Annotated in this window: 56 protein-coding genes and 1 tRNA gene; 27 read left to right on the forward strand and 30 right to left on the reverse strand. The window is 66.2% G+C overall.

Going from position 1 to position 56,514, the window contains the following annotated elements:
- Positions 1-1,124: 1,124 nt before the first annotated feature.
- Positions 1,125-1,208: transfer RNA gene (locus F0Q45_RS00695), tRNA-Tyr, on the reverse strand.
- A 65-nt stretch (positions 1,209-1,273) separates the two neighbouring features.
- Here F0Q45_RS00695 and F0Q45_RS00700 point away from each other — a divergent pair.
- Both F0Q45_RS00700 and F0Q45_RS00705 read left to right on the forward strand, forming a co-directional pair.
- On the forward strand, positions 1,274-1,765 hold the full coding sequence (locus F0Q45_RS00700) for a YajQ family cyclic di-GMP-binding protein (RefSeq protein WP_149652072.1): 492 nt from the start codon (positions 1,274-1,276) through the stop codon (positions 1,763-1,765).
- A gap of 116 nt (positions 1,766-1,881) precedes the next feature.
- Positions 1,882-3,357 (forward strand): flavin-containing monooxygenase, encoded by a 1,476-nt coding sequence (locus F0Q45_RS00705; protein ID WP_149652073.1) that lies wholly within the window; start codon positions 1,882-1,884, stop codon positions 3,355-3,357.
- Positions 3,358-3,385: 28 nt separating this feature from the next.
- Here the strand turns inward: F0Q45_RS00705 and F0Q45_RS00710 are convergent, their stop codons facing one another.
- Positions 3,386-4,759 carry a trypsin-like peptidase domain-containing protein gene (locus F0Q45_RS00710; RefSeq protein ID WP_262490813.1) on the reverse strand — a complete coding sequence of 458 codons (1,374 nt, stop codon included), beginning with the start codon at positions 4,757-4,759 and terminating at the stop codon, positions 3,386-3,388.
- 211 nt (positions 4,760-4,970) lie between these two features.
- Here F0Q45_RS00710 and F0Q45_RS00715 point away from each other — a divergent pair, with 211 nt between their 5' ends.
- The 3 genes from F0Q45_RS00715 (at position 4,971) to F0Q45_RS00725 (ending at position 9,612) form a co-directional block, all read left to right on the forward strand.
- The gene (locus tag F0Q45_RS00715; RefSeq protein ID WP_149652075.1) at positions 4,971-5,996 is read left to right on the forward strand and encodes an NAD(P)H-dependent glycerol-3-phosphate dehydrogenase; all 1,026 of its coding nucleotides are present in this window, start codon (positions 4,971-4,973) and stop codon (positions 5,994-5,996) included.
- 244 nt (positions 5,997-6,240) lie between these two features.
- A complete protein-coding gene (locus F0Q45_RS00720; protein WP_149652076.1) occupies positions 6,241-7,794 on the forward strand; it encodes a SulP family inorganic anion transporter in 1,554 nt (517 codons plus the stop codon).
- 243 nt (positions 7,795-8,037) lie between these two features.
- A complete protein-coding gene (locus F0Q45_RS00725) occupies positions 8,038-9,612 on the forward strand; it encodes a SulP family inorganic anion transporter (RefSeq protein ID WP_149652077.1) in 1,575 nt (524 codons plus the stop codon).
- A 45-nt stretch (positions 9,613-9,657) separates the two neighbouring features.
- On the opposite strand, the gene htpX is transcribed toward F0Q45_RS00725, so the two are convergent.
- Positions 9,658-10,518: a zinc metalloprotease HtpX gene (htpX, locus tag F0Q45_RS00730; protein ID WP_149652078.1), complete on the reverse strand. Its 861-nt coding sequence runs from the start codon at positions 10,516-10,518 to the stop codon at positions 9,658-9,660.
- Positions 10,519-10,605: 87 nt separating this feature from the next.
- The gene (grcC1, locus tag F0Q45_RS00735) at positions 10,606-11,613 is read right to left on the reverse strand and encodes a nonaprenyl/(2E,6E)-farnesyl/geranylgeranyl diphosphat synthase (protein ID WP_149652079.1); all 1,008 of its coding nucleotides are present in this window, start codon (positions 11,611-11,613) and stop codon (positions 10,606-10,608) included.
- A gap of 15 nt (positions 11,614-11,628) precedes the next feature.
- Between grcC1 and menJ the strand changes: the two genes are divergently transcribed.
- Together menJ and F0Q45_RS00745 are read left to right on the forward strand one after the other, a co-directional pair.
- Positions 11,629-12,855 (forward strand): menaquinone reductase, encoded by a 1,227-nt coding sequence (menJ, locus tag F0Q45_RS00740; protein WP_149652080.1) that lies wholly within the window; start codon positions 11,629-11,631, stop codon positions 12,853-12,855.
- A gap of 39 nt (positions 12,856-12,894) precedes the next feature.
- A complete protein-coding gene (locus F0Q45_RS00745; RefSeq protein ID WP_149652081.1) occupies positions 12,895-13,233 on the forward strand; it encodes a DUF732 domain-containing protein in 339 nt (112 codons plus the stop codon).
- On the opposite strand, the gene F0Q45_RS00750 is transcribed toward F0Q45_RS00745, so the two are convergent.
- A complete protein-coding gene (locus F0Q45_RS00750; protein WP_149652082.1) occupies positions 13,226-13,927 on the reverse strand; it encodes a demethylmenaquinone methyltransferase in 702 nt (233 codons plus the stop codon). The genes F0Q45_RS00745 and F0Q45_RS00750 overlap by 8 nt on opposite strands.
- A 350-nt stretch (positions 13,928-14,277) precedes the next feature.
- Here F0Q45_RS00750 and F0Q45_RS00760 point away from each other — a divergent pair, with 350 nt between their 5' ends.
- Positions 14,278-15,303: a TIGR03617 family F420-dependent LLM class oxidoreductase gene (locus tag F0Q45_RS00760; protein WP_149652083.1), complete on the forward strand. Its 1,026-nt coding sequence runs from the start codon at positions 14,278-14,280 to the stop codon at positions 15,301-15,303.
- Positions 15,304-15,326: 23 nt separating this feature from the next.
- Entirely contained in the window at positions 15,327-15,770 is a 444-nt protein-coding gene (locus F0Q45_RS00765) for a MarR family winged helix-turn-helix transcriptional regulator (RefSeq protein WP_262490814.1), read from the forward strand.
- 8 nt (positions 15,771-15,778) lie between these two features.
- Here F0Q45_RS00765 and F0Q45_RS00770 read toward each other — a convergent pair whose 3' ends face one another.
- The 6 genes from F0Q45_RS00770 to F0Q45_RS30060 form a co-directional block, all read right to left on the reverse strand.
- Complete coding sequence (locus tag F0Q45_RS00770) at positions 15,779-16,924, reverse strand: glycosyltransferase family 4 protein (protein ID WP_149652085.1); 1,146 nt, start codon at positions 16,922-16,924, stop codon at positions 15,779-15,781.
- A gap of 62 nt (positions 16,925-16,986) precedes the next feature.
- Complete coding sequence (locus F0Q45_RS00775) at positions 16,987-17,484, reverse strand: DUF3592 domain-containing protein (protein WP_149652086.1); 498 nt, start codon at positions 17,482-17,484, stop codon at positions 16,987-16,989.
- Positions 17,481-19,118: a 2-succinyl-5-enolpyruvyl-6-hydroxy-3-cyclohexene-1-carboxylic-acid synthase gene (gene menD / locus F0Q45_RS00780; RefSeq protein WP_149652087.1), complete on the reverse strand. Its 1,638-nt coding sequence runs from the start codon at positions 19,116-19,118 to the stop codon at positions 17,481-17,483. Before menD ends, F0Q45_RS00775 begins: the two co-directional genes overlap by 4 nt.
- Positions 19,119-19,163: 45 nt before the next feature.
- Positions 19,164-19,952 carry an alpha/beta fold hydrolase gene (locus tag F0Q45_RS00785; protein ID WP_149652088.1) on the reverse strand — a complete coding sequence of 263 codons (789 nt, stop codon included), beginning with the start codon at positions 19,950-19,952 and terminating at the stop codon, positions 19,164-19,166.
- Entirely contained in the window at positions 19,915-20,919 is a 1,005-nt protein-coding gene (locus tag F0Q45_RS00790) for an o-succinylbenzoate synthase (RefSeq protein ID WP_262490815.1), read from the reverse strand. Before F0Q45_RS00790 ends, F0Q45_RS00785 begins: the two co-directional genes overlap by 38 nt.
- Positions 20,916-21,110, reverse strand: coding sequence for a hypothetical protein (locus tag F0Q45_RS30060; protein WP_373424894.1), 195 nt, complete (start codon positions 21,108-21,110; stop codon positions 20,916-20,918). The genes F0Q45_RS00790 and F0Q45_RS30060 overlap by 4 nt, the downstream gene beginning before the upstream one ends.
- 77 nt (positions 21,111-21,187) lie before the next feature.
- On the opposite strand from F0Q45_RS30060, the gene fadD8 reads away from it, so the two are divergent.
- The 11 genes from fadD8 (at position 21,188) to F0Q45_RS00845 (ending at position 31,893) form a co-directional block, all read left to right on the forward strand.
- Complete coding sequence (fadD8, locus tag F0Q45_RS00795; RefSeq protein ID WP_149652090.1) at positions 21,188-22,789, forward strand: fatty-acid--CoA ligase FadD8; 1,602 nt, start codon at positions 21,188-21,190, stop codon at positions 22,787-22,789.
- A 197-nt stretch (positions 22,790-22,986) separates the two neighbouring features.
- Positions 22,987-23,889 (forward strand): 1,4-dihydroxy-2-naphthoyl-CoA synthase, encoded by a 903-nt coding sequence (locus F0Q45_RS00800; RefSeq protein WP_149652091.1) that lies wholly within the window; start codon positions 22,987-22,989, stop codon positions 23,887-23,889.
- 234 nt (positions 23,890-24,123) lie between these two features.
- Positions 24,124-25,014: an SDR family oxidoreductase gene (locus F0Q45_RS00805; protein ID WP_149652092.1), complete on the forward strand. Its 891-nt coding sequence runs from the start codon at positions 24,124-24,126 to the stop codon at positions 25,012-25,014.
- Positions 25,015-25,024: 10 nt separating this feature from the next.
- Positions 25,025-25,654, forward strand: coding sequence for a maleylpyruvate isomerase family mycothiol-dependent enzyme (locus tag F0Q45_RS00810; protein WP_149652093.1), 630 nt, complete (start codon positions 25,025-25,027; stop codon positions 25,652-25,654).
- A 13-nt stretch (positions 25,655-25,667) separates the two neighbouring features.
- Positions 25,668-26,075 carry a VOC family protein gene (locus F0Q45_RS00815; protein ID WP_149652094.1) on the forward strand — a complete coding sequence of 136 codons (408 nt, stop codon included), beginning with the start codon at positions 25,668-25,670 and terminating at the stop codon, positions 26,073-26,075.
- A gap of 97 nt (positions 26,076-26,172) precedes the next feature.
- Positions 26,173-27,441, forward strand: coding sequence for an inorganic phosphate transporter (locus F0Q45_RS00820; protein WP_149652095.1), 1,269 nt, complete (start codon positions 26,173-26,175; stop codon positions 27,439-27,441).
- Positions 27,438-27,725 (forward strand): hypothetical protein, encoded by a 288-nt coding sequence (locus F0Q45_RS00825; protein ID WP_149652096.1) that lies wholly within the window; start codon positions 27,438-27,440, stop codon positions 27,723-27,725. The genes F0Q45_RS00820 and F0Q45_RS00825 overlap by 4 nt, the downstream gene beginning before the upstream one ends.
- A gap of 69 nt (positions 27,726-27,794) precedes the next feature.
- Positions 27,795-28,091, forward strand: coding sequence for a DUF3349 domain-containing protein (locus tag F0Q45_RS00830; RefSeq protein ID WP_149652097.1), 297 nt, complete (start codon positions 27,795-27,797; stop codon positions 28,089-28,091).
- Between the two features lie 59 nt (positions 28,092-28,150).
- Positions 28,151-29,239 (forward strand): o-succinylbenzoate--CoA ligase, encoded by a 1,089-nt coding sequence (menE, locus tag F0Q45_RS00835; protein WP_223163857.1) that lies wholly within the window; start codon positions 28,151-28,153, stop codon positions 29,237-29,239.
- Between the two features lie 11 nt (positions 29,240-29,250).
- Complete coding sequence (locus F0Q45_RS00840) at positions 29,251-30,603, forward strand: hypothetical protein (protein ID WP_149652098.1); 1,353 nt, start codon at positions 29,251-29,253, stop codon at positions 30,601-30,603.
- A gap of 6 nt (positions 30,604-30,609) precedes the next feature.
- Positions 30,610-31,893 carry an APC family permease gene (locus F0Q45_RS00845; RefSeq protein WP_149652099.1) on the forward strand — a complete coding sequence of 428 codons (1,284 nt, stop codon included), beginning with the start codon at positions 30,610-30,612 and terminating at the stop codon, positions 31,891-31,893.
- A 314-nt stretch (positions 31,894-32,207) separates the two neighbouring features.
- Here F0Q45_RS00845 and F0Q45_RS00850 read toward each other — a convergent pair whose 3' ends face one another.
- The 3 genes from F0Q45_RS00850 to F0Q45_RS00860 are packed head-to-tail and all read right to left on the reverse strand — an operon-like array spanning position 32,208 to position 35,401.
- Positions 32,208-32,870, reverse strand: coding sequence for a TIGR04282 family arsenosugar biosynthesis glycosyltransferase (locus F0Q45_RS00850; protein ID WP_149652100.1), 663 nt, complete (start codon positions 32,868-32,870; stop codon positions 32,208-32,210).
- The gene (locus F0Q45_RS00855) at positions 32,867-33,523 is read right to left on the reverse strand and encodes a glycosyltransferase family 2 protein (protein ID WP_188112732.1); all 657 of its coding nucleotides are present in this window, start codon (positions 33,521-33,523) and stop codon (positions 32,867-32,869) included. Before F0Q45_RS00855 ends, F0Q45_RS00850 begins: the two co-directional genes overlap by 4 nt.
- Positions 33,524-33,556: 33 nt before the next feature.
- Entirely contained in the window at positions 33,557-35,401 is a 1,845-nt protein-coding gene (locus F0Q45_RS00860) for a hypothetical protein (RefSeq protein WP_149652101.1), read from the reverse strand.
- 296 nt (positions 35,402-35,697) lie between these two features.
- On the opposite strand from F0Q45_RS00860, the gene F0Q45_RS00865 reads away from it, so the two are divergent.
- A complete protein-coding gene (locus F0Q45_RS00865) occupies positions 35,698-37,260 on the forward strand; it encodes a DUF7937 domain-containing protein (protein WP_262490820.1) in 1,563 nt (520 codons plus the stop codon).
- A 3-nt stretch (positions 37,261-37,263) separates the two neighbouring features.
- Here the strand turns inward: F0Q45_RS00865 and F0Q45_RS00870 are convergent, their stop codons facing one another.
- Positions 37,264-38,295 carry an NAD-dependent epimerase/dehydratase family protein gene (locus F0Q45_RS00870; protein WP_149652102.1) on the reverse strand — a complete coding sequence of 344 codons (1,032 nt, stop codon included), beginning with the start codon at positions 38,293-38,295 and terminating at the stop codon, positions 37,264-37,266.
- Entirely contained in the window at positions 38,292-39,077 is a 786-nt protein-coding gene (locus F0Q45_RS00875) for an S-methyl-5'-thioadenosine phosphorylase (protein ID WP_262490816.1), read from the reverse strand. The genes F0Q45_RS00870 and F0Q45_RS00875 overlap by 4 nt, the downstream gene beginning before the upstream one ends.
- A gap of 34 nt (positions 39,078-39,111) precedes the next feature.
- Here F0Q45_RS00875 and F0Q45_RS00880 point away from each other — a divergent pair, with 34 nt between their 5' ends.
- The gene (locus F0Q45_RS00880) at positions 39,112-39,984 is read left to right on the forward strand and encodes a 1,4-dihydroxy-2-naphthoate polyprenyltransferase (protein WP_149652104.1); all 873 of its coding nucleotides are present in this window, start codon (positions 39,112-39,114) and stop codon (positions 39,982-39,984) included.
- An 86-nt stretch (positions 39,985-40,070) separates the two neighbouring features.
- Positions 40,071-41,087 carry a beta-ketoacyl-ACP synthase III gene (gene fabH / locus F0Q45_RS00885; protein WP_149652105.1) on the forward strand — a complete coding sequence of 339 codons (1,017 nt, stop codon included), beginning with the start codon at positions 40,071-40,073 and terminating at the stop codon, positions 41,085-41,087.
- Positions 41,088-41,105: 18 nt separating this feature from the next.
- On the opposite strand, the gene F0Q45_RS00890 is transcribed toward fabH, so the two are convergent.
- Complete coding sequence (locus F0Q45_RS00890; RefSeq protein ID WP_149652106.1) at positions 41,106-41,444, reverse strand: DUF4229 domain-containing protein; 339 nt, start codon at positions 41,442-41,444, stop codon at positions 41,106-41,108.
- Positions 41,445-41,490: 46 nt separating this feature from the next.
- On the opposite strand from F0Q45_RS00890, the gene F0Q45_RS00895 reads away from it, so the two are divergent.
- Entirely contained in the window at positions 41,491-41,643 is a 153-nt protein-coding gene (locus F0Q45_RS00895; RefSeq protein ID WP_149652107.1) for a hypothetical protein, read from the forward strand.
- Positions 41,644-41,657: 14 nt separating this feature from the next.
- Here the strand turns inward: F0Q45_RS00895 and F0Q45_RS00900 are convergent, their stop codons facing one another.
- The 7 genes from F0Q45_RS00900 to hemL form a co-directional block, all read right to left on the reverse strand.
- A complete protein-coding gene (locus F0Q45_RS00900; protein ID WP_262490817.1) occupies positions 41,658-42,992 on the reverse strand; it encodes a MinD/ParA family ATP-binding protein in 1,335 nt (444 codons plus the stop codon).
- 47 nt (positions 42,993-43,039) lie between these two features.
- Positions 43,040-44,014 (reverse strand): c-type cytochrome biogenesis protein CcsB, encoded by a 975-nt coding sequence (ccsB, locus tag F0Q45_RS00905; protein WP_149652109.1) that lies wholly within the window; start codon positions 44,012-44,014, stop codon positions 43,040-43,042.
- Complete coding sequence (locus tag F0Q45_RS00910; RefSeq protein WP_149652139.1) at positions 44,011-45,564, reverse strand: cytochrome c biogenesis protein ResB; 1,554 nt, start codon at positions 45,562-45,564, stop codon at positions 44,011-44,013. Before F0Q45_RS00910 ends, ccsB begins: the two co-directional genes overlap by 4 nt.
- 137 nt (positions 45,565-45,701) lie before the next feature.
- Positions 45,702-46,481, reverse strand: coding sequence for a cytochrome c biogenesis CcdA family protein (locus F0Q45_RS00915; RefSeq protein WP_149652110.1), 780 nt, complete (start codon positions 46,479-46,481; stop codon positions 45,702-45,704).
- Positions 46,478-47,086: a TlpA disulfide reductase family protein gene (locus F0Q45_RS00920; protein ID WP_188112733.1), complete on the reverse strand. Its 609-nt coding sequence runs from the start codon at positions 47,084-47,086 to the stop codon at positions 46,478-46,480. Before F0Q45_RS00920 ends, F0Q45_RS00915 begins: the two co-directional genes overlap by 4 nt.
- On the reverse strand, positions 47,083-47,691 hold the full coding sequence (locus F0Q45_RS00925) for a histidine phosphatase family protein (RefSeq protein ID WP_149652111.1): 609 nt from the start codon (positions 47,689-47,691) through the stop codon (positions 47,083-47,085). Before F0Q45_RS00925 ends, F0Q45_RS00920 begins: the two co-directional genes overlap by 4 nt.
- Positions 47,691-49,025, reverse strand: coding sequence for a glutamate-1-semialdehyde 2,1-aminomutase (gene hemL / locus F0Q45_RS00930; RefSeq protein WP_149652112.1), 1,335 nt, complete (start codon positions 49,023-49,025; stop codon positions 47,691-47,693). Before hemL ends, F0Q45_RS00925 begins: the two co-directional genes overlap by 1 nt.
- 146 nt (positions 49,026-49,171) lie before the next feature.
- Between hemL and F0Q45_RS00940 the strand changes: the two genes are divergently transcribed.
- On the forward strand, positions 49,172-49,822 hold the full coding sequence (locus tag F0Q45_RS00940) for a general stress protein (RefSeq protein ID WP_149652113.1): 651 nt from the start codon (positions 49,172-49,174) through the stop codon (positions 49,820-49,822).
- A gap of 19 nt (positions 49,823-49,841) precedes the next feature.
- Positions 49,842-50,171, forward strand: a complete 330-nt coding sequence (locus F0Q45_RS00945; RefSeq protein WP_149652114.1) for a glutaredoxin family protein — start codon at positions 49,842-49,844, stop codon at positions 50,169-50,171.
- On the opposite strand, the gene F0Q45_RS00950 is transcribed toward F0Q45_RS00945, so the two are convergent.
- Positions 50,157-50,468, reverse strand: a complete 312-nt coding sequence (locus F0Q45_RS00950) for a DUF427 domain-containing protein (protein WP_149652141.1) — start codon at positions 50,466-50,468, stop codon at positions 50,157-50,159. The genes F0Q45_RS00945 and F0Q45_RS00950 overlap by 15 nt on opposite strands.
- Positions 50,469-50,582: 114 nt before the next feature.
- Between F0Q45_RS00950 and F0Q45_RS00955 the strand changes: the two genes are divergently transcribed.
- Positions 50,583-50,978: a nitroreductase family deazaflavin-dependent oxidoreductase gene (locus F0Q45_RS00955; protein WP_149652115.1), complete on the forward strand. Its 396-nt coding sequence runs from the start codon at positions 50,583-50,585 to the stop codon at positions 50,976-50,978.
- 35 nt (positions 50,979-51,013) lie between these two features.
- Here F0Q45_RS00955 and F0Q45_RS00960 read toward each other — a convergent pair whose 3' ends face one another.
- From F0Q45_RS00960 to F0Q45_RS00980, 5 genes are read right to left on the reverse strand one after another with little or no spacing between them, the layout of a single operon-like run.
- The gene (locus F0Q45_RS00960; protein ID WP_149652142.1) at positions 51,014-52,009 is read right to left on the reverse strand and encodes an Rv1681 family radical SAM protein; all 996 of its coding nucleotides are present in this window, start codon (positions 52,007-52,009) and stop codon (positions 51,014-51,016) included.
- Complete coding sequence (locus F0Q45_RS00965; protein WP_149652116.1) at positions 52,006-52,839, reverse strand: Rv1680 family SBP-like protein; 834 nt, start codon at positions 52,837-52,839, stop codon at positions 52,006-52,008. Before F0Q45_RS00965 ends, F0Q45_RS00960 begins: the two co-directional genes overlap by 4 nt.
- A gap of 8 nt (positions 52,840-52,847) precedes the next feature.
- On the reverse strand, positions 52,848-53,969 hold the full coding sequence (fadE16, locus tag F0Q45_RS00970; RefSeq protein ID WP_149652117.1) for an Rv1679 family acyl-CoA dehydrogenase: 1,122 nt from the start codon (positions 53,967-53,969) through the stop codon (positions 52,848-52,850).
- A complete protein-coding gene (locus F0Q45_RS00975) occupies positions 53,969-54,877 on the reverse strand; it encodes an Rv1678 family membrane protein (protein WP_149652118.1) in 909 nt (302 codons plus the stop codon). Before F0Q45_RS00975 ends, fadE16 begins: the two co-directional genes overlap by 1 nt.
- 39 nt (positions 54,878-54,916) lie before the next feature.
- Positions 54,917-56,335, reverse strand: a complete 1,419-nt coding sequence (locus F0Q45_RS00980; RefSeq protein WP_149652119.1) for an amino acid permease — start codon at positions 56,333-56,335, stop codon at positions 54,917-54,919.
- Between the last annotated feature and the right edge of the window lie 179 nt (positions 56,336-56,514).

Genomic DNA, 56,514 nt, shown 5'->3' on the forward strand with positions numbered 1-56,514 from the left:
GGGCTTTGAGGCCGAATAGGTGCCGGGCTAAACTGGTGGCCTCGCACGAGATGCCGGGCTCGTTACCGCGTGACGTCGGCCCTGGTGCACCCGGTCAGCCTCAAGGGCACACAGAGTCGGCTGGACTTCGGTACGCTCGCCGATACTGCGCTGCCGCGCGAAGTCAAGCCCGTTCGAACCGGTTTCTTTGTCGGTATGCCGATCAGCAACCCCCGATCAAACGCTGGGGGTCAGCACACGAGCAGTTTAGCCCGGTTTGGTCGGCGTTTCGGCTGCGGCGTAGTCAGATTGCCGGTGCGTGGTGTAGTGCCGTGATAGCGACCGCCCTGCGGTATCGGCGCACCTTCATAACCGGGCGGGGTCAACCCCCGACCGTGAGAAACTCGCTCGCGTCATCGGGGAACAATGGCTTGGCACGACTCTTGGCGAAAAAAATCGCTTTCTGCGCAGCGGTCGGTGCGGTATAGCTACTCGAATTCGTCACCTCAACGCACACCGCCGAACCACGTTGGCGCACACCAACACCGAAGCTTAGACGCGGACAATCTGATGGTAGGAGTGCACGAAGATGGTTGAGCGACAGGCAGTATCGGACTTTCTGGCATGAAACGGAGTGAAATCGCGCGAACAGCTTCGTATCACTCCCGCGCTGGGCGCTACGTTACGTACCTGCGTTGCGATTGACGATGAGCACCATGCTGTCATGACGCCACGACATTTGCAGAGGCAGGATGCGCTGGGCGGTCTCCGGCGTGGCGCTGGCACCCTGAATGCAATGACTGTGCATCGCGATAAAACGAATCCATATCGGCGTATTGCAATCCGACACACGCTGCCCATATCCCGTCGGCACTGGCCGACATACCGCACTCGCGACCAAGCAGCGCGGAATACGTGAGTCTTGCGGTCCCTGCAGTCCCCGCCCGCATGCGCCGTCGTCGTGGCCTGGGTCGGTGCAGTGACCGTAACGGCTTGCTGCTCTCAGAGCTGCCACCGCACAGCCGTTGGTAGGCCCGGCGAACTGGCAAACCGATCCGAAGTCTTGATAGCTGCTCCGGATCGCACCTCGTAACAAGATAGCAGGATGGCCCGACCAAAACCCGGGCCTGACCTGCTAAAACCCGTGGTGGCAGGTACAGGATTCGAACCTGTGAAGCTTTCGCGACGGATTTACAGTCCGCTCCCATTGGCCGCTCGGGCAACCTGCCGCCTAGCAGGTTACAACGACCGGGTAGACAAAGCACAAACGGCTATCAAAGAAGGGACGGGCCCAATGGCGGACTCATCGTTCGACATCGTCAGCAAGGTCGACCGGCAAGAAGTCGACAACGCGCTCAACCAAGCCGCCAAGGAGCTGGCCACACGATTCGACTTCCGGGGCACCGACACCAAGATCACCTGGAAGGGCGAGGAGGCCGTCGAGCTCACCTCTTCCACCGAAGAGCGCGTCAAGGCCGCCGTCGACGTTTTCAAAGAAAAGCTGATTCGGCGCGACATCTCGATGAAGGCGTTCGAGGCCGGCGAGCCGCAGGCCTCCGGGAAGACCTACAAGGTGACTGGCGCCATCAAGCAGGGCATCAGCAGCGAGCACGCCAAGAAGATCACCAAGCTGATCCGCGACGAGGGGCCCAAGACTGTCAAGACCCAGATTCAAGGCGACGAAATCCGGGTGACCAGCAAGAAACGCGACGACCTGCAGGCCGTCATCGCGATGCTGAAGAACGCCGACCTCGACGTTGCCCTGCAGTTCGTCAACTACCGGTAACGTCCCTTGGAGGCGAGCGTAACGTTACTGCGAATCCTGGGTCGGTTTCTCGCAGTGCCGTCACGCTCGACGATGATGGGGCTAGTCAAGGCATCCAGAATCAAGCGAGGTTTGGCATGACCGTGAGCCCTTACTTCGACGTCGTCATCGTCGGCGCCGGCATCTCCGGCCTGGGGGCGGCCTACCGCATAAAGCAACGTAACCCCGGGCTGGCCTTCACCATCCTGGAACGACGCGAACGGATCGGCGGCACCTGGGACCTGTTCCGCTACCCGGGCGTGCGCTCCGACAGCAGCATCTTCACGCTGAGCTTCCCCTACGAGCCGTGGACCCGCGAGGAAGGCGTCGCCGACGGCGAGCACATCCGCGAGTACCTGACCGCCACCGCCCACAAACGCGGCATCGACCGCCACATCCAGTTCAACAGCTACGTCCGGGCGGCGGACTGGGATTCGGCCACCGACACCTGGACCGTCACCTTCGAGCAGGACGGCGTCGCGAAGCAGTGCCGCAGCCGCTTCGTGTTCTTCGGCAGCGGCTACTACGACTACGACGAGGGCTACACCCCCGACCTTCCCGGCATCGAACAGTTCGGCGGCACCGTCGTGCATCCCCAGCACTGGCCGGAGGACCTGGACTACGCCGGCAAGAAGGTGGTGGTGATCGGCAGCGGGGCCACTGCGGTTACCCTGATCCCGTCGATGGCAGAACGCGCCGGCAAGGTCACCATGCTGCAGCGCTCGCCGACCTACCTGATCTCGGCGTCCAAGTACAGCAGGGTCGCCACGCTCGCCCGTAAAGTGTTGCCCCGCAGCGCTGCTCATCTGACCATCCGGATGTACAACGCATTGACTGAGGCCGTGCTCTGGTTTCTGTCCCGCAAGCTGCCGGGACTCATGAAGTGGCTGCTGCGGCGCACGGCGATCAAGAACCTGCCCGCCGGCTACGACGTCGACACCCACTTCAAGCCGCACTACGACCCGTGGGACCAGCGGCTGTGCCTAATCCCCGACGCCGACCTCTACGCCGCCATCGGGGACGGCCGCGCCGACGTGGTCACCGACCACATCGACCATGTCGACGCCACCGGCATTGCGCTAAAGTCCGGCCGCCACCTCGACGCCGACATCATCGTCACTGCCACCGGCCTACAGCTGCAGGCGTTAGGCGGTGTCACGATCAGTCTGGACGGCGTCGAGATCAACCCCCGTGACCGCTTCGTCTACAAGGCGCACATGCTAGAAGACGTGCCCAACCTGTTCTGGTGCGTGGGCTACACGAATGCGTCCTGGACATTGCGCGCCGACATCACCGCGCGGGCGACGGCGAAGTTGTTGGCGCATATGGCCGCTCACGGCTACACCCATGCCTACCCGCACCTGGGCGACTTGCCGATGCCCGAGAAGCCCTCGTGGGATATTCAAGCCGGCTATGTGCGACGGGCCCTGCACGCGTTGCCCAAATCCGGCACCAAACGGCCGTGGAATGTGCGGCAGAACTACTTTGCCGACGCCATTGACTACCGCTTCGACCGCATCGCAGAGGCGATGGTGTTCGGCCGCGCCGCCGACCGGGCGGCCATAGCCGGCTAAAGCCGGTTTGAGGGCGGGCTGAACCGGATTACGCGGATTCCCCCAGGGAAATTTTCTTGCCGCAGTGCGGGCAGAACTTTTCGTCCGGTTGATGCGCTGCGCCGCAGTTGGCGCAGTAATGCGGTTCATCCGGCTGCGGCACCGGAACCACGCTGAGAGATCGGACGGCGCCGGATTCGGCATCCAAGCCCTCTTCTGGTAGGGGCTCGGCGACATCGGACTCAGCGGTTTGGGCGGCGGCAAGACGTTGCCGACGGTTTCTCACCACCATGAGGATCACCCAGCCGCCGACGATGAGCACCAACAACACACCGCTTACGAGGTACCACAACAGTTTTGAGCGAACAAACTCCGACGCATCACCGTACTGCTGCCGCAGATTGGCCGCGCTCGTCTTCAGCTCGAGCAACCCGGGATAGTCGGGTGACAGCGCCAAGGCCTCGTCAAAATCCTTGATCGCCTCGGTGTACTGGCCGGAATAGTAATGGCTGAGCCCTTTGCGGTAGTACAGATCGGCGGGTCCGAGCGTCGGCTTGACGGCCTTGGCCGCCAGTATCGCGGCGAGACTATCTGCGGGCGAGATGAAGTTGAACGCCCGGGGTTCGCCTACCGGGCCAAAGCTGTTCACGCCGATCACCTTGCCGTTGAGGTCGACAGTCGGGCCGCCGCTCATCCCATCGGTGACCGCGGCATCGATCTCGTACACCGGACTGGATTCCACGGCCGACTTCTTGCTCACCTTGCCGCTCTTGTTCGTCGGATCTAGGGACGGACCGGTGACCCGTTGCGTGGTTTCCGGGAAGCCGACCGCAAGAACCGGCGTACCGATGCTGACGTTGGCGTCGGTACCTAGCTCGGAGGAGGGCAGATTGTGCTTGTCCACCTTGAGTACAGCGACATCACCTTTGCCCAGCGGCCGAAAATCCACCACGCTGGCGGGCATTTTGTTGGCGACCTTGGTCCCGGTGCCATACGTCAGCACGAGGCTCACTTCGGGCCCCCGGTCGGGGGTCTGGCCCTCGACTCGCGCGTTCTTTACCAACCAGTCCAGCACTGCAGCGGGAATCTGGCCGGCGGGCGAGTCCGGGAATTGAGTGAGGTATTCGCTGACGGCGCGTTTGAGGATCAGCTGCTTGGCGGTCTCGGGATCAACGCAGTGACCCGCAGTCGCCACCCAGCCATCGGGATTGACTACAAAGCCGGTGCAGCTCCATGTTGCGATGAATGGGATATTCGAACCTTCGCCAAACAGCGACAGCATCTGGCCGCTGGGAAGCCTGACCTGGCCGTAAGCTTGGGCTCCGAGCTGCACAACAGCCGGCCGTATCATGGCCGCCGCTTTTTCCTCGGGGTTGGCCTGCGGACGACCGCCATCAGCAGATGCGATGGCCGCCGACCCCACCCACGACAAAGCCGCCGCAGACAGCAAAGCGAACACGCGGTCGACTCGTCGCGACATCATTCCTCATTCCTCCTCGAATGGGGCAGCAAACTTCACGATCCGGCCTCACCACCTCAGCGGGTAGGGGACGAAGTCCCCTACTGAGAGGTCGTTTGCCGGCAGTTCCTCAACCGCTATCCAAATGTTTGGCTGCCGCAATAGGCTGAGCGCCATGGCAGCTGCTATGCGCGAACCCAAAGTCGTTGTCCTCGGTGGCGGTTCCTGGGGAACCACGGTGGCGTCTATTTGTGCGCGGCGCGGACCGACGTTGCAATGGGTGCGCTCTGCGGCCACCGAAAAGGACATCAACGACAATCACCGCAATAGCCGCTACCTCGGCAATGACGTCGTGCTCAGCGAGACCCTGCGCGCCACCACCGATTTCTCCGAGGCCGCCAACTGCGCCGACGTCGTGGTCATGGGCGTCCCCTCCCATGGCTTCCGCGGCGTGCTTACCGAGCTGAGCAAGAAGCTGCGGCCCTGGGTGCCGGTGGTGTCGCTGGTCAAAGGGCTCGAGCAGGGCACCAACATGCGGATGTCGCAAATCATCGAAGAGATCCTGCCGGGTCATCCGGCCGGTATCCTGGCCGGCCCGAACATCGCCCGGGAGGTCGCCGAGGGCTACGCGGCCGCCGCGGTGCTGGCCATGCCCGATCAGCATCTGGCAACCCGGCTGGCTGCGTTATTCCGCACTCGGCGGTTTCGTGTCTACACCACCGACGACGTCGTCGGGGTCGAGATGGCGGGCGCACTCAAGAACGTCTTCGCCATCGCCGCCGGGATGGGCTACTCGCTAGGCATCGGCGAGAACACCCGCGCCATGGTGATCGCCCGCTCGCTGCGCGAGATGACCAAGCTGGGCGTAGCAGTCGGCGGGCAGACCGAAACGTTCCCCGGCCTGGCCGGGCTCGGCGATCTGATCGTCACCTGCACCAGCCAGCGCAGCCGCAACCGACACGTCGGCGAACAACTGGGCGCCGGCAAGCCCATCGACGAGATCATCGCCTCGATGAACCAGGTCGCCGAGGGCGTCAAGGCCGCCAGCGTCGTCATGGAGTTCGCCAACGAGTTCGGCCTGAACATGCCGATCGCCCGCGAGGTCGACGCGGTGATCAACCACGGATCAAGTGTCGAGCAGGCTTACCACGGCCTAATCGCCGAGGTGCCCGGACACGAGGTGCACGGGTCAGGATTCTAGTGCTAGCCTGGCGTACTGCATGGTCAGCGCCTATCGAACCGGAAATCTGCGTTCGGTATGTGCGCTGCATGTCAGCTTGACCCCTGTTTCGCCGCCCGCTTACTGTCGAGGCAGCAGCAACCGCCGGTCGATAACTCTCAAGCCGATTGTATTTATTGGTGCGCCAACAATTTACGAGTAGGTACCAAGGTGTTACGGGGCGGATAAATGGACCGTCCCCCGCTATAACTGACGAGGAATATTGATGCAGCCCATCGAACGACACGGCAGCGACGCCAGTGACCAGGGGCCGCCAGTGTCGCGAAGTGAGCGAGTGCGATCAGTCATCCGCCACGACCTGCCTGCCTCGATTGTGGTTTTTTTGATCGCACTTCCGCTCTCGGTGGGCATCGCGATCGCTTCGGACGCACCGGTGCTTTCGGGCCTGATTTCGGCAGTCGTCGGAGGACTCATCCTCGGATTCATAGGTGGGTCGCCGTTGTCGGTGAGTGGTCCCGCGAATGGGTTGATGGTCGTTACCGCCGGTCTCGTCGCCCAGTTCGGTTGGCGGGTGACGTGTTTGATCACCGTGGCCGCGGGTGTCCTGCAACTCATTTTGGGGCTCAGCCGGATTGCGCGAGCGGTGCTGGCGATCTCCCCGGTCGTCGTGCACGCGATGCTTGCCGGCATCGGAATCACGATCGCCCTTCAACAAACGCACGTCCTGCTGGGCGGGGCGTCGCACAGCACATCGTGGGAAAACGTCGTTGAGCTGCCGGCACAAATTCTTGGCGCGCACAAGCCCGGAATGTTCCTGGGCGTGTTGGTGATCGCCATCATGATCGCCTGGCGCTGGGCACCGGCCAAACTGGCTCCCATTCCAGGTCCACTGGTCGCCATTGTGATAGCCACCACCATCTCGGTGGTCTTCCCGTTCGACTTGGCCCGGATAACGCTCACCGGTTCGCCGCTCGACGCGTTCGCGCTGCCGGGCCTTCCCGACGGCAAGTGGGGCGCCTTCGCGGTCAGCGTCCTCACCGTTGCCTTTATTGCGACCGTCGAGAGCCTGCTGGCATCGGTGTCAATCGACAGAATGCACCACGGGGCGCCCACCAACTTCAACCGCGAGTTGGCCGGACAGGGTGTTGCGAACATCACCTCCGGGATGATCGGCGGACTTCCCATCGCTGCCGCCATCGTCCGCAGCTCCGCCAATGTTCAGGCCGGAGCCAGAAGCCGTGCTTCGACGATCATGCACAGCGTCTGGATCCTGGTCTTCACGCTGTTCTTCGCCGGGTTGATCCAACAGATCCCTACCGCCGCTCTTGCCGGCCTGCTTGTTTTCGTCGGGATCAGGCTGCTGCAGCCCGCCCATATCGAAACCGCCATGCGAAACGGGGACCTAGCCGTCTATCTGGTGACCGTCGTCGGTGTCGTGTTCCTCAATCTTATGCAGGGCGTGCTGATCGGACTGGTGCTGGCCATCGCGCTGACCGCCTGGCGGGTGATGTGGTTCCGGATCCACGCTCAGCCCGCCGGTGACGAATGGCGCGTGGTCGTCGAAGGGGCAGCCACCTTCCTCTCCCTGCCTCGGCTGACCCAGGTGCTGGCGTCCATTCCCGCGGGCAAAACGGTCAACGTCACCATGTCGGTTATCTACCTCGATCACGCCGCGCATCAGGCGATCGCCGATTGGCAGCGACGGCATCAGACGACTGGTGGGGTGGCTCACATCCACGGCGGAGTCCATACCGGCCACCGTGCTCGCCGGGCGATGGACGACCTCATCGAACCCGAAGGACCCCAAACGGTTGCCTAGCGACGGTCTGGCTGCTCGCTCACCGTCGCATAAAAATTTGCGTTCGCTATGCAGCGAGCGCGTCCGGTTGACCAGTACACGGCCCGCAAATACCGTCAGACTCCGTAGCTAGCCAGGGCGTTACAGCCTCGGACATTGGCGTTTGGGAATCGTAACCGACTGTGCACCAAACATTTACGGCTATGTTGCGTGCTAGGGGGCGAGAATATCGGAACTTCCCCCACGGAAACGAGGAAGCGACCGATGCAACATGCACACCAGCGCGGCGCGCCGGAGCTTGACCGCGGCGATCAGGTCGAACCTGACCAAACCACCGATCCTCGGTCACGAAAAAATCGAGTTCAATCAGTCATCCGCCACGACCTGCCGTCTTCGCTTGTTGTTTTCCTGGTTGCGCTGCCCTTGTCTTTGGGCATCGCCATCGCATCCGATGCACCGGTACTCGCAGGTCTGATTGCCGCGATCGTCGGCGGCATCGTCGGCGGAGCTATCGGCGGATCACCGCTGCAGGTTAGTGGGCCCGCAGCCGGGCTGACTGTTGTAGTAGCCGATCTTATCTCCGAGTTCGGCTGGGGATTAACTTGTTTCATCACCGTGATCGCAGGCGCCACGCAAGTACTGTTGGGGTTCTGTCGGGTTGCACGGGCCGCCCTTGCGATCTCGCCGGTGGTCGTGCATGCGATGCTGGCCGGCATCGGAATCACTATCGCCCTTCAACAAACACACGTGTTGCTCGGTGGCGAGTCCCATAGCTCAGCCTGGGCGAACGTGACCGCGCTACCAGCCCAAGTTCTCGGGGCGCACAAGCCTGGAGTGATCCTGGGTCTGCTGGTGATCGCCATCATGGTGGCCTGGCGCTGGGCACCCGCCAAGTTGGCTGCCGTTCCCGGTCCCTTGGTGGCCGTCGTGGTGGTCACCGTTGCATCAGTGGTATTTCCGTTTCACGTGTCGCGGATCGCGCTCGAGGGTTCACTGCCCGATGCATTGCAGCTTCCTGCAATTCCGCACGGAAACTGGGGCGCCGTCGCGATCGGCGTCATCACAGTCACACTGATCACCAGTGTCCAAAGTCTGCTGACGGCGGTCGCGACGGACAAGATGCACAGTGGTCCTCGTTCCGAGTTGGACCGAGAGCTGATCGGACAGGGTGCCTCGAACATGGTGTCGGGAGCAATCGGGGGTCTTCCCATCGCTGGCGTCATCGTCCGCACCTCCGCAAATATCAAGGCAGGCGCCAAGACTCGCGCTTCGACCATCTTGCACGGGTTCTGGGTAATGCTATTTGCGCTTCCGTTCGCCGGGCTCATCGAACTGATTCCCAGTGCCGCGCTCGCCGGTCTGCTCATCGTCATCGGCATTCAGCTACTGCAGCCGGCCCACATCGAAACCGCGGTTAAAACTGGCGATTTCGCTATCTACCTGGTGACAATCGTCGCCGTCGTATTCCTCAATCTCCTCCATGGGGTGATGATCGGACTCGTTTTGGCCATCGCCGTGACCGGATGGCGGGTGATACAGGCCAGGATTGACGCGCACCCGATCGACGACGAATGGCGGGTGGTAGTGGAGGGGACATGCACCTTCTTGGCGCTGCCCCGGCTTACGCAGGTGCTGGCTTCGATCCCCGAACGCACTACGGTGACTTTGCTGATCGCGGTCAACTACCTCGATCACGCTGCGCACCAAGCGATTACCGACTGGCAGCGTCAGCACCACGACACCGGCGGCAAAGTACACGTACGGGGCGCCCTCAAGAGGGGCCATTCGGCGCGCAGAGAACACCTCATCGAAGGGGAATCGTCGGAAGCTGCCGCCTGATTGGCGATCCGCCAGCTTCTGAGCGTGCTTCGCCAGCCGCAATGGCTAGCCGCGCGCCATGGCTTCCAAGCGGCGGATGCGGTCTTCGATCGGCGGGTGCGTCGCGAACAACGACCCGATCCGCTCCCCCGCACGAAACGGGTTGGCGATCATCAGGTGAGCCTGGCTAGCCAGCTGCGGCTCCGGTGGTAGCGGTGCCATTTGCACGCCGCCGGAGATCTTGCGCAAGGCCGACGCCAACGCCAGCGGGTCGCCGGTCAACACCGCGCCCGATTCGTCGGCCTGGTATTCACGCGATCGCGACACCGCCAGCCGCACTACCGTCGCGGCGATCGGGCCCAGCAGCGACACGAGCAGCAGCGCAAAAGGGTTGCTGTTTTCCCGATTGCCGCCAAACATCCCCATCCACATGGCCATGTTGGCCAGGGCGGTGATCACCGACGCCAGCGCGCCCGCAATACAGGAGATCAGGATGTCGCGGTTGTAAACGTGGGATAGCTCGTGTCCCAGCACGGCGCGCAATTCACGCTCGTTGAGGATCTGCAGGATGCCCGTCGTGCAGCACACGGCGGCGTTGCGGGGATTGCGGCCGGTGGCGAAGGCATTGGGCGCAGCGGTGTCGCTGATGTACAGCCGCGGCATCGGCTGGTGGGCACTGGTGGCCAACTCGCGCACGATCCGATACATCGCCGGCGCCTGCAGCTCCGAAACCGGCTGCGCGTGCATCGCCCGCAGGGCCAGCTTGTCGCTGTTGAAGTAGACATAGACATTCATCCCAACGGCAAACAGCGTGGCCAGGATCAACGCCGTCCGGCCGAACAGCGCGCCGACCAGCACGATCAGGGCGGACATACCGACCAACAGCAAAAATGTCTTCAGCCGGTTGGCATGCGGATGCCAGGTCATCAGTGTGTGTCCTCCTACGAACACCTCGGGTTGGGCGATTACTGCTGAGTCAACGCCCGAAACCGCCCACGGGTTCCGCAGCGGCCGCTAGCCGTGCCGGCTGACGGTGTATTCGACCAGTGCGGCCAGGGCCTGGCGGCCCGGCACATCAGGCAGCAGATCCAGCTCATGACGCGCCGCAGCCGCGTATTGCCCCAGCACTTGCTTTGCTTTGGCCATCCCCGACGACGCCCGCAACAGCAACAGCGCCTCGAGCACCGCGTCGTCATCGTGGATGGGTCCGGCGAGCAAGGTACGCAGCCGCGCGCCATCGGGTCCGCGCTCCTGCAGCGCGTAGAGCATCGGCAAGGTGCGCACCCCTTCACGCAGATCGGTGCCAGGTAGCTTGCCGGACTCCTCCGACGCGCTGTCGATGTCGATGATGTCGTCGGCGATCTGGAACGCGGTGCCCACGATGCCGCCGAGCCGGCTCAGCCGCTCCACCTGCTCCCCGGCTGCGCCGGAGAACATGCCACCGAACCGCCCCGCGGCTCCGATCAGACACCCGGTCTTCTCATCGACAACCTTCAAGTACTGCTCGATCAGGTTCACCCCCTCGGAGGCACCGCGGGTCTCGCGCATCTGCCCGGTAACCAGCTGAGCGAAGGTGTCGGCGACGATGCGCACCGCCTCCGGCCCCAGCCGCGATACCAGACGCGAGGCCGTCGCCAGCAGGTAGTCGCCGGCCAGTATGGCGACGTTGTTGCCCCAGCGGGCGTTGGCGCTGGGGGCACCGCGGCGGACCTTCGCCTCGTCCATCACATCGTCGTGGTACAGCGTCGCCAGGTGGATCAGTTCGACCACCGCGCCGGCAACGACCACGTCCTCGGTGTCCGGGTTGGGCCCGACCTGGGCGGACAGCACGGTAAACAGCGGTCGGAAGCGCTTGCCGCCAGCCTTGAACAGGTGCAGTAGGGAGTCGGTCATCACCTCGTCGGCGCCGCGCAACTCGGTATCCATGAGCTGCTCGATCCGGGCAACACCGTCACGCACAGCTGTGGCGAATTGGGCGTCACCCAAATCGACGCCTGCCACCACCGTCGCCGGAGTTCTCATTCGACCAACATACTGGTGGGCGTGAAGACCAGTGCTGACCTGGTAGTGGTGGGCGCCGGACCGGCCGGGTCGGCGGCGGCCGCCTGGGCTGCCCGCGCCGGCCTGGATGTGCTCGTCATCGATTCCGCCAGCTTCCCCCGCGACAAGGCCTGCGGCGACGGCCTGACCCCGCGTGCGATCGGCGAACTGGAACGGCTGGGGCTCGGCGAGTGGCTGGCCGGCCACATCCGCCATCGCGGCCTGCGTCTGAGCGGATTCGGCGGCGAGCTGGAAGTCGCCTGGCCCGGCCCGTCGTTTCCGCGCTACAGCACTGCGGTGGCCCGCACCGAACTGGACGAACGCATCCGCAAGGTCGCCGAGGATCGCGGAGCGCGCATGTTGCTTGGCATCAAAGCCATTGGCGTACACCATGACTCGTCGAGACGCGTGGTATCGGTAACCTTGGCTGACCGTGCCGAGGTGCCCTGCCGGCAGTTGATCGTCGCCGACGGGGCCCGGTCGTCGCTGAGCCGCAAGCTGGGCCGGCGCTGGCATCAGGAGACGGTGTATGGCATCGCTGCTCGGGGATACTTGGGCTCGGCGCGCGCGAATGAGCCGTGGCTGACGTCGCATCTGGAACTGCGCTCCCCCGACGGCGCGGTGCAGCCGGGCTACGGCTGGATTTTCCCGCTGGGCAACGGCGAAGTGAACATCGGCGTCGGAGCACTCTCCACCACGAAGCGGCCCGCCCAGTTGGCGCTGCGGCCGCTGATGTCGTATTACACCGATCTGCGCCGCGACGAGTGGGGCTTCACCGGCGAGCCCCGGGCCGTGGCTTCGGCGTTGCTGCCGATGGGCGGCGCGGTGTCCGGGGTAGCCGGACCAAATTGGATGCTGATCGGTGATGCCGCGGCCTGCGTCAACCCGCTCAACGGCGAAGGCATCGATTACGGGCTGGAGACGGGTCGCCTGGCCGCCGAGGTACTGGGCTCGGGTGACCTGTCGCGGCTGTGGCCTTCGTTGCTGCGTAACCACTACGCTCGGGGATTCTCAGTGGCGCGCCGGCTGGCGTTATTGCTGACGTTCCAACGGTTCCTGCCCGCGATCGGGCCCGTCGTGATCCGCTCCAGCGCTTTGATGACGATCGCGGTGCGGGTGATGGCCAATCTGGTTACCGAGGAAGACGACGATTGGGTGGCGCGAGTGTGGCATGGCTCGGGTCGGGCGTCGCGGCTGATCGATCGCCGGCCACCGTTCAGCTGAGCCCACCCGCCACCGGCGACGAGGAGTATAGTCCGGCTAATGAAGGCAACGGGGCTGGCTCTCATTACCTCGGTGGCCGCGCTCGCCATCGGACTGGCTGCGCCCGCACGGGCCGACGACTACGACTACACCTTCAAGCAAACCGTCAACCGCTTCGGCGTTTACGGCCCGCAGGACCAGCTCGCGTGGCTGGGCAAGATCAGCTGCGAGCGGCTGGAGAGGGGCGTCGACGGCGATGCCTACAAGTCGGCCGCCTTCTTGCAGCGCAACCTGCCGCGCGGCACCACTCAAGGGCAGGCGTTGCAGTTCCTGGGTGCCGCGATCGACCACTACTGCCCCGAGCAGATCGGGGTGCTGCAGCGGGTCGGCACTAGCTAATCAGGTTGCGCGGCTTATGCCCGGCATGCAAGGCCACGATTCCGCCGCTCAGGTTGCGCCACCGCACCCCTGACCACCCGGCCCGCGAAATCTGCTGCGCCAGCGCCGCCTGGTCCGGCCAGGCCCGGATCGACTCGGCAAGGTACACGTAGGCCTCGGGGTTGCTGGACACCGCTCGCGCCACTCGCGGCAACGCCTGCATCAGGTATTCCTTGTAGACAGTGGCGAACAATGCGCTTGTGGGCGTAGAGAATTCGCACACCACCAACCGGCCACCGGGGCGGGTGACGCGCGCCATCTCGCGCAGCGCGATGGGAAAGTCGGCGACGTTGCGCAGCCCGAAGCTGATGGTGACCGCGTCGAATACCGCGTCGGCGAACGGCAGGCGGGTGGCGTCAGCGGCGACCTTGGGCACCTTGCGGGCGCTGCCGGCCGCAAGCATCCCGACGGAAAAGTCGGCGGCCACGCACCACGCGCCAGACTTTGCGAGCTCCACCGTGGAGACGGCCGTACCCGCGGCCAGATCCAGCACGTTGTCGCCGGGACCGATCCGCAACGCCGACCGGGTGGCCCGCCGCCAGTACCGGTCCTGGCCCAGCGACAGCACAGTGTTGGTCAGGTCGTAGCGACGGGCGACCCCGTCGAACATCGACGCGACGTCCCGGGGGTCCTTGTCTAGCGCCGCGCGACTCACGCCTGAGACGCTACCCTGCGGTACTGCCGGTATCGGCGCTGGACGTGTTCCTGCCGGACTCTGATCTGCTGGCGCCGTTCCCTCCGCAGCGACGGTGCAGGTTGGCGCACGCCCGCGACGGCACCTTTACGACAGCGGCTTTCGGTAGTTCGGGCGCCGGTATGGAAGAGGTCCAGCGCAAAGCCAGGAAACCGCTGAGGCGACCGGCTCAAAACCGGTAGCGACTACAGATGTGGTTGGCTAGTCGAGGGATTCGGCCCCACAGATTGGACAGATGGAAGCCCAGGTATCGGTGCCACACCACCAGATTTATTTGACTATGTCAAATAAATGCGGTTATTCTCGCGCACATGAAAGTCTTCGCTGCGATGGCTCCGGAGCTGCCCTTGGCCGAGGTCCCTGGATACGCGCGCCGGGTGGAACGGCTGGGATTCGACGGCGTGCATGTCGCGGAGACAATCCACGATTCGATGGCGACGGCGTTGCTGGCCGTGGAGCACACCACACGCATCACGGTGCGTACCGCGGTGACGTTGGCGTTCGTGCGCAGCCCGACGCTGGTGGCTTATGCTGCCTGGGATTTGGCGGTGCTGTCCGGCGGGCGATTTGAACTGGGGCTGGGAACGCAGATCAGGCAGAACATCCAGGACCGCTTCGGCATGCCCTGGACTGAGCCGCGCGCCCGGATGGCCGAGTATGTCGCTGTCTTGACGGCCCTGTTCGAGGCGTTCCGGACTGGGGAAAGTGTGCATTACGAAGGCGATTGCTACCGGGTTACCCGTCTGCAGCCGTATTTCAATCCGGGACCGAAGGACATTGCAGCGCCACATATCTGGTTGGGCGCGGTCAACGCTGGCATGTGCGAGCTGGCCGGTGCAACCGCGCACGGCGTGGTAACCCATTCCACCAACTCCGACCCGGACTATCTGCGTGCAGTGGTACGCCCGGCACTTGAGGGTGGCGCCCGCGGACGCGACAGGCAGCCATTACTTATCGCGTCGACCGCGATAGCAACCGGCAGCACCGACGCGGCGGTCGCCCGGGAACGCGAGCGCCAACGCCGCATGCTGGCCTTCTTGTTGTCCACGCCAGCGTATGCGCCGGCGCTGCAGCGGCGCGGCTGGACCGAATTGGCCGGCCGGCTGCGTACCCTGACGCACCAGCGGCGCTGGGACGAATTGCCCACGGTGCTCAACGATGTCGCTCTGGATGAACTTCTGACTTGCGGTCGCTACGATGAGCTGCCGCAGCTCCTGCACACCAAGTACGCCAGTGTCGCGGACGGGGTGGTGCTGCCCCCGTTGGGTGATGACGACGATCGGCCGATCCGGCAGTGCGTCGAAAGCCTCAAGACCATGGGGACGAAGCGAACGTGACAGCCTCCCGCAAGCTGGATACGGTGGCCGCCATTAGTGCCACCCTCGCCCAAATCGTGCGGCTCAGCGTGAGTCGTTCGGCGTTCGCCGGCCAGGCTTCGGCCGCCGATACCGAGTTGTCGCAGCCCTCCTATGTGCTGCTTCGCGTCTTGATTGATGCGGGGCCGCTACCGCAGAGTCGCTTGGCCCGGTTGGCGCACATGGATGCCGGAATGGCGACTCGCCGGGTGCGGGCCCTGGTTGACGCCGGGCTGGTCACGCGATGCGCTGATCCACATGACGGGCGGATTTGGGTGATCGAGGCGACCGCGGAGGGCCAACACGCCGCCGCGGCCTTGCACGAGGTGCGTAGAGATCACTTGGCGCGGGCACTCTCGGGGTGGTCGGCGGCCGAGCTTCGGGAGTTCAACCGACTCCTGACAAAGTTTCTCAACGACACCAAAAAGACTCCGATCGTCGAAACCTGATGCAGTCCTTAGGCGTGTCGCCGGCGCCGCCACGGGTCGCGCGCGGACGGCAACAGCACCTGCTCGTAGTGGCCGAGCAGCTCGTCGCAGAGCACCGGCCAACCCCGACCAAGTACGCTGCGCCGCGCAGCCAGCGCGTAGCGGTGGCGTTCCTGGACCAGGTGGGCGACCGCGGCCGGCAACCGGGCCTCGAATTCGGCGACCGGAAGCAGCAGCCCGGTACGTTGCGGAGTGACCAGATCGCGTGGGCCGCCGGCGTCGGGGGCAATTACCGGCAGCCCCGACGCCAGCGCTTCCTGCACGACTTGGCAAAACGTCTCGTGCTCGCCGGTATGCACCAAGACGTCCATGCTGGCATATGCCCTCGCGAGCTCGGCGCCATACAGCGCACCGGTGAAAACCGCTGTCGGCATGCGGCTTTGCAGCTTGGCCCGGTCGACTCCAGCGCCAACGACGACCAGTTGCACCGCGCCCCCGGTCGACAGGTCCACGAGCCGCTCGACATGCTTTTCCGGGGCCAGCCGGCCGACAAAACCGACGATAGGCCTGCCGTCCGGTGACCATCGTCGCCGCAGCCTGTCGTCTCGCTGGGACGGCGCGAACCGGTAGATGTCGACCCCCCGTGCCCACCGGTAAACCCGGGGAAATCGTTGAACGGCAAGGGTTTCCATCGTAGCGGTGGATGGCGCCAGAGTGCGGTCGGCCAAGCTGTGCAGATGGCGAAACCAGGCCCACGCGGCACGAGACGTCAGCGGAATGCCGTAACTGGACGCGAAACCTGGCACGTCGGTCTGATACACCGCAACCGTGGGCACGCCGAGCCGGCGGGCCGCGCGCAGCCCGCCGTAACCCAGCAAGGCCGGTGACGCCAGATGCACCACGTCGGGGCCGAAGCCGCGCAGCACCCCAAGGATTCGCGGAGTGGGCACACCCAGCGGCAGCGTGGTCACCTTAGGGAACATCCGCGCCGGCACCCGGTGCACCCGAATGCCGTCGTGCAGCCGGTCGGCGCGCGGCTTACCGGGAGGGTTATCCGGAGCGATCACCAGGGTTTCGTGACCGGTCCGGCGCAGCTGCGCGAGGATGTGCAGCACCGAGTTGCTGACACCGTTGACGTTCGGGAGGAACGATTCGGCAACGATCGCAACGCGCACGCGACCACAGTCTCAGCGTCGACTGTCGGCAAGGTTGCCTGGTGGCATACACGGCGCGAAATCTAACCGGCCTGCCTGTTCAGCCGCCGGTCCAGCAATGCCAGAGCGACCAGTGCGACCACCGCGGCCAGCCAGGCCACTACCGCGATCGACCCGGCAGGAATGATGGCCAGCCCGGCGTCACGGTGCTGCACCCGGACCAGGTTGGGATCTCGCTTGTTGTATTCGACGTAGATCCGCATACCGGTGGCCAGTTCGGACGGATAGAGCACCCCGAGCTCGGGCCGGTAGGTGACCCGGTCGGGGGTGACGAATTCGATGGTCGAACGTCGCGGTCCCGCGCTGAGTACCTCGGCCTGGGCAACCCCCATGTTGTGATCGATGGCCAGGTCGTTGCGCCAGGCACCGGCCACCAGCAGCATCGACTGCAGGGTCACGAGCGTGGTAGCGATCAGGACAGCGATCCGCGCCCAGCGCACCGCTCTCCTGACCGGAGTGTCCGTCATAGCTTCGCTAGTGCCATGAATCATGATGCGCAGCAATAGTTTCGGCGATCTCACAAGGCGGCCTTAATCGCAGCATGCAATCCTCGCAGCGACGAGCGATCGGCTTTGACCTCGAGCACGCGCGGGCCCGCGTTGGGTTCACCCAGCGCAGCTGACAACTGGCCGGCCTCGATCTGCCGGCTTTCCACGTGGTACGCACGGCACAGCGCGCCCACGTCGACGTCATGCGGGGTGCCGAAGATCCGTGACGACACGTCGGAAAATCGCGGGTCGCCCTGCTCGAGCAGTTCAAAGATGCCGCCGCCGTTGTCGTTCGACACCACGATCGTGAGCCGCCGCGGTATCGGTTCGGTGGGGCCGATGAGCAACCCGGAACTGTCGTGGACGAAGGTCAGGTCGCCGATCAGGGCGATAGTGCGTCCCTGATAGGCCTTCTCATAAGCCAGGGCCGCCCCGATGGCCGTGGACACCGTGCCGTCGATACCAGCGACGCCGCGGTTGGACCGTACCTGGATGCCCTCGGTGTTCAGGCCGACCAGGGCGGCGTCGCGCACCGGGTTGGATGCTCCAAGCACGAGCTGGTCGCCAGGCCGCAGCGCGTCTGCCACCGCCGCCGCGACGTGCAGACCCGTGATCAGCGGATGCGCCGCAAGTTGCGCGCGCACCGCGGCGACCGCGTGGCGGTTCAACTCCGCACAGCGATACAGCCACTTCGGGTTGGGCGTGCCGGTGACGAGCGCGCGGGTGCCGGTGGCCTGCGAGTTGCCTGAGACATCGGGCCAGCGCGGTCCGGTGGTCAGCGCATACACCGGCACTCCTGCGTCGGCCAGCAGCGCTGATACCGGGCGATGCAGTGTCGGGCGACCCAGCATGATCACCTGCTGGGGCCGCAGCAGCCGCAGGGCCAGCGGGTGCAGCGGGTTGGGCGCATACGGGGCCGTCGGCTCGGCGACTGTGGGCAGATCCGCGAGGTTGGGGTGCATGCCGGCTCCATGCCCGGAGATGACGACGGTATCTGCCGATATGTCGACTTGCAGCGGCTGGTCAAAGGTGACCGGCGGCATGTAGGTCCACGACTTGCCATCCGGCCGGCCCGGCGGGACCACGGCGCCGTCCGGTTGCGGGTCGGGCACCAGCGGTTCACGCAGCGGGATGTCGAAATGCACCGGTCCCGCGTTCGCGGTGCGCGAACCGTTGGCGGCCGCCAATACTCGGCAGGTGGCCGATCGCCATGTCGCGTTCAGGGCAGGCAGCCGTTCGGGCGCGTCCTCAGCCAGGCCCAGACTGATAGTCGCGCGGACTTGACTGCCGAAGTAGCCCAGCTGCTCCATGGTCTGGTTGGCGCCGGTGCCCAGCAATTCGTAGGGCCGGTTGGCCGAAAGCACGATCAGCGGTACCCGCGCGTAGTTGGCCTCCACCACAGCCGGGCCGAGGTTGGCGACCGCGGTACCCGACGTCATTGCGACGCACACCGGCGCGCCTACCCCGATCGCCAGCCCGATGGCCAGGTAGCCGGCGGTGCGTTCGTCGATGCGGACGTGCAACCGGACGCGGCCGGCCCGGTCGGCGTCATGCAGCGCGAATGCCAGCGGTGCGTTTCGTGATCCCGGGCATAGCACCACATCACGGACCCCACCGCGAATGAGCTCGTCGACGACGACACGAGCCTGGGTCGTCGACGGGTTCACCAGTACAGGGTGTCACAACCCGACGCTCAGGCGCTCAGACAGCGCTCACACCTCGACACCGGCGAAGAACTTCAGCATCGCCGCATTGACCGCCTCCGGCCGCTCAAAAAAGCCGAGATGGCCGGCATCGGGAATCTGGATGTAGCGGCCGTTCGGCAGGGCGTCAGCCACCTCTCGACCCAGGTGCGGCGGGGTCACGATGTCGTCGGCGAATCCGATCACCAGCACCGGCGCAGCGATGTTGCGATAGGCGGAGAGCCGGTTGGTCTGCGGCGAGCAGTCCGATTGGCAGCGCAGACCAGGGGTCTGCTTGATCGGCCACATCGAAAACATCGCAATCCAATCGGCGACGGCCGTGTCGTCGTTGAGTGTCTTCCGGGAAAAATTCTCTAGCAGGCGATTCCGTGCATCGTAGGCGGGCGGCAACTGGGTGCCAGAGTCGTACAGCTCGGTCTCGGCGCTGAGAAAGAACTGGCGGGCGCGGTCCAAGCGGCCGCGGGTGGCCATCAGCACGGCCGAGCCGACCAGCTCGGGCCGCACCACCATCAGTTCCTGGGCAATGAACGAGCCCATCGACACCCCGACGATGCGCACCGGCGCGATATCGAGGGATGCGATGAGCGACGCGGTGTCGTTGACCATGGTCTGGGTAGTGAAACCCTCGGCGTTTTCGGTGGCCCCGATCCCGCGATTGTCAAAGGTGATGCAGCGATATCCGGCCGCCACAAGGGCCGGGACTTGATGTGGATGCCAGGTGCGTCCGGCACCGCCGCGACCGGCGATAAAAAGGACCGGCTCACCGGTCCCTTTGTCGTCGTAAGCCAGGTTGATCACCCGATCGACGGTACAGCAGCGGATAACAGGCCCTGATCCGATCGATCCACCACTGCCGCCGGTCCGCGCGCGCGGCCAGTGCTTGCAGCCTTTCCGGGTCGGGCGTTACCGGCCCAACAGCCAAGGTGCCGTCGACGGGCACCGCCGGCTCCGCGACGTCTTCGACGAACAATCCGCCGGTTCCCAATCCGCAGGCGTAGTGAAGTTCCGGTAGGGCCGCCGCAGCGGTGAGGCCATGGCTAATGCCGACGGCCGAGTCCAGCGCGCTGGAGATCACGACCGGGATGTCGATCTGCGCGGCGATGTCCAACAATGCCGAAACTCCGCCTAGCGGAGCGACTTTGAGCACGGCGATATCGGCAGCGCCGGCACGGACCACTACTAGGGGGTCGTCGGCCTTGCGGATGGCTTCGTCGGCCGCAATCGGCACGTCGATCCGCCGGCGCAATGCGGCGAGTTCGGCGACGGTGGCGCAGGGTTGTTCCAGGTACTCCAGCGGACCGTCGGCCGTCAAGGCAGCAGCCGCCGCGGCGGCCTGGGCGACGGTCCAGCCGCCATTGGCGTCCACCCGGACTGTCGGGACCAGCGCGCGCACCGCGTTGACCCGGGCGAGGTCGTCAGCCAGGCTCTGCCCCGGCTCGGCGACCTTTACCTTGGCGGTCCTGGCGCCGGGAAACCGGGCCAGCAGCTCGGGCACCTGGGCGGCGGACACGGCTGGCACCGTGGCGTTGATGGGGACACGGTCACGTCGCGCCCCGGGCGACTCGCGGTAGGCCGCCTCGATGGCCGACGCCAGCCACGCCGACGCCTCCGGTGGCGGGTACTCGACGAAAGGGCCGAACTCGCCCCAACCGGCCGGGCCTTCGATTAACGCCACTTCGCGGGTGGTGATGCCGCGGAAGCGCACCCGCATCGACAGCGTCACCACGTGCAGCCGGTCCAGCAGGTCCTGCAACGTCGCAGTCACTGCTGGTACACCTGGCAGCCGGCCAGCACGGTCGCGCGCACCTGCAGCGCGGCGATTTCTTCCGGCGGCACTGTCGGCAGATCGGCCGACACCATCACCATGTCCACGCATGCTGCGCGTGACGCCGGTCCGACAGCGGGCTGGAATTGGTCGAGCAGGGGTCCGGTAATGACAAGATCTGCGGCGGCCATGGGGAGGAATCCTAGTGATTGGTGCGGCAGCTAAGGGTGGGGCGGAGTCAAACTGCAACACGTTCTAGTCTTGCCACATGAGTGACGATCAATTGCGCAACCCGGTGCATAACGGCCAGCTACTGGTGGGCGCCCTCAACCGCCACAAGAACAAGCCGCTGTTGTTCCTCGGCGCGACAACCCTGACCGGCGGTCAGCTGGCCGACCGGATCAGCCAGTACACCCAGGCCTTCGAGGCACTGGGCGCCGGCACTGGTGCCGCCGTCGGTTTGCTCTCGCTCAACCGGCCCGAAGTGCTGATGATCATCGGCGCTGGGCAGACCCGTGGTTACCGGCGCACCGCGCTGCACCCGCTCGGGTCGCTGGAGGACCACGCCTATGTGCTGTCCGACGCCGAGATCAGCTCGCTGATCATCGACCCCAACCCGATGTTCGTCGAGCGCGCGCTGGGCTTGCTGGAGCGGGTCGACTCGCTGCAGCAAATCCTGACCATCGGGCCGGTGCCTGCGGCCTTGCAGCACGTGGGGGTGGATCTGGCGGCCGCGGCGGCCAAGTATGAGCCGCAGCCGCTGGTGGCCGCCGACCTACCGCCGGATCAGGTGGTCGGGCTGACCTATACCGGGGGCACCACCGGAAAGCCCAAAGGCGTAATGGGTACCGCACAGTCGATTTCCACTATGACGTCGATCCAGCTCGCCGAATGGGAGTGGCCGGAAAGCCCCCGGTTCTTGATGTGCACGCCGTTATCACACGCCGGCGCAGCATTTTTCACGCCGACGGTGATCAAGGGCGGCGAAATGATCGTGCTGGCCAAGTTCGACCCGGCGCAAGTGCTCAAAGTCATCGAGGAACAACGCATTACGGCCACCATGCTGGTGCCGTCGATGCTGTACGCGCTGCTGGACCACCCGGACTCGCGCACCCGAGACCTGTCGTCGCTGCAGACCGTCTATTACGGCGCTTCGGCAATCAACCCGGTACGGCTGGCCGAGGCGATTGCTCGGTTCGGCCCTATCTTCGCCCAGTACTACGGCCAATCCGAGGCGCCGATGGTGATCACCTACCTGGCCAAGGGTGACCACGACGAGAAGCGGCTGACCTCGTGCGGACGTCCCACGTTGTTCGCGCGGGTAGCGCTGCTGGGCGAGGACGGCCAGCCGGTGCCGCAAGGTGAGCCGGGCGAAATCTGTGTCAGCGGGCCGCTGTTGGCCGGGGGGTACTGGAAACTGCCGGCGGCGACTGCCGACGCTTTTCGGGACGGCTGGCTGCACACCGGCGACATGGCCCGCGAAGACGAAGATGGCTTCTACTACATCGTCGACCGGGTCAAGGACATGATCGTCACCGGCGGCTTCAATGTCTTTCCCCGCGAGGTCGAAGACGTGGTCGCCGAGCACCCGGCCGTCGCGCAGGTGTGCGTGGTGGGGGCGCCGGACGAGATATGGGGCGAGGCCGTCACCGCGGTAGTGGTGCTGCGCGCCGACGCCCCCCGCGACGACGCCGCGATCCAAGCGATGACCGTCGAGATCCAGGCCGCGGTCAAGGAACGCAAGGGCTCGGTGCAATCGCCCAAACGGGTGGTGGTGGTCGACTCACTGCCGTTGACCGGGCTGGGCAAGCCGGACAAGAAGGCGGTGCGGGCGCGGTTCTGGGAAGGGACCGGTCGCGCCGTCGGGTGATAGTGACCTTCGCGTCGCCGGAAACCGCCCCGAGTAGCGTCGGTGCCGTGTCACACACGCAGCGCATTGGCCCGCCGTGGTGTCCGTCGACGGTGACCGGCCGCATATCCGGCCGGCCGTGTTGACCGTCGCAGGGACGTCGGGCCGCTGCGCCGTCTTCCGTTTCAAGAATCGGTGTAGATCGGAGTCCAGATACCTTGACTGACAACCCCTTTGACGCTTCGGTGTGGCAGCTCGTCGACGGCTTCGACAACCTGACCGACATCACCTATCACCGCCACGTCACCGACGCCACGGTCCGGGTGGCGTTCAACCGTCCCGAGGTGCGTAACGCGTTTCGGCCGCACACCGTCGACGAGCTGTACCGCACGCTTGATCACGCCCGGATGTCTTCCGACGTGGGCGTGGTGCTGTTGACCGGCAACGGGCCGTCGCCCAAAGACGGCGGCTGGGCGTTTTGCTCCGGCGGTGACCAACGCATCCGCGGGCGCAGCGGCTATCAGTACGCCTCTGGCGAGACCGCGGACACCGTGGACGTGGCGCGCGCCGGCAGGTTGCACATCCTCGAGGTGCAACGGCTGATCCGGTTCATGCCCAAGGTGGTGATCTGCCTGGTCAATGGGTGGGCCGCTGGCGGCGGGCACAGCCTGCACGTGGTCTGCGACCTCACCCTGGCCAGCCGCGAACACGCCCGCTTCAAGCAGACCGACGCCGACGTCGGCAGCTTCGACGGCGGCTACGGCAGCGCGTACCTGGCCCGCCAGGTCGGCCAGAAGTTCGCCCGCGAGATCTTCTTCCTGGGCCGGCCGTATACCGCCGAGCAGATGCACGGCATGGGCGCGGTGAACGAGGTCGTAGACCACGCCGAGCTGGAGACCGTGGCGCTGCAGTGGGCAGCGGCAATTAACGCCAAATCGCCGCAGGCGCAACGGATGCTGAAGTTTGCGTTCAACCTGCTTGACGACGGCCTGGTGGGCCAGCAGCTGTTTGCCGGTGAGGCCACCCGCTTGGCCTACATGACCGACGAGGCGGTGGAGGGCCGCGACGCGTTCCTACAAAAGCGCCCTGCGGACTGGACTCCGTTCCCGCGGTACTTCTAGGTGATAGGCGATCAGTGACCTCTTGCGGCAAGAGCCACATCCTGCACAAGCCGACCCGCCGAGCGTGCAGCCACTGCGGCGCCTCCCGGTCGTCGCAGCCAGTGCACCCTCGGCGCAGCCGGCGCACCCTCGGCGAGCGGTTGGGAACTACTCATCCAGGCGGCGGGCTGCGCCGCGGAGACCCCACGCTGACGTCGATCTCGGCGATCCCGCGCGCCCCCTTACACTCCGCACGTGAGCAAGAGTCCGCTGCGCCGGTTGACCGAGCAGATCACGCTGGCCGGCATGCGGCCACCGGCGTCACCGCAACTACTTATCAACCGGCCCGCGATCAAACCGATCAGCCTCGACGGCAAGCGCATAATGATCACCGGCGCATCCTCGGGGATCGGCGAAGCCGCCGCCGAGCAGTTCGCCCGGCACGGCGCCACCGTCGCGGTGGTGGCGCGCCGCAAGGACTTGCTGGACGCCGTGGCAGACCGCATCACGACGTCGGGTGCAGCGGCGCTGTCGATGCCATGCGACCTCGCGGACTTGGACGCCATCGACGCGCTGGTCGCCGATGTGCAGCGGCGCATCGGCGGTGTCGACATCCTGATCAACAACGCCGGGCGATCGATCCGAAGGCCGCTGACCGAGTCGCTGGAACGCTGGCACGACGTCGAGCGCACCATGGTGCTGAACTACTACGCCCCGCTGCGGCTGATCCGAGGCCTGGCGCCGGGGATGATCGAGCGCGGCGACGGCCACATCATCAACGTCACGACCTGGGGTGTGCTGACGGAGGCCTCGCCCCTGTTCGCGGTGTACAACGCATCCAAAGCCGCACTGTCAGCGATCAGCCGGACCATTGAAACCGAGTGGGGCGCAAAGGGAGTGCATTCGACCACCCTGTACTACCCGCTGGTGTCCACCCCGATGATCGCACCCACCAAGGCCTATGACGGAATGCCGGCATTGACCGCACAAGAAGCCGCCCAGTGGATGGTCACCGCGGCGCGCACTCGGCCGGTTCGAATCGCCCCGCGCATCGCTCTTGCGGCGAAGGCGCTCAATACTCTTGGCCCCCGTTGGGTCAACGTCCTCATGCAACGGCGCCAAAACCACCTCGATGAAACGCACTAGGGAGATTGCTATGGCCGACATCTGGACCACCATCGCGGCCGAGCGCGGCGCACTCGCCGCTGACCTCGCCGAGCTGTCGTCGGCGCAGTGGGATACCCCGTCGCTGCGCACCGGCTGGACGGTGCGCGACGTCATCGCCCACCTGTCGGCGACCGCGTCGATGAATCCGGCGAACTTCTTCCTCGGCATGATCAAGGCAGGATTCAACTTCGACAAGTTCACCAACGGCCAACTCGCCAACCATCGCGGCCCCGATGCGCACGCCACCCTCAACGAATTCCGTAGCGCCCAGAACTCCACCTCCGCACCGCCCGGGCCGAAGACCTCCTGGCTGGGTGAGGTAATAGTGCACGGCGAGGACATCCGTCGCCCGCTGGGCATCTCGCGCACCTATCCTCCTGACGCGGTTCGCCAGGTGATCGACTTCTATAAGGGTTCGAATATGCTCATCGGCTCCAAGAGCCGCATTGCTGGCCTCGCCTTGCACGCCACCGATCACAACTGGCAACACGGGCACGGCGAGTCGGTGCAAGGCCCGCTGCTGTCGCTGCTGCTCGCCATGACCGGCCGGGCGGCCGGCTGTGACGACCTGAGCGGCCCCGGGGTGCAAACCCTGCGCAGCCGATGCGCCGGGACGTGATAGACACGACACCATGGAGATTCTGGCCAGCCGGATGCTGCTCCGGCCGGTGGACTATCAGCAGTCGTTGACCTTCTACCGCGATCAGATCGGGCTGGCAATCGCACGTGAATACCCTTCGGGCACAGTGTTTTTCGCTGGCCAGTCGCTGCTCGAGCTGGCCGGATACGGCGCCCCGGACCACTCCCGCGGGCCCTTTCCCGGCGCGCTGTGGCTGCAGGTGCGCGACGTGCAGGCGACCCAGGCCGAGCTGCAGGGCCGGGGGGTCGCGATTGCCCGTGCAGCGCGGCGCGAGCCATGGGGCCTCGATGAGATGCACGTCACCGATCCGGACGGGGTCACACTGATTTTCCTGGAGATTCCCCCGAACCATCCGTTGCGTAGAGACACCCGAAGTGAACGCCGCAGGACCCAAGGTTAATGTCCAGGTAACATCTGGCGACGAGTCGCGATACAACCGCGTTTCGCGTACTTGTTTGTTCGACAACCGATTAGCCCAACCAGCAGAATCAGGTTCCGTGACCATCGACTTGTTCCTCTTGATCATCGTCGTGATCACGGCGTTGGCGTTCGATTTCACCAACGGCTTCCACGACACGGGCAACGCCATGGCCACCTCCATCGCCAGCGGGGCACTGGCGCCCAAGACCGCCGTTATTCTGTCGGCCGTGCTCAACCTGGTCGGCGCATTTTTGTCCACCGCCGTCGCGGCCACCATCGCCAAGGGCCTCATCGACGCCAACCTGGTGACTCTCGAGTTGGTGTTCGCCGGCCTGGTCGGCGGAATCGTGTGGAACCTGCTCACCTGGCTGCTGGGCATCCCGTCAAGCTCCTCCCACGCGCTGATCGGCGGCATCGTCGGCGCCACGATCGCTGCTGTCGGCGGCCGCGGCGTCATCTGGAGCGGCGTGGTATCCAAAGTGATCGTGCCGGCCGTGGTGGCCGCGTTGCTGGCCACGCTCGTGGGAACGATCGGCACCTGGTTGGTGTACCGAATTGTGCGCGCCGTCCCGGCCAAGCGCACCGAGGGCGGATTTCGACATGGTCAGATCGGCTCGGCGTCGCTGGTCTCGCTGGCCCACGGCACCAATGACGCGCAAAAGACGATGGGCGTGATCTTTCTGGCCCTGATGTCCTACGGCGCGGTCAGCAAGACCGCCGCCATTCCGCCGCTGTGGGTGATCGTGTCCTGCGCGGTGGCGATGGCCGCTGGTACCTACCTGGGCGGCTGGCGCATCATCCGCACCCTGGGCAAGGGACTGGTCGAGATCAACCCGCCACAAGGCATGGCCGCCGAGGCGTCGTCGGCGGCAGTCATTCTGCTGTCGGCCCACTTCGGCTACGCGTTGTCGACGACCCAGGTCGCCACCGGGTCCGTGCTGGGCAGCGGCGTGGGCAAGCCCGGCGCTGAGGTGCGGTGGGGAGTCGCCGGGCGGATGGCAGCAGCGTGGGTCATCACACTTCCACTGGCCGGCCTGGTTGGGGCCGTCACCTACGCGCTGGTGCATGTCATCGGCGGATACCCGGGCGCAGTCGTCGGGTTCACCCTGCTGTGCCTGACCGCTACCGCGATTTGGCTGCGGGCGCGCCGGGCGCAGGTCGACCACACCAACGTCAACGCCGAGTGGGAGGGCAGCCTGACGGCCGGGCTCGACGGGGCAGCCAAGCCCGTCCAGCCGCTGCTCCCAGATCGCACCTCACCGTCGGCGCCGCCAACCCCCGGATCCAGCGGCCACCTGCCGGAGTTCGGCGCCGACGACGCGCTCACGGCGGGTAGCTCGTCATGAGTCACTGGTTTAACTACGAGGCCACAACGAAAATTCTGGTCTTCAGCCTGCTGGTGGGCGCCGGGCTGCCTGCCTTGTTCGCGCTCGGGGTGCGCATGCAGGCCGCCGGAGTAGGCGACATCGGCGCGAACCCCCCCTCGCTGCGGCGCACGATCTTGGTAGCACTGGGCTGGGCTATTTTTGCGCTGGTGCTTGCGGTAGTCGTCATCGGGGTGCTGTACATCGCCCGAGACTTCATCGCCCACCACACTGGTTGGGCCTTCCTTGGAGCTAAACCCAAGTAACGTTGCGTTGGTTATCCAGGGTGATCGACATCGGGTTTGTCGACGCCCCCGAGGGGAAGTAACAGTAGCGTGAACGGATTCCTCGCTTCGATAGTCTCGTGGTTGCGCGCCGGCTACCCCGACGGAGTGCCACCCACCGACTCCTTCGCGGTATTGGCGTTGTTGTGCCGCCGACTGACGAATGAGGACGTTAAGGCCGTCGCCAATGAATTGATGCAGCGGGGTGATTTCGACGAGATCGACATCGGGGTGGTGATCACCCAGTTCACCGATGAGCTGCCGTCGCCGGAGGATGTCGAGCGGGTGCGGGCCAGGTTGGCCGCTCATGGCTGGCCATTCGATGATGCCGCGGAGGACCGGGCATAGCCGTGCTGCGGGCACTGAGCGTGCCACCCGGTTCCGCTGTCTCGTCGCTGTTGCCGGCGCTGCAACGGGTTCTCGACGGCCGCGATCCGGCGCTGGTCGCGGTGCCGGCTGAACATGAATCCGGGCTGCACGCCTTGCGCGTCGGCCAAGAAATCGACGACGACGTGGCCCTGGTGGTGACGACGTCGGGAACCACCGGAGCACCCAAGGGCGCGTTGCTGACCGCCGCCGCTCTGATCGCCAGCGCCACAGCAACTCATCGGCGTCTCGGCGGGCCGGGCAGCTGGCTGCTAGCGGTGCCGCCCCACCACATCGCCGGGCTGCAAGTGTTGGTGCGCAGCCTGGTCGCCGGCTGCACACCCGTCCAGCTTGATGTCTCCGCGGGCTTCGACATCGCCGAATTGCCGGGTGCGGTAAGGAGATTGGGCCCGGGGCGGCGATACACGGCGCTGGTGGCCGCGCAGCTGGCCAAGGCGCTCACCGATCCGGCCGCCACCGCAGCGCTGGCCGAGCTGGACGCCGTGCTGATCGGGGGTGGGCCGGCTCCGCGGCCGGTCCTGGACGCCGCGGCGGATGCTGGCATTGCGGTGGTACGCACCTACGGGATGAGCGAGACCGCTGGCGGTTGCGTGTACGACGGCGTCCCACTCGACGGCGTCCGGTTGCGGATCCGCGCCGATGGCCGCATCGCCGTGGGTGGTGCGATGCTGGCCAAGGGATACCGCAACCCGGTCGATCCCGATCCATTCGCTGAGCCCGGTTGGTTTCACACCGATGACCTTGGTGCCGTGGACGATTCGGCTGTGCTGACGGTGCTGGGACGAATCGACGACGCGATCAGCACCGGCGGTTTGACGGTGTTGCCGGGGCCGGTCGAAGCGGCGCTGGCCACCCACCCCGCAGTGCACGACTGCGCAGTCTTCGGGCTGGCCGATGACCGGCTAGGCCAACGGGTGGTAGCCGCGATCGTGGTCGGCCATGATTGCGCCGCCCCCACGCTAGAGGCAGTGCGCGCACACGTCGCTCGCACCCTGGATGTCACTGCCGCGCCTCGTGAAGTGCACGTTGTCGAGGAGCTACCGCGACGCGGCATCGGAAAGATCGACCGTCCGGCGTTGGTGCGCCGGTTCGCTGCACCCGGTCAATAGGCTAACCGATCGTGAGGATTGCCCGCCGGGAAGCAGCAGCCGTTGTTAGCGGGGTCGTTTTGGTGGCGGCCGCGTTTGTGCTGCCGCGGCTGGATCTGGGTGTCAAGCCGCGCAGCGATATCGGCCTGGAGCGCTTTGCCTCGCGGGCCGGCGCGGCACCCATATTTGGCTACTGGGATCTGCACGCCAGCTGGGGCACCGGACCGGCGATTGTGATTGCCCTGGCCGTCGTGGCGTGGGGACCCATTGTGGCGCAGAGGCTTTCGTGGCGGCTGCTGACGGTTAGCAGTTGGGCCACCGCCTGCGCGTGGGCTTTTTCCCTGGCCATGATCGACGGCTGGCAGCGCGGCTTTGTCGGCCGATTGACCACCAGGGACGAGTATCTATATGAGGTTCCGGGTGTCAGAGACATCCCGACCACGTTGCGCACCTTCGCCAGCCGGATTGTCGACTTCCAGCCGAACTCCTGGACCACCCACGTCTCCGGGCATCCGCCGGGTGCGCTGCTGACCTTCGTGTGGCTGGATCGGCTTGGCCTGCACGGCGGCGCCTGGGCCGGCCTGCTGTGCTTGTTGGCCGGTTCCAGCGCCGCAGCCGCGGTAGTCATCGCCGTGCGTGCGCTGGCCGGTGAGCAGACCGCGCGGCGCGCCGCTCCTTTTGTCGCCTTGGCGCCGACGGCGATCTGGGTCGCGGTTTCGGCCGACGGATATTTTGCTGGCGTCGCGGCGTGGGGCATTGCACTGCTGGCGGTTGCGGTGCACGGCGCGGCTCGGTTTCCCGGGTGGGTGGCCGCGGGGTCGGGGCTACTGCTCGGCTGGGCGGTGTTTCTCAGCTACGGCCTGCTGCTGGTGGGGCTACTCGCCTTGGCGGTACTGGTGTCCGCGCAGAGCTGGCGGGCCGCGCCGCGAGCGCTGGGACCGGTCGTCGTGGCCGCGGTAGCCGTGGCGGTGGCCTTCGCCGTCGCCGGGTTCTGCTGGTTCGACGGCTATACCCTTGTCCAGCAAAGGTATTGGCAGGGCATCGCGAAGGACCGTCCGTTTCAGTACTGGTCTTGGGCCAACCTGGCTTGTGTGGTGTGCGCCATCGGGCTGGGCAGCGTCGCCGGGATCAGCCGGGTATTCGACTGGGACGCCAGCTGTCGCCGGTCAGGTTTTCCCCTGCTGTTGCTGGCAGCGCTGGGCGCCATCCTCTGCGCCGACCTGAGCATGCTCAGCAAAGCCGAGACCGAACGGATATGGTTGCCGTTCACCATCTGGCTAACCGCGGCGCCCGCATTGCTGCCGGTGCAATCTCATCGGGCATGGCTGGCGATCAACGCCGCGGGTGCCCTGCTGCTGAACAGCATCATCGTCACGAATTGGTAGGCGGACATGGAACAACCGGCACTAGCCCGTCGGCTCGGCACCACCGACGCCGTGGTGATTGGGCTGGGATCGATGATCGGCGCCGGGGTCTTCGCGGCATTCGGCCCAGCCGCCCGGGCTGCCGGCGCTGGGCTGCTCATCGGGTTGGTGCTCGCCGCGGCGGTCGCGTACTGCAATGCCACCGCGTCGGCGCAGCTGGCCGCTCAGTATCCGACGTCGGGCGGCACCTACATCTACGGGCGGGAACGACTAGGACCGTGGTGGGGATTTCTGGCCGGCTGGGGCTTCGTCATCGGCAAGACCGCCTCGTGCGCGGCCATGGCTCTGACGGTCGCGTCCTACACCGTTGCCGGCCCCGAAACACCACAATGGCTGCAGCGGGCCGTGGCCATTGCCGCCGTGCTGGTGCTGGCCGCCCTGAACTATCGCGGCATCACCAAGACCGCCATGCTGGCCCGAATCCTGGTGGCGTGCACGTTGATCGCGCTGGCTGTGGTGGTGCTCGCCATTGCCGTGACTAAGCCCGGGTCCGACCAGCTACGCGGCGCCTGGTCTGTCATCACGCCCTACGGGGTACTGCAGTCGGCGGGCCTGCTGTTTTTCGCGTTCGCCGGTTATGCACGCATCGCGACAATGGGCGAAGAAGTCCGTGACCCGGCCCGCACCATCCCTAAGGCAATAGGTCTGGCGCTGGCGATCACGGTGGCCACCTATCTGACCGTGGGGGTGGCGGTGCTGCTGGCCGCCGGTCCGGACCGGCTCGCCGCCGCTACAGCTCCGCTGGCCGAAGCGGTCCGAGCCGCTGGCGCTGCGCCTTTGGTACCAGTGGTCGCCGTTGGCGGCGCGCTGGCGAGCCTCGGCGCGCTGCTGGCGCTGATCGCCGGGGTGGGGCGCACCGCGCTGGCGATGGCGCGCCATCGCGACTTGCCCGGCTGGCTGGCCGCGGTTCACCCGCGCCACCGGGTGCCGCACCACGCTGAGCTGGCGCTCGCGGCGGTGGTTAGCGTGTTGGTGGCTACCGTCGACCTGCGCGGCGTGATCGGCTTCTCCTCGTTTGGCGTGTTGATCTATTACGCGATCGCCAACGCCGCCGCATACACCCTGCCGAGCCGCAGTTGGCTGCGGATCGTGGCCGTCGGCGGCCTGATCGGTTGCTTGGTGCTGGTCGTCACGTTGCCGTGGGAATCGATCGGTGCCGGGCTGGGCATGTTCGCTCTTGGGGTCGGCGGACGCTGGTTAGTGCTGCGCCGCCGAACCCGCCCCGATGGCCAGAGCCCCAACCCGAGGTGACCGTCTCCGGGGCCAAAGCCGGTTTAGCACGCATTACCGAACTAGCCCGGGCTATGGGCGTTCACAAGTCGGAATCGCTTCCGCGCGACTGCTACTGCACCAAGCCGCAACCTGACCTGCGGGCCGGCGCGGGTTCGTGCTGCGGGCCTGTTGCTGGCGGTCAAGCTGCCGGGCAAGACTGCCGAACAGCCTCATTTACCCCAACTGATGGGCGACCCCAGGCTCGACTGGCACTAACGGAGCAACCGCCACGCCAAGACCTCTAGGGCTATCGGGCGCATCCGGCTAACACCAGAAGTACTCGACCGCCTGCCTCACCACCCGGCCGCTCGGACGACCCGCGCGAAGCGACTGTCCGGGCCGCACGCCTCGCGTACCACCGCGAGGTCGCCGACCACGTCGACGTCGGCCAGGAGCGGCACCGAAGCCACGTCAATACCATTGTTGCGCAACGCCTTCAGGGTGAGTTTCCCGGTATCAGGCTGCGACATCGGGACACTGCGCAGGCACTCGGCCGCAGCAGGGCTATGGACACCGAGCACCCACCAACCGCCGTCGAGTGCCAATCCAAGCACTGCTGGCGTCTCGAGTAAGCGTTGTGCGCAATCGCCCAGCAGCCCGGCGGAAACCTGGGGAGTGTCCATGCCGATTTGCAGCACGGGGTATCGGGTCGCGGCGTCGGCGTGTGCATTGGCGAGGCGGTCGGCGAAGTCGTCGCCACGTTGCTCGATGACGGTGAACGATCGCAGTCGCTGCCGGATCTCGGCGGCGTCGGCCGCGCTGTCCAGATCACCGGTAAGCGCCACCACGCGGGTGGCCACCGGCGCCGCGGCTACCGCATCCAGTGTGTCAAGCAACGCGGCGGCGGCAATCTCCGCCGCAATCCGGTCACCCACCACCACCGCCAGCCGCGTCTTGGCCAAGCCGGGCACCGGTGCTTTGGCCACGACCAGCACCGTGACCGGCAGGCCGCTCACGAGATCACCTTCCAGAAATCCAGGATCGCCACGATGCTGCCCCGCAGCGAACCACTGACCTTCGACTCGCCGCCGGTCCGGGGACCGTAGCTGACGTCGAGTTCGACCACGCGCCAGCCGGCGGCTGCGGCGCGAACCAAAAGCTCCAGCGGATACCCGGACCGTCGATCGGCGACACCCAGATGCAGCAGCGCCTCCCGCCTGGCCACCCGCATGGGCGCGATGTCGTGTACCGACAACCCGTGGCGGGTACGCAGCCGCCAGCTCATCACTACCGTGCCCACCCGCGCCACCCAGGGCCAATGCAATCCGGGCACCGGGCGCCGGCGGCCCGTCACCAGGTCCGCGCCCCGCCCCAGTTCGGCGACCAGCCTAGGCAGGTCACCAGGATCCATCGAACCGTCGGCGTCGATGACGGCGACGATGGGCGTGGTCGCGGCGACCACGCCGGCATGCACTGCCGCGCCGTAACCGGCGCGCGGTTCGGTGACCACGTCAGCGCCGTGCCCGGCAGCCACCGCAGCGGTGTTGTCGGTGCTGTTGTTGTCCACCACCAACACCCGATAGCCGGCCGGAATAGCGGCCAGCACCGCCGGCAGCGACTCTTCCTCGTTGAGACAGGGCAGCACCACAGTCACCAGATCACCGGGCATGCCCACCGACCTTAGGCGAAGCCGCGACCTGGATCAGTGCCCGGAGTGGCCGCCGCCGCTGCTACCACCACTGCTACCGCTGCCTCCGCTGCTGCCGCTGCCTCCCCCGCTGCCACCGCCGCTGCTGCCGCCGCCGCTGCCACTGCCGCTGCTGCCACCGCCGCTGCCGCCGCCGCCACTGCCACCGCCGCTGCCACCGCCACTGCCGAGTTGCGGCTGCGGAGCCGGGGCCACCGTCTGCGGCGCCTGCGGGGCCACCGTCTGCTGCTGGGTTGGTACCTGTTGGGTTGGTACTTGCGTCGGCTCCTGGGTCGGCTGCCGCGTCGGCTGTGGAGCGACGGTGGTCGGAGCGACCGTGGTCGGAGGAACGGTCGTCGGAGCGACAGTCGTGGTCACTGGGGCCATCGTGGTGGGCGGCGTGGTGGGCGGCGTGGTCGCCGGCGTAGTCGGCGGCGTGGTCGCCGGCGTAGTCGGCGGGGTGGTCGGCGGCGTGGTCGGAGGCGTGGTCGGCGGCGTGGTCGGAGGCGTGGTCGGCGGCGTGGTCGGCGGCGTCGTCGGCGGCGTGGTCGGCGGGGTCGTGGGCGGGGTGGTCACCGGCGTCGTCGGCAGCGTCGTCACCCCCGGCGACCACCCCGGCCACGGCGGAATGATGACCGGAACCGGAACCGGGACCGGGATCGGTGCCGGCACGACGCCGGGGGCGGCCGGGGCTGGCGGCACCCCACCCGTTCCAGGCGACGTTTCCTGCCGAGGAACAACGCCCTGGACGGCCGGAATGGTCCCGCCCTGGAACCCTGCGGTGGGATTGTCAGCAGGCGGCAGCGGCACCGGCGCCTGCTGTTGCGTCGGCAACAGCGGCATGAACTTGCCCGGCTGGGCGTTCTGGTATCCCTCGACCGGCTCTGCGGCCGCCGTGGGCCGGACCGCGACCGCCACCGCAACCGCCAGCGACGCGAATCCGATGACCGCGAACGCCACGACAGCGTTGCCGATCAGCAACGACCGCGAGCTGAGCGGCGCACGACCCGCCGCAAGCGCTTCGTCGTCCTCGTCATCGGATACGTCGTACTCGTAGTCGTCATAACCCTCGACGGGCAGCAGCTCAGCGTCACCGGCCTGTGAGTACGCCAGCTGCTCATCCTCCTGCTGAGCCGGCGGGAGATGGCCGGTCGCGTCGGCGGCTCCAGCGGGCTGAACCGGCTGGGCCGGCTGGGCCGGCTGGGCCATTGCCAGACCCGAAGCGCCTGCGGCCCCCGCAGCCAACGCCGCGCCCCGGGCCAGGGCAAAAGTGGGATCATCGACAACCTGTACCTGCATCGTCGAAGCAGCCCGAAACTGGTCGGCCAGCATCGAGGTCTGCTCGGCAGACGCACCCACCAGCAACACCTCACCTGGAGCGCCAGGCTGGTCGCCAAGTCGCGCCATCAGCGTGTCAAACGTCACCGTCGCGTCGCCCTCAATGGGCGCGGCAGCCAGCAGCGTCGGCGGCGCGTCCCCGGCACCAGCGACCGCCAAACTCGCCGTCTCATCACCCACCAGCACCACAGCCGAGCCGGAACCATTCGCCCCCAGCAGAGCGGTGGCGGCTTCCGACTGCGACACCACCACGACATCGTGGACTCCGGAATCAACCAGCGCCTGACGCAGCTCATCGGCTCTGCCCTGATCCGACCAGCACAGCCGGGTGGCAACCAGCCGATGGCCCTCGTCGGCCAGCAGTCGGTTGGTCCCGACCACCGTTTCGGTCAAGACCGGAATCACCTGATCGGCCACCTCGAGCGAGGACTGGTCGATCACAGCACCACCAGCGGCCGCCGACCCGACGAGCGCCAAGCGCGCGACCGGACCCGCGACCGCCACCCCCAACACGACGTCCATTTGCGGTTCTCCTTCGGCCGGCCACTCAGCAACCAGCACTGTCCGGCATCATTAGACTGCGATACGTCGGCAATATTCGTCTTTTCGGGCGACAGCATTCCCCGATGAGCGCAGCGTAACTGGATACCACAGCATTACACCCCGCACTGCCGCGTCGTCCGAACGGAGAACATGTTCGCAATCCAGCAACGCATCGGGCCGGGCGGGTGGTTCCCTTGCCACCGGGACCGATCCGATCTCGATACCTAGGGGAAATCGTGAGCCCGAGCCGCGACGACACGCCTACCGGCCCCATCTTGGCTGCGCGACCGCAGCAGGACCCACCCGGTCAAGGCCCAAACTCGGTGAGACGATGGGGCGTCGTGCAAGACCTTGCGGCAGGCGCGCTGCTGGTCAGCGCGCTGTTCCTACCGTGGAACCTGTACTTCGGATTACGGATCCCTGGCAGCAGCCAATACTTGTTCGCTGTCCTACTGCTGGTGACGCTGCTGTCGCTGATCGCTGCTGCGCTGCCCCATGCGGCTAGACCCAATCCAACGCTGGCCGGCCGACTACGTCTGGGGCTTAACATCCCTTACCTGCTGCTGATATCGGCACTCGTTGTCTACGACATGGTCCAAACCATCCGGCTGGGTGGCACCATCCAGGTCCCGGGTGGCATCGGTCCAGGCGGCTGGCTGGGAATCGCCGGCGCGCTGCTCAGCGCACAGCCACTGATCACCGGCGCCATCGCAGCCGACGACCGATACCGCGGATGGTTCTTAGCCGCCCGAATCATCGGCTACGCCTCAATGTTCGGCGCCGCGCTGAGCGCCGGTTTCACGCTGTCCTGGCGGGTACGGTACGCGTTACAGCCGTCGGGTTCCGGGTTCGGCAAGCAGAACATCGCGGTGATCGACACAGCAGTGGTCTACGGCGTCGTCGCCCTCGTCGCTGTCCTCGTCGCGTCGCGGTGGATCCTCAAAGGCACCGAAGAATCCCGACTATCCACGATTGGCCTGGGAGCCTCGACACTGGTGGCGGGAATCGTCGTGTGGAGCTTGCCCGTCGGCCGCGAGATCGACGCCTTCCACGGCATCGCCCAGAACACGTCGACCGCCGGAGTCGGATTCGAAGGGTATCTGGCGTGGGCGGCGGCGGCCGCGATTTTCGCGCCACTGACATTGTTGCGCTCGTCCAGCACCCGGTTGACCGACCGGGACCGGTGGCGGGCGGCGGCGCGAAACGGATTGCTGCTCATCGTCGTGTGGTGTCTGGGCTCGGTGCTGATGAGGCTCACCGACCTACTGACCGCGGTGCTGTTGAACTACCCGTTTTCGCGCTATGACACCATGACCCTGGCCGCGTTCGACCTGGTCACCGGTGTGCTGGCGATCTGGCTGCGCATCAACCTGTCCAACGATGCGCTGCCCGGCCGGCTGATCTGGTCGCTCTGCGGACTTGTCTTCACGCTCACTATCGCTCGCGTGATCGTAGGTGTGGTACTTGCTCCCCGCTTCGAGGAATCCCCCGGCGTTACAGCCAACCCGGTCTACGGGAACAACCTGGCCCAGCAGATCACCAGCACTTTCGACGTGACGCTGTGCGGCCTGGCGCTGAGCATCCTTGCCGCCGTCATCGTCAGCCGGCGGCTGCGCCCGCCCGGGCAGCGCCGCCGCCACCCGCGACGTCGCCGGCCTGCTGTGCCTGCTGTGCCTGCAGAAGCCAAAACGACGCAATTCCCCACCGCGCCCACGGGCCACGACGCGCCTACCACGGTCTTGACCGGCTCCACCGGATCCCCTCGGATCTTCCGGTCTGCCGAATCAACCGGGCCGGTGCGTCCGAAGATCTACCGGCCACCGGGCAATTCGTCGTAAGCGTCAGCGCAGCGGCGCGAACGCGAAGTCGCGCAGCCCCGCGCTGGGTGCCACCGTTGCGCGGAAACCCAGCACCTCGGCGGCTCGCGCCGGGTCGGCGACGATGTGGCGCACATCGCCGCTGCGGTACTGGCCGGTGATCACCGGGGGCACCGCCTGACCGCGGGCCTGGCACAGCGCGCTGGCCACCTCCAGGATTGAGATGGGCTGCCCGGAGCAGACGTTCAGCGCGGTGAAATAGCCACCAGCTGCCTGCGCCGCGGCCAGGTTGGCGGCGGCGACATCGTCGACGTGGACGAAGTCCCGCATCTGACCACCGTCTTCGAAAACCCTTGGCGGCTCGCCGTTTTCCAGCGACGAGCGGAATATCGCAGCCACCCCGGAATAGGGCGTGTCGCGGGGCATGCCGGGGCCGTAGACGTTGTGGTAGCGCAACGCCACCACCGATCCGCCCGTGGACTCCGACCAGGCCAGCGCGTAATGCTCTTGCGCCGTCTTGCTGGCCGCATACAGGCTGCGCGGACGCAGCGCGGCATCCTCGTCGACGAGGCGCCAGCTGACCGGCTCCACACATACCGGGCAGCGGTGTTCGAAGACGCCGGCGTCCAGATCGGCCCGCCGCCGCGGCACCGGGTCGACGAGCCCATGCTGGCGACACCGGTAGCGCCCCTGCCCGTACACCACCATCGAGGAGGCCAGCACCAGGTGCTTAACCCCGGCGGCGAACATCTGGGCCAGCAGCACGGTAGTGCCGTAGTCGTTATGACTGCCGTAAGCGGGCGCGTCGGCGGCATCAACGCCGGCACCCACCATCGCCGCCTGGTGACACACCACGTCGACGCCGGCCAGCAGCGGGGCTAGCGCCTCGGCATCGCGGATGTCGACCCGGTGACACCCCGGCGGTAACGCCGGGTTCGGGCCGTGCGCGGCCGGCAGCAGCGCGTCGACACCCACCACCTCGTGGCCGGCCGCGCTCAAGGCCGCACCCACCCGGGTCCCGATGAAACCGGCCGCGCCGGTCAGCAGCACCTTCACGGTAGCTCCAACGGCAATGTCACGCCGGCGTGCATTAGGCAGTCGGTACAGGTGCGCTCGGTGGCGACCCGGCCGATCGCCGCCTTAACCAGCTCTTTGAGCAACTCCACGTTCTCCCCGAATCCGGCATATACCTCAGCGGCTTTCACCCCATCACCGAAAGCCACGCCAGCATCCACGTCGGTCACCAAAGCTATTGCGGCATAGCATAGTTCAAGCTCGCGGGCGAGTATCGCCTCCGGATAGCCGGTCATGTTGACCAAGCTGAAGCCGGCCGCGGCGAACCACTGGCTTTCCGCGCGGGTAGAAAATCGCGGGCCCTGGATCACCACCATGGTGCCGCCGTCAACCACATTGGGCACATCGGGAAGCCCGGTCACCGCGGTGCGCAGCGCCAGGCAATACGGATCGGCGAAGGTGGCGTGCACCCCACCGGAATCGAAGTAGGTGTCAGCCCGGCCCCGGGTGCGGTCGACCAGCTGGTCGGGCACCACCACCGCGCCCGGCCCAAGGCGCGGGGTCAGGCTGCCGACGGCGCACGGCCCGAACACCCGCCGAACCCCCAGCGCTCGCAACGCCCACATGTTGGCCCGGTACGGCACGGTGTGCGCCGAGTACTGGTGGTTGGCGCCGTGCCGGGGTAAGAACGCGACTTCGTGGTCGCCAATGGCGCCTATCGTGATGGGCGCACTGGGCGCCCCGTATGGGGTATCGAGATTGACCGTGCGCGCCCCGGGTCCGAAGAACGTGTAGAAGCCGCTGCCGCCGATGACTCCGAGCATCCGACCATTGTGGTGCATAGGGCAGGATGCCTTCGTGGCCACTTTCGCGCAGTGGATCTCCGGCGCTCGCCCGCGCACGTTGCCCAATGCGGTGGCGCCGGTGGTTGCCGGCACCGGGGGGGCGGCCTGGTTGCACACCGCCGTGTGGTGGAAAGCGCTGCTGGCGCTGGTCGTCGCAGTCGCGCTGACCATCGGGGTCAACTACGCCAACGATTATTCCGACGGCATCCGTGGCACCGACGACCAGCGCGCCGGCCCGATGCGGTTGGTGGGCTCGCGACTGGCAGCCCCGCGATCGGTGCTCACCGCGGCGATCCTGAGCCTGACAGTCGGCGCGGCGGCCGGGCTGGCGCTGGCACTGCGCAGCGCGCCGTGGCTGATTGCGGTCGGCGCTATCTGCATCGCCGGGGCCTGGCTATACACCGGTGGGTCGAAGCCCTACGGCTACTCGGGTTTCGGCGAGGTCGCGGTGTTCGTGTTCTTCGGCCTGATCGCCGTGCTCGGCACCCAGTACACCCAAGCGTTGCGGGTCGACTGGGTGGGGCTGGTGCTGGCAGTGGCGACGGGAGCGTTGTCGTCGTCGGTTTTGGTGGCCAACAACCTGCGCGATATCCCCACCGACGTGGTGTCGGGCAAGATCACCCTGGCAGTCCGGCTCGGCGACGCCCGTACCCGAGTGCTTTACCAGGCGCTGTTGCTGACGGCCGGGGCTTTGACCCTGCTGTTGATGATCGCGACGCCGTGGTGTGCCGTGGGCCTGGCGGCAGCTCCGCTGGCCCTGCGCGCCGCTGCACCGGTGCGGGCCGGGAGCGGCGGCCCGGCGCTGATCCCGGTGTTGCGCGATACCGGGCTGACCATGCTGGTGTGGGCTGTCGCTGTGGCGGCCGCGTTAGCGGGGGTCGCTTGAATTGTTGCGTTGAGGGCGGGCGCTGTCGGCGTGTCGGCGCCATAGGCGCACACTCAACGCGTGGATGACAACCAGGGACGGCTGCTATGACGGAGATCGCCACGATCAGTGGGGCTAAGAGTGTCGGGCTGCTCAGCGTCGGCGCGTATCGCCCGGAGCGCGTCGTCACCAACGACGAGATCTGTCAGAACATCGACTCATCCGATGAATGGATCTACACCCGCACCGGTATCAAGACCCGCCGGTTCGCCGCCGACGACGAATCCGCCGCTTCGATGGCAGCCGAGGCCTGTCGACAAGCACTGTCAAACGCCTCGCTCACCGCGGCCGACATCGACGGCGTGATCGTCACCACCAACACCCATTTCCTGCAAACCCCACCCGCCGCCCCGACCGTCGCGGCGGCGCTGGGCGCCAAGGATGTGCGCGGGTTCGATATCTCCGCGGGGTGCGCCGGATTCGGATACGCACTCAGCACGGCGGCCGACATGATTCGGGGTGGGAGCGCGAAAACGATGCTGGTGGTCGGCACCGAAAAACTGTCCCCCACGATAGACATGCACGACCGCGGCAACTGCTTCATCTTTGCCGACGGCGCCGCCGCAGTGGTCGTGGGCGAGACACCGTTTCAAGGCATCGGGCCGACCATTGCCGGCAGCGACGGCGAACAGGCCAATGCCATCCGGCAGGACATCGACTGGATCACTTTCGCGCAGAATCCAAGTGGTCCGCGCCCGTTCGTGCGGCTGACCGGTCCGGCGGTCTTCCGTTGGGCGGCATTCAAAATGGGCGATGTCGGTCGGCGGGCACTGGACGCAGCCAGGGTCGAACCCGATCAGATAGACGTGTTCGTGCCTCATCAAGCCAACAGCCGAATTAATGAACTGTTGGTGAAGAACCTGCAATTGCGACCCGACACCATTGTCGCAAACGACATCGAGCACTCCGGAAACACGTCAGCGGCTTCCATTCCGTTAGCGATCGCCGAACTCATGGAGACGGGGGCGGCCAAGCCGCGCGATCTGGCCCTGCTGATCGGATACGGCGCCGGGCTCAGCTACGCAGCGCAAGTCGTGCGGATGCCGCTACATAGCGACGCCTGAGGACGCCTGCGGCCTCTGCTAAGAATCCTCGTCCGGCGACTCGTCGGGTGGCGCCTCCCCGCGCAGCCGGGCTCGCAACTGCTCACGTTCTGCCCGCCGACGCTCGCCGGCTACCGCCAGCGCGGCCGTGGCGCGCCGTCGCAGCGGGGTAAACAGCCAGATGCCCAGGGGCATCCCGATGATCAACGCGAACAACACCGCAACAACTAGCGGGAATTCGGTGATCCCGGCCAGTCCCGCCAGCCCGTAGATCGCACCGCTAAGTACAACCACCAACAACAGCCTGGCCGTCACATAGACCACGACGTCAACAACGCCGCGCTCTCCAGTGCGCTTGCCGCTAGGCGCTTCTGACACAGCCTGAGCCTACGGCGCGGGTATATTCGCTCACAGGAGGTGTCGAGTGCTTTACCTGCTCGTTGTCCTGGTGTTGGGGACGCTGATCTACATTGGCTGGCGTGCGGCGCGGTCGCAGATAAGCCGGCAGAAGACGCGCGTTATCGGACCCGACGACGATCCGGAGTTTTTGCGGCGGTTGGGACAAGGGGGACAGTAACCTGAGCCAAGCCGTTACGCGAAGCTCGGATTCAATCGTCGCTGGTCTGGCGGGAAACCATCGGCGACCGCTGCTGCCAATTCGGCGAGCGCTTCCCGGGTGTCCCGCTTCAATCGGTCTAGATTGATCTCGGCGCCTTCGTCTAGATGCGGATCGAACGGCACCAGCCGTACCGCGCGGCAGCGCCGTCCGAAGTGATCGATCACCTTTTGCACGTCAACCTTGCTCGAGCGCGAGCGCACCGCGTTGATCACCGCGATCGAGTTGCGTACCAAATCCACGTAGCCGTGGGCCTCCAGCCAGTCCAGTGTCGCCGAGGCGCTGCGCGCCCCGTCGATGGAGGCCGAACTCACCACAATCAGCATGTCCGAATTGGCCAGTATGGGTGACATCGCAGAATGCAGCAGTCCGGTCCCGCAGTCGGTGAGCACCAGGCCGTAGAACCGCTCCAAGATTCCCATTGTGCCGGTGTAGTCTGCGGCGCTGAAAGCCTCAGACGCAGCCGGGTCAGTATCTGACGCCAGCACCTCGAGCCCGCTCGGGCCTTGCGAGGTGTAGCCGCGCACGTCGCTGTAGCGCGCGATACCTTCGGCGTCGCGGAGCAGATGCCGCACCGTCGCCGGGGTTTCTAGCGGCACCTTCTGGCTGAGCGTGCCACGGTCGGGGTTGGCGTCCACGGCGACCACACGGTCGCCGCGCACGGAGGCAAAGGTGGCGCCCAGCGTCGCGGTGATGGTGGTCTTGCCGACGCCGCCTTTCAGCGATAGCAGCGCCACCCGGTAGCAGCCTCGCATCGGCCGATTGATCTGGGCCACCAGGTCGTTGTAGCGGGCGGCCCGCCGGCTCTCCCCCAGATTGATGCGCTGTCCAGAAAGCATGTAGAGCAGCCGGCGCCACCCCTCCGATGGCGGCGGTTTGACCGGTCGCAGCAGCATGGTCGTGGCTAACTCGGGATAGGGTGTCTGCGGTATCGGTTCCGGGCGGTATTGGGGCTCTGCCGGGGCCTCAGCCGGCCCCGGGCAGTAGGCGCCATACGCGGTCGGATCGACAAGTGGGATGACCGGAAGTGGTCCGGTTTCCTGCGTATCCGGGGCAGCATCCCAAGCCCGCGGGTCCCCGGGTGTGGTCGGCGATCCCCCCATGGCCACGCCGTCAGCGGGTGCGGAGACTCGTCGCTCAGTGCGGAATCCAGCAAAGGCCCGGGTCGGGGTTTCGTCACCGCGTTGTGCCGCAGAGTCGCCGGCATGCGATCCCTGCGGCGGCAATTGCGTGGTCGGATGATCTGGTGCGAGGTCGCCGTCGTGGGCGGTGGGCGCCCCCACGCCCGTTGGATGCTCTGACACGTGCACTCCCCCTTGTTGCTAGTGCGGGACTCGGGTCGGTTACGGTCGGACGGTCAGCCCACGCCCGCATAGGAGTGCAGACCGACAGTCACCAGGTTAACGAAGAACAAGTTGAAAACCATGGCGACGAATCCGGCGACGTTGATCCAGGCGGCCTTGCGGTCCCGCCACCCGGCGGTCGACCTGGCATGCAAGTAAGCGGCGTACACCACCCAGGCGACGAACGACACCGTCTCCTTGGGATCCCACCCCCAATACCTGCCCCAGGCCTCCTCGGCCCAGATGGCGCCGAAAATCACCCCGAAACCGAACACCGGGAAGGCGAAAATCGTGGTTCGGTAGGCGATCCGATCTAGGGTCTGCGCATCAGGGAACCGCCGCACCAGACGAGCCAGCGTGCCCTCGGTTTCGGGCTCACCCAGCCGCGACGTGCGCAGCAGAAACAGGATGCTGGCAATACCGGCGACCAGGAACACCCCCGACCCCAGACTGACCACCGACACGTGAATGGGCAGCCAGTACGACTGCAGCGCTGGCATCACCGGCGCGGCATTGGCGTAGAGCCAGCGTCCAGACACCGTCAGCAGGACCAAAATCGGAACCAGCAGGAAAACCCAGAGCGGCCGGTACTGCGGGCGGCGCAGCACGATCGCCCCCGCAACTAACCCGGACATGCAGGTGAGGTTGATGAACTCGTACATGTTTCCCCACGGCACCCGCATGGTAGCCAGGCCGCGCAGCACTATGCATGCGGCCAGCAACCCAATGCCGAGGTAGAGCACGGCTAGGCCGGCGCGCCCGACCCGTTCGTCGAAGGGTCGCTGCGGAGCGTAAGCTACGACGCCGGGAACGCTGCTATCGGCGCCGACCGAACCGACGGCTACCACAACCGGTTCGAGTTTGCGCCCGCGGACGTAGGCCAGCTCGAAGGCCAGCAACAGCAGCGCCACCACCAACGCCACCACCGCCGAAGTGAACGCCCAGTCGGAGTACCGGGCCAAACCGATATTGATGTGCGCGGTATTCATGTGACATCCACCTGAGGGCTCCTTCTGACCGCGGTCGGTTCGCTGAACCCGGCCAACAATCGCGCGGCAAGCCGCTCGAACTCATCACCCCAACCGGAGTTGTCGGTCCGCGCCAGACCGCCTAGCTCGACGTTCACCGTACCTGGAGCGTCGGTGGCCGCGGTGAGCCGAATCCACACCCGGCGCCGGCGCACCAGCAGGGATACCAGCAGCCCGGCCATCATCGTGATGGCGAACACCAGCACCCAGGTCTGGCCGGGATCGTGGGAAACCTGCAGGTTGACAAACGGCACGGCACCGTCGAAGCGGACGATGGTGCCGTCTTGATCGAGCCGCACCTGTTCGCCGGCGCGCAGGTTTACCCGCTTTTGCTTGGTCAGCCGGCCCTGTTCGATGAGCCGGGGATCCAGGGTGAACAACGATTGCGGTCGCCCGGTGTCCAGGCCGGTGTCACCGCGATAGATGTCGATGGCCACCGCAGGCGCGTCCAGGGCCGGGAACCGCGACGACAACAGCGTGCCGTCGAGCTGTTCGGTGGGTGCCAGCAGGCCCTGGATAGCGATTTGATGGTGACGACGTTGCTCGGCTGTCGGATAAGTGCCGGCCGGCGGGTCGATGCGTGCCACTCCCGACGACAGCAGGGTCTGCGGGTTGTCGGGCCGCCATTGCACGGTTGACGTGCGGGTCTGTCCGTTGGGGAAGGTGACCGTGAAGGTGGGCGCGTAGCCGTGGCCTTGCAGGTAGACCCGGTCGCCGCCGACCCGCAGCGGATGGTTGACTTCCAGGCGGTAGGGCCGCCACATGTTGGCCGACAGGTCAGAAGTGGCCGGGTCTGCCTGGTAGTCGATGTCTGCGGCGAATGACGTGGCCTGCCCGGACGGCAGGTAGTGCGCCGCAAAGTCGTTGACCCGGATGCAGATCGGGTGCAGCGACGTGCCGTCGACGGTGTTGCCGGCCCGGAACGAGTCGAACGCCGCTGGCGACGCCGAGCAGAAGCCGGGGCCGCCGTCGGCGATGACGATGACGTTGCCCTCGTAGCCGAACAGTTTGCCAACGGCCACCGCGACCAACAGGCCTAGCAGCGAGAAGTGGAACACAATGTTGCCGAATTCGCGCAGGTAGCCCTTCTCGGCGGACACCTCGTACGTGTCGCCTGAGTGCCGGACGATCGTGCGCCAGCCCCGCAATCTCGCCGCGATCGTCTGGGCCACGGTTGCGGGGTCGACCATCGCTTCGGAGCTAGCATGCTTGGGCAGTCGAGCCAGGTTGCGCGGCGCGGCGACCGGTGTGGCGCGCAGAGTGCGGGCATGCTCGATCATCCGCGGGGTCAGGCAGCCGACCAGGGACACGAATAGCAACACATAGATCGCGGTGAACCAGAAGCTGGAGAACACGTCGAAAACCTGCAGCTCGTCCAGCCAGGGGCCGATGACGGGGTGGGCTCGCAGGTAGTCGTCGACCTTGCCGGCGTTGAGGCTACGCTGCGGCAGCAACGCCCCGGGTATGGCCCCGACCGCCAGCAGAAACAGCAGCACCAGCGCGGTGCCCATCGAGGTCAACGAGCGCCAGGTGTTGCGCCCCTTCTGCGCGAGCCGGGGCCACCACCCGCTCGCGAGCAGACGCAGAATCGCACCAAAACCCTTGGTTTTGCGCGATTCTGCGTCTGCTCGCGCGTCAACTCGCGCCGTCAAATCGGCAGCCTCACGTCGGACACCAACGCGTCGCGCAGCCACGAGACCACGTCGTTCCACACCCCGCTGACCAGGGCGCTGCCCACCGCGATCAGCAACAACCCGCCGAAGATCTGAATGGCCCTGGTGTGCCGGCGCAGCCAGCCCAGGCCCGCCACCGCCCCCGCCGAACCGAACGCCAGCAGCACGAAGGGGATGCCCAGCCCCAGGCAATAGGCGATCACCAGCACGATGCCGCGCGCCACACTGGCGCCGTCGGTGGCCGAGGCGACGGCGATCACCCCGGTCAGCGTCGGACCCAGGCACGGCGTCCAGCCCAGCGCGAACACCGCGCCGAGCAGCGGCGCGCCCGCCACCGTCGTCAACTGGCGCGGCGTGAACCGGACCTGACGCTGCAGAGCCGGGATCAGGCCGACGAACACCAGCCCCATCACAATGGTCAGCACACCACCCATTCGCTGCAGCAGCACCTGGTTGGTGATCAAAGTCGTCGTCATGCCGAGCACGGCCACCGTGCCGAGCACGAACACCACGGTGAACCCGGCCACGAACAGCGCCGCCGATCCGGCGACTCGCCACCGGGCGGCGGGTGGGGCTTTGATCGCGCCGGGTAGCGGCTCCTCGCTAACGCCAACTACCCCCGCCAGATACGACAGGTAGCCGGGCACCAGCGGCACCACACAGGGCGAGGCGAAGGACACCAATCCGGCCAGCACACACACACCTACCGCCACCAGCAGCGGCCCGGCGGCGGCGATCTCGGCTAACCCGTTCACTGCGGTCCGGCTAGGGTCGGCGCTTCTTCGGCAGCCACTCGCTGGACCACCGGCTGCAGGTCCTCGACCAGCAACTCCCGCAGAAACACCGCGGCGACCCGGTGCTGACGGTCGAGCACCAGCGTGGACGGGATGACGGTGGTGGGGTATTTGCCACCGAACGCGATCAGGGTGCGCATCGCCGGGTCATAGATCGACGGGAAGGTGATGTGCCGGTCGTTGACAAAGTCCTGTGCCGCCTCACGGCTGTTGTCGCGGACGTCGATCCCCAGAAAAGACACCCCCGAGCCCTGGGTGGTGTCGTACACCCGCTGCAGCTGACTGACCTCGGCCCGGCAGGGCCCGCACCACTGGCCCCACACGTTGATAACGACGACCTGCCCAGGGAAATCGTCGAGTGACATCAAGCGCCCGGGGTCCTGCAGGTTCGGCCCGGCCAGCTTTCCGGGGCGGCCGCGGCTGGCCGGTGGATCGTAGAAGATGTCGGTCTTGCCGCCGGGGGAAACGAATTCGAATGTGCCGCCCTGGGCAACGGCGTCGCGTCCAGAGCATCCGGTCAACAGCGCCGCTACCACGACTCCAAGCGCCAGCCGCCGCATGGTCATGCGCCTGCCGGTTCGGCATACACCACGTCGACCAGGCGGTCGCCGTCGTAGATCAGCGAGGTCACCGATGCCAGCGCGCAGCTTCGGCGCCGCGGGTCGTGCCACAGCCGCCTGCCGGTCAGATGCAGCCGTAGCGTCCACACCGGCAGTTGGTGACTGACGCACACCACCTCGCGGCCGGAAGCGCGGGCCCGCGCTTTGTCCACCGCCGTGGTCATCCGTTGCGCGATCTGCAAATAAGGCTCTCCCCAGGACGGGGTGAACGGGTTTCGCAATTGCCACCAGACCCGCGGGTCGCGCCAGGCGCCGTCACCTGGGCTGATGCGCCTGCCCTCGAAGTAGTTTGCCGATTCGATCAATTCGGGATCGGTGTCCACCGTCAGGTCGTGCCGCGCGGCAATGGGTGCGGCGGTCTCTTGGGCGCGCTGCAGCGGAGAGGCGATCACGGCGACCACGTCGCGATCGGCCAGGAAGTCGGCGACCGCGGCCGCCTGCACCCGCCCGGCCTCCGACAAACTGAAGCCGGGTAGCCGGCCGTAGAGGATGCCGCTAGGGTTGTGCACTTCACCGTGGCGCACCACGTGCACGCGGGTCTCGTCGGCCATCAAGCTGTGTCCTCTCGGGCGGCGGCACGCGCCGCACCAGGTAGTGCGTTCGCGATCCGGTCGAATGCGTCGTCGTCGAGAGCGGCCGAGACGAACCACGCCTCGAACGCACTGCACGGCGGATAGACACCCGCTTCCAGCAGGGCATGAAAGAACGGGGCATAGCGCCACGTTTCGCTGGCCCGTGCCGACGCGAAGTCGGTCACCGGCCGGTCGCTGAAGAAGACGCTGAGCATGTTTTCGGCGCGTGGAATCTGATGCGGCACGCGGGCATCGGTGAGCGCCTCGGCGAGCAGGGCGGCCAACCGGTCGGCGTTGGCGTCCAGCGCGGCGTATACCGCGTCGTCGGCGGCCCGCAGTGTGGCCAGCCCGGCGGCCATGGCCACCGGATTTCCGGACAATGTACCGGCCTGATACACCGGCCCCAGCGGCGCCAGCCGCTCCATCACCTCGGCCCGCCCACCGAACGCGGCAGCGGGCAGCCCGCCGCTCATCACCTTGCCGAACGTGAACAGGTCTGCGGCCACCGGATCGATTCCGTACCAACCGCTTCGGCTGACCCGGAAACCTGTCATCACCTCGTCGACGATCAACAGCGCACCATGCTCCGCGGTGATCGAGCGCAGCGCCTGGTTGTACCCGGCCCTGGGTGGCACGACGCCCATGTTGCCCGGGCTGGCCTCGGTAATCACCGCGGCAATCTGCTCGCCGTAACGCGCAAAACTCTCCTGAACAGCGTCAATGTCGTTGTAGGGCAAGACGATGGTGTCGGCTGCGGCGGCGCCGGTCACCCCAGGCGACGAGGGCAAGCCGAGGGTGGCTACCCCCGAACCCGCGTCAGCCAGCAGCGCATCGACATGGCCGTGGTAGCAGCCGGAAAACTTGACGATTTTGGCCCGGCCAGTGAACCCGCGGGCCAGCCGGACCGCGCTCATGGTGGCCTCGGTGCCGGAGTTGACCAGCCGTATCCGCTGCACGGGTGCTACCCGCGCGATGATCTCGGCAGCCAGCTCGGTTTCGGCCGGCGTCGGCGCCCCGAACGACAGGCCGTGGGCGGCGGCCTTGGCCACGGCGTCGACGACAGCGGGGTGCGCGTGACCGAGGATCATCGGACCCCAGGAGCAGACCAAGTCGACGTAGCGGTTGCCGTCGGCGTCGGTGAGCCAGCACCCGCGGGCTTCGGTGATGAACCGCGGGGTGCCGCCGACAGCCGTGAAAGCGCGCACCGGCGAGTTCACCCCGCCGGGGATGACCGTGCAGGCATCCTCGAACAGCTTCGCCGACGCCTGCACAGCTCCGCCAATCTGCGAGGTGGCCTGGTCGGTGCTACCCATGCCGACCAGTGTCCCAGCCTTGGCCGCCCGTTCAACTACAGGGTGTAAGACATGGCGGCTCCTGCGGCGAATGCAACCAGCGGCTGCGGTGAGCCTGGTTCGCTGTGGCGCAGCGTGCCTAGCAGGTCCTCGCCAGTGTTGACCGGTTGGCCGGCGAATTCGACGATGACATCGCCGGCCCGCAGCCCCGAGCGGTGACGCCGCGACCGGCGCCGGTGACGACGCGGTGGTCGTTTTCACCGGCACAACCCCGGACCACCGATGATCAGCGCGGCGACGGCCGCTGTCATGCCGCCGCAAACACGCTAGGAGAAGCGACGAGCGAGTCAGCGTTCACCACCGAGGAACGCAACGACGCACCGAATCTGGGGCAACGGCTGGTCGGATTCTTCGACACCTGCGCCGCAGCGCAGCAGCTGGTTGATCGGATGTCCGATGCCGGGTTCCCGGTCGAGCATGTTCGGATAGTCGGCGACGGCCTGCGCACCATCGAACATGTCACTGGCCGCATGACAAAAGGCAAAGCGGCGTTGACAGGTGCGGCCAGCGGAGCCTGGATCGGAGCGCTGCTGGGTCTGCTGTTCCTGCTCTTCGCCGTCGGCCCGTATGGGCTGTGGGTATGGGTGCTGGTTTCTGTCGGCCGCTCCGCAGCCCGGACCGCCAACTGGCGACGGCCGTCCGATGCCGCGTTGTGGCACCGCCACGACCTGGTCTACGTTGGCGTCGGATCGACGCAGGGTCGACCCACGGCAAAGGATCGTCGCGGTGCGCTAGGGGCATCACGCCGACGATCATGAGGAACTGGGGTAAACCGGCATGTCAGCCAACGATGTAGAGCACGAAGTGGTGGTTTATTGGCGGCCGGGCTGCCCGTTCTGTTGGCGGCTGCGCAGGGCGCTGCGGCGACACCGGCTGGCGACCCGGGAAGTCAACATTTGGACCGATCCGGACGCGGCTGCGGTGGTCCGCTCGATCGCTGCCGGCAACGAGACCGTCCCCACCGTGGTCGTCGGCGACCTCGCCATGGTCAACCCCACCGCGAGTGAGGTCATTGACGCGGTCCGCAGTCGGGCGCCGCAGCTTCTCGGTCAGCAGGCTGCGGACCGGGGTTGGTGGTCTGCCTTGCGGGGATCAGCGCGTCCCTGACTCGCCCCCGGGTTCGCCTTCCACGATCACTCCTTTCCAGAACGCGACGTGGTTCTTGATCTGCTGGGCCCGCGGGCTGGGGTCAGGGTAGTACCAGGCAGCGTCCGTGTTGGTTTGGCCGTCCACCACGACGGTGTAGTAGTGCGCCGTCCCCTTCCACGGACATATGGACGTGGTCGGGCTGTCCAGCAGGTACTCGCGGTGCACTGATTCGGGCGGGAAGTAATCATTGCCTTCCACTTTGACGGTCTGCGGCACTTCGGCCAGCACGGTCCCGTTCCAGCGGGCGCGGATCATTCCGCTCACCTCCTCACTGTCGCTGTTCAGTTCTCGAGGTGCACCGTATCGGGCCTGCGCGCAGAAGAATCGCGCGGCCTGGCGATGGGCAACCAGAATAGGTTGAATGATGGCATGCAATTTCCCCAACGGCTCGCCCGGTTCAACCGTTATGTCACCAACCCCATTCAGCGTTTGTGGGCCGGGTGGATGCCGCTGTACGGCATTCTCGAGCATGTCGGGCGCCGCTCCGGCAAGCCGTACCGCACGCCGCTGGTGGTGTGCCGGGCCGAACGCGACGGGCAGCCTGCGGTAGTCATCATGCTGACCTATGGACCTAATCGGGACTGGCTGAAGAACCTCACGGCGGCCGGCGGCGGGCGGATGCGGCGCTCCGGGAAGACCTTCAGGGTCACCGATCCTCAAGTCATGCCTAAGGCCGAGGCGGCATCGCACGTGGCCCGAGGGTTGCGGCCAATTTTCGCGCGGCTGCCGTTCGAGCAGGCGGTGCTGCTCACTCGGACTTCCTGAGCCCGGGTGAGGCTAGTCCGGCCGGCGGGTAACGACTATGCGCACGGGAACAAGGCAGCCGCCTCGGCTGCCTGTGCCCACTGCTCGGCGAACAGCCGGCTTACCTCGTCCAAGGCCGGGGTCAGCGGTTCAATGGTGCGCGACACCAAGGCCCGCTCGTCAAGGGCGGCCACTGGGTGCCAGTACACGCCCTCGGCGGTGACGGTCACCTCTGGAACGAGCGATTCGCGGCGCAGGGCCAGCCCCTCGGAAGCGACGCCCTCCAAGGCGATCGGCCGCACCAACTGATCGTCAGCGGCGATGCCGACTTCGTCGAGGAACTCGTGAAATGCCGCCAGCTCGCCGGGTGCAGCGCCGGCGACCGTCGCCGCCACCCGCACCCGGAAACCCAGCGAGAGCGCCAAATGTATTCCGGCGACCGCCTTTTCCCATGTCCCGGCACCGCGGTGGGAGTCGTGCAGCTCCGCTGTCGCCGAGTCCAGGCTGATTTGCAACGCCAGCCCATCCCTAGGCAGGGATTCGAGCGCGCGCCGCGCCCGGCCTTTGAACACCATGCCGTTGGTCAGGACGGTGGTGGGCAGCGTGTCGACGCAAGTCGAGATGATGGTGTCGATGTCGGGCAGCAGAAACGGCTCACCGCCGGTGAGAAACAATTCCCGCACTCCCCAGCGCGCCGCCTCGCTAACCAGCCGGCCGATTCGAGGCGCACCCAGCTCGCGGTGCGGGGCCTGCGGCGACGACGACACACAGCAGTAATCGCAGGCCAGGTTGCAGTGGAAGTTGGTGTATAGCCACAACCGCACTCCGGGCAACCGGTCGGCGCCCAGGACATCGGCGGGATCCGGCGCGCGACCACGCCGCACCACGAGAGCGCCGACTCCCGCCTCGTCGACGTCGGTGCGCACCAAGGTGTTTCCGGTTCGGGCACACCACTTTTCGGCAAGCTCGCGATCGCGGTGACTGGACACAGCGACCTCGACGGTGCTGCCCTGCGCGAGACCACCGACCTGGCGCATCAGGTCCAGGATCACCATCGTGGGTCGATACCCTGCTCCCCGACAGCTTCGAACAACGGCCGATACCCGTCCAGGTGCGGCGCCACCCAGCGTCGTAAACCCTCGAGTTCCAGGATCTTTCGATGTTCGGGGACATCCCAGCTCATCGCCAGCAACCGGTCCAGCCACGGCTGGTACCGCTCGGCTGGCAGGGTGTCCAAGGCGGTGAACATGCAATGGCAGTAGCCCTCGGTTCGCCACACCTCGACCAGGGATTCCCCCATCAGCTCCGCGGCGCCCATCGCCGCCCAGGTTGAGCTGCCGATCGCAGCCACATCGGCCTCACCGGCGAGCACGGCCTCCACCGCATCCAGTTCGCTGCGGCCGGTATCGCCGTGTTTGCCGATGTCGGTGTTAAACCGAATGACCTGTAGGTCCGATTCGGGTGTCCCGGCGCGGCGCAGGTAATAGAGCGGCAAGATCGCCGCGTGCGCGGAGTCGGCGGAGCCCAGCGCAAGGCGCTTTCCGGCGATATCAGCTGGCCCGTGCAGCCCACTGCCGGCGCGCGCGACAAACACGGTGGTGTAGTCCACATCGGTGTCACGCTGGGCCAGCGCCGTGCAGTGCCCGCCCGTTTGCAGCACGGTCCGCACATAGGCCAGATTGGTGTTCCAGGCGATATCGATGTGCCCGGCGATCAGCGACTCGACCAGCCGTGCGTAGTTAGAGTAGAGCACGAAATCCATTTGGGCATCTAGACTCCCATCGCCGTCGGAGTCCTGGAAGTAGCTTCGGATTCCCTCCCAGATCGGGACCACATTGGGCGTGTAGGCGACTGCCCCGACGACAAGCGGTTGGCCTGACATATCCCTCCCTAGAACAGCGGCAGCCCGGTAATGGCCCTGCCGTAGAAGTCATACAGTGCGTCGGCGGTCGGTGCCATCACCGCCCCGGCCCGAGCGTCGCGGAAAGCCCGCTCGATGGGCAGGTGCTTGGAGAACGCGGCGCCACCACAGACGCGCATCGCCGACTCGGTGATGGTCAGCGCGGCGTCGTTAACCGAGGCTTTCACCCCGAGCACGTGCGTCAAGGTGGTGTCGTCGGGTGAGCTGACGCTGTCGGCGACTTGCGCCAGATACGCCCGTTGCGCCGCCAGCCCGGTACTCATCCGAGCGATCTGAGCGCGGATCGTCGGCAGCTCAGCCAGGCTGCTACCCAGATGTTCCAACCGGGCGCTCGCGACGTGCCGCACTGCGGCATTGGTCGCGGCGGTCGCCAAACCCAGCGAGACAGCCGCATTTCCGAGGTTAAACCACGGCAACACGGTTTGCATCATCATGCCGAAGCCGCCGCCCAGCGCACCGACGCGATAGGAACTCGGGACGCGAATGTCGACCGACATCGGCGCAGAGGCGTTGCCGCGTAAACCCATTCCGCTGAAGGTACCCGTCACCCGCAAGCCCGGCGTGTCCGCCGAAACGGCGTAAAGATCAACGTCGCCGGCGCCGCCGTTGGCCGAACCGGTCGATATCACGTAGATGTCGGCGAACCCGGCCGATGTCACCCAGCTCTTGTCGGCTTGCACCACGATGTCGTCACCGTCGGTCGACGCTGTGGACACCGGCGCCCAAAAGTGGGATCGGGAGCCTTTCTCACTGAACGCCAAGGTGCCGAGTTGTTTTCCGGACGCCATATCGGTCAACAGGTCGGGCAGGCCCGGCGGGGGTGCGGCCGCAACGGCGACAGCAGCGACTACGTGCATCAGATAGACCATGGCGGTCGATCCGCAGGCGGCCGAAATGTGCGCCACTACTTCGGTAAATTCCGTTGGCCCCGCTGCCATTCCACCAACGTCGGAGGGCAGCACCAGACCAAGGAGCCCGCTTGCCCGCAACGCCTCCACGGACTCGGCCGGAAAGGAACCGTCGGCGTCGACTCGCTCGGCGTGTTCGGCAGCGACGGCAACGACGTCCTGCACAACCTCCGATGCGGTCATTACGCCCTTTCCACCCGTCCGATCTTGACCCCTGCCGCCAGACTCACCACCGCCGCGCAGACGAAAATCACTGCGGTGGTGTTGGTTCCACCCAGCCACACCGAAGGCTCGCCGACTTGGACGTAGATGCTCACTGCGGCAAGCGCTGCCAGCGCGGCGGCCGCGAACGCGGCTATACGCTGATCGAGCTTGGCCGCCGCCAGCATCGCCAACGCGATAGCGACCAACACCAAGGCGCCGCGCAGGTTGTATTCGCCCAATGAGAATTCCAGCGGCCTTATCCCCACGTAGGCAGGCCAACTACCGGCAAGACCGCGCCACCCGGCGATCAGGCCGATCAGCAAGAGCACGGTTGCCCAACCAGCGAGCAACCGCTGCGCTTTCGACCGGAGGGCCGATGCGGTGGTCGCGGCCCGCACGGCGTCGATAGCGGCATACTGGTTCGACGCCACAAAGAGCAAGACAACGTGGATGCCGAGCAGCATTGCGTACGCCCACGGCCATTCCCCGGGTGATTCGGCAACCGAGAGCCCGATCGCAACTGATTGCCCGATGCCGATCAAGGCGGCCAACCGCACCGCTGTCCCCGTCAACAGCAGCACCGCCAGCGCGGACTCGGCGAACAACACTGCCCAACCGAAGGCAGTGAAGTTCGGCAACACCAGGTGCTCGACGGCCCAGCTGAACGGTGGGAACACCGGATGTTCGATCGCCAGATGAGTGAAGTGGTAGAGCCCGCTATTGCTGCGCTGCCCGAAGTCCGGTGGCAGCTTCCAGACCACGTTATAAAGCCAGATCAACCCGGCCAGCAGCCGCAGACCGGCCAGCGCTATCAGGCTGCCGGTTGCCGGCGGTGCGGCGGGTGAAAACAACAAATCCGTTGCGCGACGAACACCGGCCGTCTTCATGCCATGCAGTATCACACGGGGCGCAAGGGGGGTGCGGGTTCAGCTGCGGCTCTTGCGTGTCTGCACCTTGGCGGCGAAGTACACCACAACCACCACCGCCCAGGACAGCAAGCTCAGCCACAGCTGGGTTCGCGCAGCGTGGTCGAACGCCATTTGCACCAGCACGGTGACGATTCCGGCGGCTGTGAGAATCGACAGCACCGGGAAAAACCACATCTTGACCCGCAGATTCTCCTCAGGAGTCCGGCGCCGCAGCACGATCTGCGAGAGCACGATCAGCAGGTAGACGAACAAGACGACGGCGCCCGACGAGTTGAGCAGAAACAGAAACACCGTCTGCGGTGCAAGCCAGGCCATCACCACGCAACCGAAACCCACCGCGGATGAGAACAGGATGGCGACATGCGGCACCCCACGCCGGCTGACCTTGACCAGCCGCGCCGGCGCCTCCCGCCGGTCGGCCAGGATGAACAGCATGCGCGACGCCGTATACAGGCCCGAATTCAGACAGGACAGCACCGCGGTGAGCACTACCGCATTCATGATTTGATCCGCGCCCGCAAGACCCATGTACTTGAGGGCCGCTACGTACGGTGAGGCGCCGATTTCCACCGAATTCCACGGCATGATGACCACCACCAGGAAAACCGAACCGACGAAGAAGATCACGATGCGAGCCACCACCGACCTCGTTGCTCGCCCGATCGCTCGCTGCGGGTCACGACTTTCGGCGGCGGCGATGGTGACAACTTCCGCGCCGACCATCGAAAAGATCACCACGACGATGGCAGCGAAGACAGCCCCGGGGCCGTTCGGTAGGAATCCACCGTGCGCGCTGAGGTTAGCGAAATCTGGGCTACGGCCGGGCAAGACGCCGAGGACGAAGGCCGTCCCGACGCTGAGGAAGATCACGATGGTCGCGACTTTGATTCCGGCGAACCAGAATTCGAACTCGCCAAAGGAGGTCACCGAGAACAAATTGGTCGCCGTCATCAACACCATCAGGCACAGCGACAACAGCCACAGCGGCGCATGGAACCAATAGTTGAGGACTTTTCCGCCGGCCACCGCCTCGAAGCCGACCACGATCACCCAGAAGTACCAGTACAGCCAGCCGACCGAAAACCCGGCCCACCCGCCCAGGGCGGTAGCCGCGTAGTCGGCGAACGACCCGGTGGACGGGTTGGCGGTGGCCATCTCCCCGAGCATCCGCATCACCAACACGATGAGCACTCCGCAGATCGCGTAAGTCAGGAACGCGGCGGGGCCGGTCGCCTGAATCACCACACCGGACCCGACGAACAATCCGGCGCCGATCACCCCGCCGATGGCGATCATATTGAGCTGCCGTTGCGACAATCCTTGGCGCAACTGCGAAGTGCTCGAAGCTGGGCGTGCTGGCCCAGTTTCGATGTCTATTCCAGCCTGGGGACGCTCTCGGCCTCGCGTCCATCGCATGACCGGACGCTAGCAGTAGTGCCAGACCAGGTCAGCTGTGATCGCCGGTTCGACCGGTACCCAATGCTGCTCAGGCGGTCGCGGACAGGGGGTCGGATGAGGGCGTCGCGCCCCTGCGTCGGCCCACCCGTGCCGAACAGCGACGGACACGCCGCCGACCAGCCTGGATCCCCTGTCGT

Origin of the sequence: Mycobacterium simiae, from assembly GCF_008370645.1 — a bacterium.
GTDB classification, from domain to species: Bacteria; Actinomycetota; Actinomycetes; order Mycobacteriales; family Mycobacteriaceae; genus Mycobacterium; species Mycobacterium simiae_A.

Bases quoted from the DNA above. Each gene is read 5' to 3' on its own strand.
- F0Q45_RS00955 (WP_149652115.1), top strand. From the start codon at position 50,583: ATGCAATTTCCCCAACGGCTCGCCCGGTTCAACCGTTATGTCACCAAC.
- F0Q45_RS00945 (WP_149652114.1), top strand. From the start codon at position 49,842: ATGTCAGCCAACGATGTAGAGCACGAAGTGGTGGTTTATTGGCGGCCG.
- F0Q45_RS00845 (WP_149652099.1), top strand. From the start codon at position 30,610: ATGGAACAACCGGCACTAGCCCGTCGGCTCGGCACCACCGACGCCGTG.
- fabH (WP_149652105.1), top strand. From the start codon at position 40,071: ATGACGGAGATCGCCACGATCAGTGGGGCTAAGAGTGTCGGGCTGCTC.
- F0Q45_RS00910 (WP_149652139.1), bottom strand. From the start codon at position 45,564: ATGGGCACCGCGCTGGTGCTGCTGTTTCTGCTGGCGGTCGGGGCCATA.
- F0Q45_RS00875 (WP_262490816.1), bottom strand. From the start codon at position 39,077: ATGCTCGGAGTCATCGGCGGCAGCGGCTTCTACACGTTCTTCGGACCC.
- F0Q45_RS00810 (WP_149652093.1), top strand. From the start codon at position 25,025: ATGGCCGACATCTGGACCACCATCGCGGCCGAGCGCGGCGCACTCGCC.
- F0Q45_RS00720 (WP_149652076.1), top strand. From the start codon at position 6,241: ATGCAGCCCATCGAACGACACGGCAGCGACGCCAGTGACCAGGGGCCG.
- F0Q45_RS00860 (WP_149652101.1), bottom strand. From the start codon at position 35,401: ATGGACGTCGTGTTGGGGGTGGCGGTCGCGGGTCCGGTCGCGCGCTTG.
- hemL (WP_149652112.1), bottom strand. From the start codon at position 49,025: ATGGGTAGCACCGACCAGGCCACCTCGCAGATTGGCGGAGCTGTGCAG.
- F0Q45_RS00715 (WP_149652075.1), top strand. From the start codon at position 4,971: ATGGCAGCTGCTATGCGCGAACCCAAAGTCGTTGTCCTCGGTGGCGGT.
- F0Q45_RS00745 (WP_149652081.1), top strand. From the start codon at position 12,895: ATGAAGGCAACGGGGCTGGCTCTCATTACCTCGGTGGCCGCGCTCGCC.
- F0Q45_RS00975 (WP_149652118.1), bottom strand. From the start codon at position 54,877: ATGAAGACGGCCGGTGTTCGTCGCGCAACGGATTTGTTGTTTTCACCC.
- F0Q45_RS00825 (WP_149652096.1), top strand. From the start codon at position 27,438: ATGAGTCACTGGTTTAACTACGAGGCCACAACGAAAATTCTGGTCTTC.
- F0Q45_RS00920 (WP_188112733.1), bottom strand. From the start codon at position 47,086: ATGACCATGCGGCGGCTGGCGCTTGGAGTCGTGGTAGCGGCGCTGTTG.
- grcC1 (WP_149652079.1), bottom strand. From the start codon at position 11,613: ATGAGAACTCCGGCGACGGTGGTGGCAGGCGTCGATTTGGGTGACGCC.
- F0Q45_RS00950 (WP_149652141.1), bottom strand. From the start codon at position 50,468: ATGATCCGCGCCCGCTGGAACGGGACCGTGCTGGCCGAAGTGCCGCAG.
- F0Q45_RS00925 (WP_149652111.1), bottom strand. From the start codon at position 47,691: ATGGCCGACGAGACCCGCGTGCACGTGGTGCGCCACGGTGAAGTGCAC.
- F0Q45_RS00855 (WP_188112732.1), bottom strand. From the start codon at position 33,523: ATGCCCGGTGATCTGGTGACTGTGGTGCTGCCCTGTCTCAACGAGGAA.
- F0Q45_RS00700 (WP_149652072.1), top strand. From the start codon at position 1,274: ATGGCGGACTCATCGTTCGACATCGTCAGCAAGGTCGACCGGCAAGAA.
- F0Q45_RS00980 (WP_149652119.1), bottom strand. From the start codon at position 56,335: ATGCGATGGACGCGAGGCCGAGAGCGTCCCCAGGCTGGAATAGACATC.
- ccsB (WP_149652109.1), bottom strand. From the start codon at position 44,014: ATGAATACCGCGCACATCAATATCGGTTTGGCCCGGTACTCCGACTGG.
- htpX (WP_149652078.1), bottom strand. From the start codon at position 10,518: ATGACCTGGCATCCGCATGCCAACCGGCTGAAGACATTTTTGCTGTTG.
- F0Q45_RS00725 (WP_149652077.1), top strand. From the start codon at position 8,038: ATGCAACATGCACACCAGCGCGGCGCGCCGGAGCTTGACCGCGGCGAT.
- F0Q45_RS00965 (WP_149652116.1), bottom strand. From the start codon at position 52,839: ATGTCAGGCCAACCGCTTGTCGTCGGGGCAGTCGCCTACACGCCCAAT.
- F0Q45_RS00815 (WP_149652094.1), top strand. From the start codon at position 25,668: ATGGAGATTCTGGCCAGCCGGATGCTGCTCCGGCCGGTGGACTATCAG.
- fadD8 (WP_149652090.1), top strand. From the start codon at position 21,188: ATGAGTGACGATCAATTGCGCAACCCGGTGCATAACGGCCAGCTACTG.
- F0Q45_RS00760 (WP_149652083.1), top strand. From the start codon at position 14,278: ATGAAAGTCTTCGCTGCGATGGCTCCGGAGCTGCCCTTGGCCGAGGTC.
- fadE16 (WP_149652117.1), bottom strand. From the start codon at position 53,969: ATGACCGCATCGGAGGTTGTGCAGGACGTCGTTGCCGTCGCTGCCGAA.
- F0Q45_RS00705 (WP_149652073.1), top strand. From the start codon at position 1,882: ATGACCGTGAGCCCTTACTTCGACGTCGTCATCGTCGGCGCCGGCATC.
- F0Q45_RS30060 (WP_373424894.1), bottom strand. From the start codon at position 21,110: ATGGCCGCCGCAGATCTTGTCATTACCGGACCCCTGCTCGACCAATTC.